This is a genomic window from Tissierellales bacterium (assembly GCA_025210965.1).
GTDB lineage: Bacteria > Bacillota > Clostridia > Tissierellales > JAOAQY01 > JAOAQY01.
On the sequence record JAOAQY010000073.1, the window covers coordinates 1 to 46754 of the forward strand.

54 protein-coding genes, 1 pseudogene and 1 other annotated feature are annotated in these 46754 nt (G+C 33.1%); of the genes and pseudogenes, 53 read left to right on the forward strand and 2 right to left on the reverse strand.

From position 1 onward, the window contains the following. The first annotated feature begins 192 nt into the window (after positions 1–192). The 38 genes and pseudogenes from N4A40_05330 (at position 193) to N4A40_05515 (ending at position 33327) form a co-directional block, all read left to right on the forward strand. Positions 193–468, forward strand: a complete 276-nt coding sequence (locus N4A40_05330; GenBank protein MCT4661266.1) for a late competence development ComFB family protein — start codon at positions 193–195, stop codon at positions 466–468. Between the two features lie 95 nt (positions 469–563). After that, complete coding sequence (gene aroQ, locus N4A40_05335; GenBank protein ID MCT4661267.1) at positions 564–965, forward strand: type II 3-dehydroquinate dehydratase; 402 nt, start codon at positions 564–566, stop codon at positions 963–965. A gap of 29 nt (positions 966–994) precedes the next feature. Then, a complete protein-coding gene (gene efp, locus N4A40_05340; protein MCT4661268.1) occupies positions 995–1552 on the forward strand; it encodes an elongation factor P in 558 nt (185 codons plus the stop codon). 28 nt (positions 1553–1580) lie between these two features. Beyond that, on the forward strand, positions 1581–1868 hold the full coding sequence (locus tag N4A40_05345) for a hypothetical protein (GenBank protein MCT4661269.1): 288 nt from the start codon (positions 1581–1583) through the stop codon (positions 1866–1868). A gap of 144 nt (positions 1869–2012) precedes the next feature. Next, positions 2013–2417, forward strand: coding sequence for an Asp23/Gls24 family envelope stress response protein (locus tag N4A40_05350; protein MCT4661270.1), 405 nt, complete (start codon positions 2013–2015; stop codon positions 2415–2417). A 12-nt stretch (positions 2418–2429) separates the two neighbouring features. Continuing rightward, on the forward strand, positions 2430–2990 hold the full coding sequence (gene amaP / locus N4A40_05355; protein MCT4661271.1) for an alkaline shock response membrane anchor protein AmaP: 561 nt from the start codon (positions 2430–2432) through the stop codon (positions 2988–2990). A 3-nt stretch (positions 2991–2993) separates the two neighbouring features. Next, positions 2994–3233 (forward strand): DUF2273 domain-containing protein, encoded by a 240-nt coding sequence (locus N4A40_05360; protein MCT4661272.1) that lies wholly within the window; start codon positions 2994–2996, stop codon positions 3231–3233. 29 nt (positions 3234–3262) lie between these two features. Next, positions 3263–3664 (forward strand): transcription antitermination factor NusB, encoded by a 402-nt coding sequence (gene nusB / locus N4A40_05365; protein ID MCT4661273.1) that lies wholly within the window; start codon positions 3263–3265, stop codon positions 3662–3664. Between the two features lies 1 nt (position 3665). Beyond that, entirely contained in the window at positions 3666–4601 is a 936-nt protein-coding gene (locus N4A40_05370) for a hypothetical protein (GenBank protein ID MCT4661274.1), read from the forward strand. A gap of 6 nt (positions 4602–4607) precedes the next feature. Beyond that, complete coding sequence (locus N4A40_05375; GenBank protein ID MCT4661275.1) at positions 4608–5456, forward strand: bifunctional 5,10-methylenetetrahydrofolate dehydrogenase/5,10-methenyltetrahydrofolate cyclohydrolase; 849 nt, start codon at positions 4608–4610, stop codon at positions 5454–5456. After that, the gene (xseA, locus tag N4A40_05380; protein MCT4661276.1) at positions 5446–6651 is read left to right on the forward strand and encodes an exodeoxyribonuclease VII large subunit; all 1206 of its coding nucleotides are present in this window, start codon (positions 5446–5448) and stop codon (positions 6649–6651) included. The genes N4A40_05375 and xseA overlap by 11 nt, the downstream gene beginning before the upstream one ends. 15 nt (positions 6652–6666) lie before the next feature. Beyond that, positions 6667–6888: an exodeoxyribonuclease VII small subunit gene (gene xseB / locus N4A40_05385; protein ID MCT4661277.1), complete on the forward strand. Its 222-nt coding sequence runs from the start codon at positions 6667–6669 to the stop codon at positions 6886–6888. Continuing rightward, positions 6889–7773, forward strand: a complete 885-nt coding sequence (locus N4A40_05390) for a polyprenyl synthetase family protein (protein ID MCT4661278.1) — start codon at positions 6889–6891, stop codon at positions 7771–7773. It begins immediately after the preceding gene. A 256-nt stretch (positions 7774–8029) separates the two neighbouring features. Then, a complete protein-coding gene (dxs, locus tag N4A40_05395; protein ID MCT4661279.1) occupies positions 8030–9874 on the forward strand; it encodes a 1-deoxy-D-xylulose-5-phosphate synthase in 1845 nt (614 codons plus the stop codon). A gap of 26 nt (positions 9875–9900) precedes the next feature. Next, entirely contained in the window at positions 9901–10698 is a 798-nt protein-coding gene (locus N4A40_05400; GenBank protein ID MCT4661280.1) for a TlyA family RNA methyltransferase, read from the forward strand. 16 nt (positions 10699–10714) lie between these two features. After that, the gene (gene argR, locus N4A40_05405; protein ID MCT4661281.1) at positions 10715–11167 is read left to right on the forward strand and encodes an arginine repressor; all 453 of its coding nucleotides are present in this window, start codon (positions 10715–10717) and stop codon (positions 11165–11167) included. 15 nt (positions 11168–11182) lie between these two features. Beyond that, on the forward strand, positions 11183–12874 hold the full coding sequence (gene recN / locus N4A40_05410) for a DNA repair protein RecN (GenBank protein ID MCT4661282.1): 1692 nt from the start codon (positions 11183–11185) through the stop codon (positions 12872–12874). 37 nt (positions 12875–12911) lie between these two features. After that, positions 12912–13493 carry a Holliday junction branch migration protein RuvA gene (gene ruvA, locus N4A40_05415; GenBank protein ID MCT4661283.1) on the forward strand — a complete coding sequence of 194 codons (582 nt, stop codon included), beginning with the start codon at positions 12912–12914 and terminating at the stop codon, positions 13491–13493. Between the two features lie 17 nt (positions 13494–13510). Continuing rightward, complete coding sequence (gene ruvB / locus N4A40_05420) at positions 13511–14524, forward strand: Holliday junction branch migration DNA helicase RuvB (GenBank protein MCT4661284.1); 1014 nt, start codon at positions 13511–13513, stop codon at positions 14522–14524. Then, positions 14521–15690, forward strand: a complete 1170-nt coding sequence (locus N4A40_05425) for a SpoIID/LytB domain-containing protein (protein ID MCT4661285.1) — start codon at positions 14521–14523, stop codon at positions 15688–15690. Before ruvB ends, N4A40_05425 begins: the two co-directional genes overlap by 4 nt. A 12-nt stretch (positions 15691–15702) precedes the next feature. Then, positions 15703–16728: a tRNA preQ1(34) S-adenosylmethionine ribosyltransferase-isomerase QueA gene (gene queA, locus N4A40_05430; GenBank protein MCT4661286.1), complete on the forward strand. Its 1026-nt coding sequence runs from the start codon at positions 15703–15705 to the stop codon at positions 16726–16728. 33 nt (positions 16729–16761) lie between these two features. Beyond that, positions 16762–17919 carry a tRNA guanosine(34) transglycosylase Tgt gene (gene tgt / locus N4A40_05435; GenBank protein MCT4661287.1) on the forward strand — a complete coding sequence of 386 codons (1158 nt, stop codon included), beginning with the start codon at positions 16762–16764 and terminating at the stop codon, positions 17917–17919. 54 nt (positions 17920–17973) lie between these two features. Further along, positions 17974–18282: a preprotein translocase subunit YajC gene (gene yajC / locus N4A40_05440; GenBank protein MCT4661288.1), complete on the forward strand. Its 309-nt coding sequence runs from the start codon at positions 17974–17976 to the stop codon at positions 18280–18282. 78 nt (positions 18283–18360) lie between these two features. Continuing rightward, positions 18361–18519 (forward strand): six-cysteine ranthipeptide SCIFF, encoded by a 159-nt coding sequence (gene scfA, locus N4A40_05445; GenBank protein MCT4661289.1) that lies wholly within the window; start codon positions 18361–18363, stop codon positions 18517–18519. 167 nt (positions 18520–18686) lie between these two features. Continuing rightward, positions 18687–20048 carry a thioether cross-link-forming SCIFF peptide maturase gene (gene scfB / locus N4A40_05450; GenBank protein ID MCT4661290.1) on the forward strand — a complete coding sequence of 454 codons (1362 nt, stop codon included), beginning with the start codon at positions 18687–18689 and terminating at the stop codon, positions 20046–20048. 4 nt (positions 20049–20052) lie between these two features. Further along, positions 20053–20568 (forward strand): gamma carbonic anhydrase family protein, encoded by a 516-nt coding sequence (locus N4A40_05455; protein ID MCT4661291.1) that lies wholly within the window; start codon positions 20053–20055, stop codon positions 20566–20568. Positions 20569–20675: 107 nt separating this feature from the next. Then, a complete protein-coding gene (gene secD, locus N4A40_05460) occupies positions 20676–22031 on the forward strand; it encodes a protein translocase subunit SecD (protein ID MCT4661292.1) in 1356 nt (451 codons plus the stop codon). Beyond that, positions 22031–22909: a protein translocase subunit SecF gene (secF, locus tag N4A40_05465; GenBank protein ID MCT4661293.1), complete on the forward strand. Its 879-nt coding sequence runs from the start codon at positions 22031–22033 to the stop codon at positions 22907–22909. The genes secD and secF overlap by 1 nt, the downstream gene beginning before the upstream one ends. Before the next feature lie 31 nt (positions 22910–22940). Further along, the gene (locus tag N4A40_05470; protein MCT4661294.1) at positions 22941–23468 is read left to right on the forward strand and encodes an adenine phosphoribosyltransferase; all 528 of its coding nucleotides are present in this window, start codon (positions 22941–22943) and stop codon (positions 23466–23468) included. Between the two features lie 152 nt (positions 23469–23620). Beyond that, complete coding sequence (locus N4A40_05475) at positions 23621–25807, forward strand: bifunctional (p)ppGpp synthetase/guanosine-3',5'-bis(diphosphate) 3'-pyrophosphohydrolase (protein ID MCT4661295.1); 2187 nt, start codon at positions 23621–23623, stop codon at positions 25805–25807. A gap of 13 nt (positions 25808–25820) precedes the next feature. Then, complete coding sequence (gene dtd / locus N4A40_05480) at positions 25821–26273, forward strand: D-aminoacyl-tRNA deacylase (GenBank protein MCT4661296.1); 453 nt, start codon at positions 25821–25823, stop codon at positions 26271–26273. A gap of 33 nt (positions 26274–26306) precedes the next feature. Continuing rightward, positions 26307–26939 (forward strand): MBL fold metallo-hydrolase, encoded by a 633-nt coding sequence (locus N4A40_05485; GenBank protein MCT4661297.1) that lies wholly within the window; start codon positions 26307–26309, stop codon positions 26937–26939. A gap of 2 nt (positions 26940–26941) precedes the next feature. Continuing rightward, positions 26942–28399, forward strand: coding sequence for a coproporphyrinogen dehydrogenase HemZ (gene hemZ, locus N4A40_05490; GenBank protein MCT4661298.1), 1458 nt, complete (start codon positions 26942–26944; stop codon positions 28397–28399). A gap of 26 nt (positions 28400–28425) precedes the next feature. Further along, positions 28426–28632, forward strand: a binding site (T-box leader). Between the two features lie 97 nt (positions 28633–28729). After that, positions 28730–29998: a histidine--tRNA ligase gene (gene hisS / locus N4A40_05495; protein ID MCT4661299.1), complete on the forward strand. Its 1269-nt coding sequence runs from the start codon at positions 28730–28732 to the stop codon at positions 29996–29998. 1 nt (position 29999) lies between these two features. After that, complete coding sequence (aspS, locus tag N4A40_05500) at positions 30000–31790, forward strand: aspartate--tRNA ligase (protein ID MCT4661300.1); 1791 nt, start codon at positions 30000–30002, stop codon at positions 31788–31790. Between the two features lie 92 nt (positions 31791–31882). Further along, positions 31883–32599, forward strand: a complete 717-nt coding sequence (locus tag N4A40_05505) for a tRNA threonylcarbamoyladenosine dehydratase (protein ID MCT4661301.1) — start codon at positions 31883–31885, stop codon at positions 32597–32599. Positions 32600–32694: 95 nt separating this feature from the next. After that, positions 32695–33030 (forward strand): annotated as a pseudogene (locus N4A40_05510) (SoxR reducing system RseC family protein). Positions 33031–33042: 12 nt separating this feature from the next. Then, a complete protein-coding gene (locus N4A40_05515; GenBank protein ID MCT4661302.1) occupies positions 33043–33327 on the forward strand; it encodes a metal-sensitive transcriptional regulator in 285 nt (94 codons plus the stop codon). A 56-nt stretch (positions 33328–33383) separates the two neighbouring features. Here N4A40_05515 and N4A40_05520 read toward each other — a convergent pair whose 3' ends face one another. Together N4A40_05520 and N4A40_05525 are read right to left on the reverse strand one after the other, a co-directional pair. Then, complete coding sequence (locus N4A40_05520; protein MCT4661303.1) at positions 33384–33806, reverse strand: threonine/serine exporter family protein; 423 nt, start codon at positions 33804–33806, stop codon at positions 33384–33386. Next, positions 33803–34582 (reverse strand): threonine/serine exporter family protein, encoded by a 780-nt coding sequence (locus N4A40_05525; GenBank protein MCT4661304.1) that lies wholly within the window; start codon positions 34580–34582, stop codon positions 33803–33805. Before N4A40_05525 ends, N4A40_05520 begins: the two co-directional genes overlap by 4 nt. 194 nt (positions 34583–34776) lie before the next feature. Here N4A40_05525 and N4A40_05530 point away from each other — a divergent pair, with 194 nt between their 5' ends. The 15 genes from N4A40_05530 (at position 34777) to pyrR (ending at position 46667) form a co-directional block, all read left to right on the forward strand. After that, positions 34777–36108: a DUF512 domain-containing protein gene (locus N4A40_05530; GenBank protein MCT4661305.1), complete on the forward strand. Its 1332-nt coding sequence runs from the start codon at positions 34777–34779 to the stop codon at positions 36106–36108. Positions 36109–36137: 29 nt separating this feature from the next. After that, entirely contained in the window at positions 36138–37454 is a 1317-nt protein-coding gene (der, locus tag N4A40_05535; protein ID MCT4661306.1) for a ribosome biogenesis GTPase Der, read from the forward strand. A gap of 2 nt (positions 37455–37456) precedes the next feature. After that, the gene (gene plsY, locus N4A40_05540; GenBank protein ID MCT4661307.1) at positions 37457–38053 is read left to right on the forward strand and encodes a glycerol-3-phosphate 1-O-acyltransferase PlsY; all 597 of its coding nucleotides are present in this window, start codon (positions 37457–37459) and stop codon (positions 38051–38053) included. 15 nt (positions 38054–38068) lie between these two features. Then, positions 38069–39097 (forward strand): NAD(P)H-dependent glycerol-3-phosphate dehydrogenase, encoded by a 1029-nt coding sequence (locus tag N4A40_05545; GenBank protein ID MCT4661308.1) that lies wholly within the window; start codon positions 38069–38071, stop codon positions 39095–39097. A gap of 129 nt (positions 39098–39226) precedes the next feature. Then, positions 39227–40315, forward strand: a complete 1089-nt coding sequence (locus tag N4A40_05550) for a hypothetical protein (protein MCT4661309.1) — start codon at positions 39227–39229, stop codon at positions 40313–40315. A 10-nt stretch (positions 40316–40325) separates the two neighbouring features. Beyond that, positions 40326–41018, forward strand: a complete 693-nt coding sequence (locus N4A40_05555) for a YggS family pyridoxal phosphate-dependent enzyme (GenBank protein ID MCT4661310.1) — start codon at positions 40326–40328, stop codon at positions 41016–41018. An 8-nt stretch (positions 41019–41026) separates the two neighbouring features. Further along, a complete protein-coding gene (locus N4A40_05560) occupies positions 41027–41467 on the forward strand; it encodes a cell division protein SepF (protein ID MCT4661311.1) in 441 nt (146 codons plus the stop codon). Positions 41468–41479: 12 nt separating this feature from the next. Next, complete coding sequence (locus tag N4A40_05565) at positions 41480–41752, forward strand: YggT family protein (GenBank protein ID MCT4661312.1); 273 nt, start codon at positions 41480–41482, stop codon at positions 41750–41752. Then, positions 41752–42546 (forward strand): YlmH/Sll1252 family protein, encoded by a 795-nt coding sequence (locus N4A40_05570; GenBank protein MCT4661313.1) that lies wholly within the window; start codon positions 41752–41754, stop codon positions 42544–42546. The genes N4A40_05565 and N4A40_05570 overlap by 1 nt, the downstream gene beginning before the upstream one ends. A 14-nt stretch (positions 42547–42560) precedes the next feature. Beyond that, the gene (locus tag N4A40_05575) at positions 42561–43043 is read left to right on the forward strand and encodes a DivIVA domain-containing protein (protein MCT4661314.1); all 483 of its coding nucleotides are present in this window, start codon (positions 42561–42563) and stop codon (positions 43041–43043) included. Then, positions 43036–43737: a 5'-methylthioadenosine/adenosylhomocysteine nucleosidase gene (locus N4A40_05580; GenBank protein MCT4661315.1), complete on the forward strand. Its 702-nt coding sequence runs from the start codon at positions 43036–43038 to the stop codon at positions 43735–43737. The genes N4A40_05575 and N4A40_05580 overlap by 8 nt, the downstream gene beginning before the upstream one ends. An 11-nt stretch (positions 43738–43748) precedes the next feature. Beyond that, positions 43749–44558 carry a 3-deoxy-7-phosphoheptulonate synthase gene (aroF, locus tag N4A40_05585; protein MCT4661316.1) on the forward strand — a complete coding sequence of 270 codons (810 nt, stop codon included), beginning with the start codon at positions 43749–43751 and terminating at the stop codon, positions 44556–44558. Further along, positions 44536–45030, forward strand: coding sequence for a signal peptidase II (lspA, locus tag N4A40_05590; protein ID MCT4661317.1), 495 nt, complete (start codon positions 44536–44538; stop codon positions 45028–45030). Before aroF ends, lspA begins: the two co-directional genes overlap by 23 nt. Next, positions 45020–45934: an RluA family pseudouridine synthase gene (locus N4A40_05595; GenBank protein ID MCT4661318.1), complete on the forward strand. Its 915-nt coding sequence runs from the start codon at positions 45020–45022 to the stop codon at positions 45932–45934. Before lspA ends, N4A40_05595 begins: the two co-directional genes overlap by 11 nt. A 196-nt stretch (positions 45935–46130) precedes the next feature. Beyond that, positions 46131–46667 (forward strand): bifunctional pyr operon transcriptional regulator/uracil phosphoribosyltransferase PyrR, encoded by a 537-nt coding sequence (pyrR, locus tag N4A40_05600; GenBank protein MCT4661319.1) that lies wholly within the window; start codon positions 46131–46133, stop codon positions 46665–46667. Positions 46668–46754: the final 87 nt, after the last annotated feature.

The following is a 46754-nucleotide window of genomic DNA, read 5'->3' on the forward strand; positions in this document are numbered from 1 at the left end:
ATTTGTTGCATAAGTATCATGCCTTATACGGGCAAAATAAGTTTTTATAGGGAAAATAGTATTGAAAAAAGTCAAATTATATATATCAAAGAAAAAATAAGTGATGATTTAAAATAAATATGATAGAATAGTGTAAATTAGGTGTATCAATATAGTGATAGTAGGCTAAATTGCATTTGAGGGAGGAATACTATGGCAGATTTAAAAGCTCACAATATGGTTGAAATTGAAGTTAGAAAAGAATTAGAAAATCAGCTAAAGAAGCGAAAGCAGATTTGTCACTGTGAACAGTGTAAAGAGGATATGGTAGCTATTGCTTTGAACAACTTAAAACCAAGGTATGTAGTTTCGTATAAAGGAGAAACGTATACTAGAATCAAGGAGTTAGAGATACAATTTATGGTTGATGTCACTAGAGAAGTGATAAAGGCCATAGAACTTGTGAATAGAGAGCCGCACCATGAGTAAAAAAGAACCTATTCAAAAGCTCAATATTGTGGTAATATATACTAGAACGGATGGCGATAGATATGAAGAAAATTTTAGTTATTAATGGACCCAACTTGAATAAATTGGGAAAGAGGGATCCTAAAATTTATGGAAAAGAGACATTAAGTGATATAGAAAGCTCAATGAAAAAACTTGGCGAAGCTAAGGGTTTTGTGTTGGACTTTTTTCAATCAAATAGCGAAGGCGATATAATTGACAAGATACACGAGTATCAGGACTACAATGGTATAATATTGAATGCAGGGGCGTATAGTCATTATAGCATAGCAATCAGAGATGCTATAGAGATTGCTACGTGTCCAGTGATTGAAGTGCACTTATCGAATATCTATAAAAGAGAGGATTTTAGAAAAACATCAGTCATATCTGAAGTCTGTTTGGGCCAGATTACTGGATTTGGTAGTTTGAGCTACATAATGGCGATTGAAGCTTTTGCTAGAATTTTTAATGAGTAAAAGTGTATTAATATTTTAGGAGGTTATTTATGATTTCAGCAGGTGATTTTAGAAAAGGAATGACGATTATTATTGATAATGATCTTTATACAATTGTAGATTTCTTACACGTAAAACCGGGTAAAGGTGCAGCTTTTGTAAGAGCTACTATCAAAAATTTGAAGACAGGATCAATCAAAGAGGATACATTTAATCCAAATGATAAGTATCCAAAAGCTCATATTGAAACAAAAATGATGCAATACTTGTACACAGATGGTGAGTTGTACCATTTTATGGACAATGAAACTTATGAGCAAATTGCTTTGAATTTTGATCAAGTTGAAGATGCTATCAAATTCTTGAAAGAAAATGATAGTGCTACTATGAAATTCCACGAAGGAAAGCCATTCCAAGTTGATGCGCCAAACTTCGTTGAGTTAGAAATTGTTGAAACAGAACCTGGCGTTAAAGGAAACACTGCAACAGGAGCAACAAAGCCAGCTAAAGTTGAAACAGGAGCAACAGTAAATGTACCGTTGTTTGTAAACCAAGGAGATGTTATCAAAATCGACACACGTACTGGAGAGTACTTGTCGAGAGCATAAGATCTTTTCAATTAAGGAGGGGACTTCCATGGATGTATATGAAAAATTAGCGTATTTAAAAGGATTAGTTGAGGGCTTGAGTATTGAGAGTGACTCTAAAGAAGCCAAAGTGGTTTCGGTAATGGTTGAAATATTGGAAGAAGTTGTTGACAATATGGAAAATATTTATGAAGAACAAGATGAACTTAATGAATATTTAGATGTAATCGATGAGGATTTGGCCATGTTAGAGGAAGACTTCTATGAAGAGTGTGACGAGTTTTATGCTGATGAAGATGAAGTCAATTCCGATGAAGAGGTATTTGAAGAAGAGTAGTAATTTTGGAAGCTGATATTTAAATATCAGCTTCATCTTTTCTAAGCACAAAAGGTTTAATTTTGATAATTAAGTTATATTTTATGTTATAATGGATATAATTAGTAATGAATGGAAGTACATAAATAATTGGAGGTGCTAGATATGGCAAATATTGTACAGGGAAATGAATTTGGTGAATTGGTAGTATCGGATGAGGTTATAGGAGTAATTGCAAATATTGCTACAAAAGATGTTGAAGGTATAGCTCAAATGAGCGGGGGATTAGGTAGCGACCTCGGAGAAATATTTGGAATGAAAAATGCTACAAAAGGAGTAAAGATTATTGTAGAAGATAATAAAGTTAAAGCAGAGCTTTATATAAGTGTTATTTTTGGATTTAAATTGCATGAAGTAGCTACTGAGGTGCAAAAAAACGTTACAGAAGCTATCGTAAATATGACTGGTTTAGATGTAGCTAGTGTGGATGTTCATGTAGAGAGCGTTAAAATGAAGGAAGAAAAAGCTACTGAGGTAGATTTAGAAAAAATTGACGACAAAGAAATTTAGGGAGGCAAGAACATGAAATTCTTTAGAGGATTTTTAATTGCTTTATATGCGCTAATTATGATGGGATTGGGCGTTGTTATTTTTGCCTATCCATTTGGAGTATTTGGTATGTCTTTGGATTCAATGGTCACTATTTATAGAATTGGAACTCAACCAGCTTTCGTTTATATGATAATAGGAGTAGTACTTGTAATTTTAAGTTTGGTAGTGTTGTTTGCAGGTGGTGGCAAATCTGAGCCCAGGATTCAATTTATTGTTAGAGAAACAGAACTTGGTGAACTTAAGATATCAGATGAGACGATAAAAGGATTGGGATTGTCAGCGCTTGAGAAGTTTTCAGAATTAAAGGATGTTTCTCTTAAAGTGAAACTAACTAAAGAGGGACAAATGGATATTGAGGTTAGAGCTAAGATAAACAATGATTCTAACATTCCTGAGATTACAGAAAATGCTCAAAAAAGTGTTAAGGATACTATAGAAAATTGTAGTGGTTTACCGGTAAAAAGTATCCAAATGGAGATTACTAGTTTGACAGGAAATTCCAATGATTTACTTGTCAAAAAAGGGGTGTAAGCTTTGAAAGAAGAGATAAAGAAACACCTAATAGAGTTATTTAGCAATCATAGATTTGCGACGTTTGGTGCTGTAGTAGGTCTTGTTTTAGCGATATTATTTATGAGCGTAGGTTTTTTTAAAACACTGTTGTTGTCAATTTTGGTAGTACTAGGTTTTTATTTAGGACATCAAATAGACAGAAATGGATATATTAATGTATCTTGGATTAATAATATAATTGCTAGAATAAAGAGATTATAAATATAAGAAGTAGGAATAGGAGAGAAAACATGAGTAGGAAATTAGCTAGAGAATCAGCGATGAAACTAGTATATCAAATGGAACTAATGGAAGATTTTTCACAAGAGGCTCTTTCGAAATATATAGATGACGCTGAATTAAAGAAAACTGAGATTGAATATGTAGAATCTATATATGATACTATGGTTGAGCATAGAGAGGATATAGATAAGCTTATAAGTGAATATGCAAAAGGTTGGAAACTTGAAAGATTGCCAAAAATAGATTTGTCAATTTTGAGAGTGGCCATTTTAGAAATATTGTATAGAGAAGATATTCCAATAGAAGTTTCTATAAACGAGGCTTTGGAAGTTAGTAAAAAATTCAGCGCTGATGATTCAAGCAAATTTATTAATGGAGTCTTGGGAAGCGTTGTTAGGGAGAAACAATAAGATGTGTAAACAGAAAGTCGTATTAGGACTAGATACTAGTGCCTATACGACTTCTTTGGCGTTAGTGGACTTAGATGGAAAAATTATTTTAAGTAAGAGAAAGATATTGGAAGTACCACTTGGAAAAAGAGGGCTAAGGCAACAAGAAGCAGTGTTTCAGCATATAAAAAATTATCCAGATTTATTTAGTTCTATAGAAATTGAAAACTATGACATAGTTGCAGTAGCGAGTACTAGTACCCCGAGAAGGGTCGAGGGGTCATATATGCCGGTATTTGAAGTGTCGAAATCTTATGGAAAAACGCTAGCGCACACTTTTAGTGTGCCTTTTTTTGAATTTTCACATCAGGAAGGACATATTGAAGCTGGTCTAGACAATGAACTTCGTGATGAGGGTACGTTTTTGTCGTATCATTTATCTGGAGGAACTAGTGAACTTCTTTTGATTACAAAGGATAGAAAAAGGTACAAGATAGAGTTAATTGGTGGAACTAAAGATATAAGTGCAGGAAAATTAGTTGATAGAATAGGAGTTGCTATGGGGCTTAGATTTCCAGCGGGAAAGGACATGGAGTCATTAGCAAATGAAGGGGAGCTAGATAATTTGAAGGGCCCGGTTTCTGTTAGCGATACATGGTTTAATCTTTCAGGAGCAGAGACATTTTTATTAAGAAAATTTGAAGATGGAACAAGTCAAAATGATATATCACGAGCAGTTTTTGATGTTGTTATAAGGACTATAGAAAAAACAGTTAATAATGCAGCTAAAAAGTATAAGATAAATAAAGTATTAATAAGTGGTGGGGTAGCTGCGAATTCAATGCTAAGAAGAAAGTTAAATGTTGCTGGTATTGAGTTTTATTTTCCACCTAAGGATTATTGCACAGATAATGCGGTTGGTATAGCCCGTTTAGGAGTTTTTGCATTGAAAGGATGATACTATATGGTAAAAATCATTGATGGAAAAGAGATTGCTAAAAAAATAAAGAATGAAATAAAAGAAAAAGTATTTATTTTAAATAGTCAGGGAAAAAGAGTACCTAAAATTGTTGTTGTAAAAGCAAATAACGATGGAGCTTCAGAGTCATATACAAAGAGTATAGTTAAGGTAGCTGGAAATTTAGGATATGAAGCGGAAAGGTTTGATTTAAGTGCGAATGCTAGTGTAACTGAAATTTTGAATTTAATATCAAAACTAAATAAAGATGATTCGATTGATGGAATAATAGTTCAAAGGCCGCTTCCTAAAAATATTATGGCATCTAAAATTAATGAATCATTGCTTCCAGAAAAGGATATAGATGGAGTACATCCTTTGAACATGGGCTATTTGATGATGAAACATAAAGGTTTAGTTCCTTCTACACCGAAGGCTGTAGACTATGTGTTTGATTATGAAAAAATTGATTTGACTGGGAAAAAAGTAGCTATAGTAGGTCGAAGTGATATAGTGGGTAAGCCAGTAGGAATGCTAATGTTAAACAGAAACGCAACTGTAATTTATTGTCATTCAAAAACTAAAGATTTGACTAGTGTACTAAAAAATGTTGATGTAGTTATTGCAGCTACTGGTGTAGCGCATTTAATAGATGGAAATATGATATCAGAGGGAAGTATAGTTATAGATGTAGGAATAAACTTTTTAAATGGAAAGATGGTTGGAGATGTAGAATTTGAATCTGCTAGTGAAGTAGCAGATAGAATTACGCCAGTGCCAGGAGGTATAGGAAGTATAACTACGGCAATGCTTATGAAAAACCTTATGGAGGCTTATGAAAATCATGAAGGTTAAACCTTTTAAAGTGACAGATGTAAATTTGTATGTTAAAAATATACTTGGTAGAGATCCTATATTATCTAATATACAGGTAGAAGGAGAGATATTTAATTTTAAATGGCATAGCTCGGGACATATTTATTTTTCGCTAAAAGATGATAAGAGCAGGATTAAAGCAGTTATGTTTAAGCAGAATACGAAAAATTTATTGATTAATTTAGAAGAAGGTATGAAAGTTGTAGTTGAGGGATACGTTTCAGTCTTTGAAAGAGATGGTAATTATCAGCTTTATGCACAAAATATATTGTTGAAGGGGCAAGGTGAGCTGTATTTAAAATATGAAGAGCTCAAAAAAAAGCTTGAATTAAAAGGTTACTTCGATGAAGAAAATAAAAAGAAGTTACCATATATGCCTCAAAAAATAGGTGTTATAACTTCAGATACTGGAGCGGCTGTGAGGGATATAATTAGTGTCATAAAGAGGCGAATGCCATTTGCAGAGATTTTATTATATCCAGCACTTGTACAAGGAATTTATGCAGCTGAGGACTTGTGCAAGGGAATAGATGAACTTGAAAAAATTGAAGATATAGATATAATTATTATCGGACGAGGTGGAGGATCTATAGAAGAATTGTGGGCATTCAATGATGAAAAATTAGCAAAAAAAATATTTGAAGCAAATAAACCTATAGTGTCAGCGGTAGGACATGAAACAGATTTTACGATTTGTGATTTTGTTTCTGATTTGAGAGTTCCTACTCCCTCGGTTGCTGGAGAAATGGTAGTGCCAGATTGTTTTATTGAAAATCAAAATATAATTAGTAATAAGAAACGATTGCTACAATCAATGAGATTTAAATTAGATAAAGAGAAAAGCATAATAAAAAAACGAGAACTAGATCAATTGGTTGAAAGATTGAAGCTGAATTTTAAATTGCAAAAAGAATCAGTAGCAAATACGAGGAAAAGAGGGATAGAGAATATAAATAAAAAGCTGAAACTAGAAAGACAAAACATAGAAAAACTTGCTAAGCTTTCAGATGCATATAGCCCTCTTCGTACGCTATCAAGAGGTTATAGTATCGTCGAAGATTCAAATGGTGAAGTTGTAAGATCTGTTGATAATTTGAAAATAGGTGATGAATTAAATATAGTATTTAATGAGGGAAGAGCTAAAACTAAAGTAATATCTATAGAAAATATTTAGAAATAGAGGTTCAATATGGAAGATATAAAATCATATGAAAAATATAAAGAGAAACTTGAAGAAAATATTTCTAAACTTGAAAGTGAAGAAATAAGTTTAGATGAAGCCCTTGATTCATTTAAAGAAAGTATAGAGCTTTATCAAAAATTAGAGAAAATATTGACTCAGGCTGAAAAAGAAGTAAAGGTTTTAGTTGACGGATTAGAAAAAACATTTGAGAAAGGTAGCGAAGAATAGATGGATTTTAAAACACGTATGGAAAAACGAGCTTTAGAAATAGAAACTTATCTTGATACTTATTTCAAAGAGGTTGAAAGTCCCAATAAAAAAGTAGTTGAAGCAATGAGATATAGCCTGCTTGCAGGTGGAAAAAGACTTAGACCTGTTTTAATGATTGAGACGTATGAAGCATTAGGTGGCAGTGAAGATATACTAGAAATGGCAATTGCATTGGAAATGATTCATACATATTCGTTAATTCATGACGATTTGCCATCGATGGATGATGATGATTATAGAAGAGGTAAGCTTACGAATCATAAAGTTTATGGTGAAGCAATGGCGCTTTTAGCAGGCGATGGACTTTTGAATTTAGCGTATGAAACCATGATTAATTGGGCATCTAAGCAATCGAATACTAAAAATTCACTAAAGGCGATGAATTATATTTCGAAAGCGGCTGGATATAATGGAATGATTGGTGGACAAGTAGTTGATGTTATTTCAGAGAACAAAAAGATTGATTTTGAAACACTTGAGTATATTCAGTTGAAAAAAACTGCAGCGCTTATAAAATCTGCAATGATGGTTCCTGCATATGCGCTTGGTGTAGATGATAATATTCTAAAAAACATTGAGTTGTATGCCGAGTCAATAGGAGTTGCATTTCAAATACGAGATGATTTATTAGATGAAATAAGTACTTTTGAAAAGTTAGGTAAAGACATTGGAAGTGATGCAAAACAGCATAAAAATACGTATTTGAGTTTTTATTCAAAAGAAGATACTAAAGATGCACTAGCTAAATTTACTAGTGATGCAATAGAATATATTGAAAGCGCATTTGAGAATTCTGAATTTTTTGTTCAAATGGCGAAATATTTAGAGATTAGAGATTGTTAGAATTTAATGAATCTAAAAGAGAACTTTTTAAGTTCTCTTTTTTTGACTTGCAATAATATGAGAATGGTGTGCATCAATTAAGATTCAATAGAGAGGTGTTATCTATTAAATTTTATAATTATGCAATATTTAATGATAAAGTATTGAATTATATTGGTGTGTGAAATATAATAAGAATAGCATCTAAAACAGAAAAAATGCTGTATTAGAGATTTGATATTGATGAGTTAAATTAAAGATAGAAAAGAGAGTTTTGATGAAATATTTAGAAAATATAAATTTAGAACAATTAAAAAAAATGAATTCAGGTGAAATGAGGATATTGGCGGAAGAATTACGTAGAGAATTAATCAATATAGTTTCTAAAACCGGTGGACATTTGGCATCAAATTTAGGAGTTGTTGAAATAACATTAGCAATACATAAAGTATTTGATAGCCCTAAGGATAAAATTATATGGGATGTTGGACATCAAAGTTACATTCACAAAATGTTGACTGGACGACTGGAAAAAATGAATACGATTAGGCAATTTGGTGGACTTAGTGGTTTCCCAAAACGTAAAGAGAGTGAGCACGATGCGTTTGAAGTAGGTCATAGTTCAACTTCAATATCTGCAGGTATTGGAATGGCACTTTCGCGAGATATACGAGGAGAAAGCCATAATGTTATTAGTGTCATTGGTGATGGGGCGATGACTGCTGGAATGGCATACGAAGCAATTAACCAGCTAGGTGCATTAAAAACTAAAATGATAATAATACTAAATGATAATGAAATGTCGATAGACAAAAATGTTGGAGGAATGGCAGCACACTTTAACAGATTGAGAACTGCTCCCCAATATAGAAAGCTTAAAACCAAGGTTAAAACTGATTTTAAATCGTTTCCGAGAATTATAAAGATACTTAAAGGTTTTAAAACGAGAGTAAAGTATTTCTTTGTTCCAGGAGTAGTTTTTGAGGAGATGGGACTGAAGTATATAGGCCCTGTTGATGGGCATAATATAGATGAGATGCTTGAGGTATTAGATAGAGCTAAAAGGTTCAATAGACCAGTTTTAATTCATGCTATTACTCAAAAGGGAAGAGGGTTTGGGCCTGCAGAAAAAGCTCCAGAAAATTTCCATGGAGTTAGTCCGTTTGATATAGAAACAGGGGAGAAGTTAAATAAAAATAAAACACTTGATTATTCAGCGGTGCTTGGAAATGAACTTGTCGATATGGCAAAAACTAATAGAAATATAGTTGCTATTACAGCGGCCATGCCTAAAGGAACTGGGTTAAATTTATTTAAAGAGACCTTTGAATCTAGATATTTTGATGTAGGCATAGCAGAACAGCATGGTGTTACATTAGCAGCTGGTATGGCAGCAACAGGCATTAAACCGTACTTTGTGGTGTATTCAAGCTTCCTTCAGAGAGGGTATGATCAAGTACTGCACGATGTCTGCATTCAAAATTTACCGGTTGTTTTCGCAATAGATCGAGGCGGTCTTGTCGGTGACGATGGAGAGACGCACCATGGTGTATTTGATTTTTCATATTTGTCACATATTCCAAATATGACTATAATGAGTCCGAAAGATTATCATGAATTTATTCGTATGATTCGTTTTACAGAGAAATTTGAAGGACCGATTGCACTTAGATATCCTAGAGGAGTTTGCGAAGTATGTGAGTCTATACCGAATAACAAAATTGTCGAATTTGGTAAGGCAGAGATACTTAAAGAAGGTTCTAAAGTCGTTATTTTAGCGATAGGTGATATGGTAAAAACTGCTTATGAGGTTGCATTAGAATTGGATTTGGCAGAGGATAGAATAGGTGTTGTGAATATGAGATTTGTAAAACCTATTGATGAAGAATTACTTGATAAATTGAAAGATGTAGATCAAATAGTTACATTAGAAAATAATGTAATTAAGGGTGGTATGGCCAGTCAAGTTAATAGCTATTTGTTGACCAAAGGATATAAAGGCAGAGTCTTAAATTTGGGCATACCGGATGAATTTATCGAACATGGAAATGTGAATTTATTGAAAAAAGTATGTGGTATAGACCATGAAAGTATAAAAGAAAAGATAAAAAAATTATTATAAGAATTAGATGGGAGAATTAAATGGCTATAAAAAAGGAAAGATTAGATGTTCATTTGACAGAACTAGGCTATTTTCAATCAAGAGAAAAGGCTAAAAGAGCTATAATGGCTGGTTTGGTTTTTGTAGATGGTGAGAGACTTGATAAGGCTGGTACTAAAATTAAGGTTGAAGCTGAAATAGAAGTAAAAGGGAAAGCGCTTAAGTATGTTGGGCGTGGAGGTTTGAAAATGGAAAAAGCTATGGAAGCTTTTGACATAGATGTTAGAGAAAAAATAGGTATGGATATAGGAGCCTCTACTGGAGGTTTTACTGATTGCATGCTTCAAAATGGAGCGACTAAAGTTTATGCAATTGATGTGGGGTATGGACAATTAGATTGGAAACTTAGAAATGATCCTAGGGTTGTGTGTATGGAAAGAACTAATGCTAGATTATTAACTTTTGATATGATTGGAGAATTAGTTGATTTTATATCAATAGATGTGTCTTTTATTTCTCTAAAATTGATACTAGGTCCAGCAATGAACCTTCTAAAGCCAGATGGGGAGATCGTTGCACTTATAAAACCTCAATTTGAAGCAGGTAGAGATAAAGTTGGTAAGAAGGGCGTAGTTAGAGATATAGAAGTGCACAGAGATGTAGTTAGAATGATTTATGATTTTTGTATAGAAAATAATCTTTATTTTAAGGATTTAGAATACTCACCAATAAAAGGTGCAGAGGGTAACATAGAATATTTGGCTCATATTACAAAGCAGCCGAGTGATGTTGATTTTGAAAAGTTATTAAATGAAATAGTAAATCAATCTCATGAAAGGTTGTAAATTCGGGGGGAATAAGATGAAAAAATATGCTAGACAGGAAAAAATATTAAAGATTATCAGAGACCATGATGTAGAAACTCAAGAAGATTTGACGAAATATCTTAGAGAATTAGGTATAGATATAACACAGGCTACAATTTCAAGGGATATTAAAGAATTAGGACTCGTTAAAGTTATGGGTAAAAATGGGAAATACAGATATGCATCATTTCAGAATGCAGGAGATGGTGCAACTGAAAGATTGATGAAGATTTTTGGAAGTTCTATAGTATCCATTACGCCCGCAGGGCACCTGCTTGTCATAAAGACAATACCAGGTGCAGCACAGGTTTCAGCATCAGCAGTAGATGCATTAGGAATAGAGGAAATAATTGGAACCATAGCAGGTGATGATACTATTTTTATAGCTATAAATGACAAAACTAGAATGAATTATATCTTGGACATATTTTACAAGCTAATAGAATAAAAGGTGGCGAATGAAATGCTTCAGGAATTGAATATAGAAAATTTTGCTATTATTGATAAAGTAAGTGTATCTTTCAATAGAGGATTTAATGTATTGACAGGTGAGACTGGTGCGGGAAAATCAATATTGATAGATGCCGTCAATGTAGTCTTAGGAGCGAAGTTTGATAAGAATTATATAAAGAAGGGCAAAGATAAGAGTGTTTTAGAAGCATTGTTTGATTTATCTTCGGAAAAATTAAGTATGGATTCTCTAAGCGAATTTGGTATAGATTGTAGCTCTCAATTGATAATTAGTAGGGAACTTTATCAAACAGGACGTTCAGTATCACGTATAAATGGTAGAATAGTTAATGTTAGCATGCTTAAACAGGTTACAAAATCATTAATTGATGTGCATGGACAGCATGAACACCAATCGTTACTTGACGAGGGTAGACATATTGAGCTTATAGATGCTGTTGGAAACGATGAATATAAAGATCTATTAGAAGATGTAAAAAATCAATACTTGTTGTTACAGAAAAAACAAAAAGAATTGGCAGTATATGATGTCGACGAGTTTGAAAAAGCTAGGAAGATTGATTTATACAAATATCAAATCGACGAAATAGACTCTGCTGAATTGAAGGCTGGCGAAGAGGAGAAATTGTCAGAAGAATATAGAAATCTATATCATTTGTCAGAGGTAAGGCAATATTATTTCAGTTCACTAGACGCACTTTCAAATAGTCAAAATGGAGCAATAGATCAAATAAATTCGGCGGCAGGAAAGATTCAAAAAGCAATAAATTATGATTCTGATGCTAAGGCATTGTACGATGGTTTACAAGATATAGTTGATCAGCTTCAAGATATTAAAGCTGATTTAAGAAATAAATCAGAGTTAATAGATGTAGATGAGAACACATTGTTAGAATTAGATCAAAGAATGTCGCTGATAAGTAAGATAAAACGAAAATACGGCTCAAGTGTAGAAGATGTTATTGAATATAGGGATAAGATTGAAAAAGATTATAGATTGTTGATAGAATCAGAAGATGAGATTGCTAGATTAGAAGCTGAAATTGAAGAATTAGAAACTGATATGAGTAGTGTATGTGGTGAATTGACAAGACGAAGAATTATTATTGCAGAAGAATTATCTTCGAAAATTACGGCTAATTTGAAAGATTTAAACATGAAAGAGGCTGAATTTAGAGTAAATATTGAACCGTTAGATAAATTTTCATCGCGTGGAGCAGATAGAATTAGGTTCGAAATAAAAACAAACGGTGGTCAGCCTTTTATGAAATTATCAAAGATTGCATCAGGAGGAGAAATGTCTCGAGTTATGCTTGCATTTAAAGCAATATTGGCAAAAGCTGATAAGATACCTACTTTGATATTTGATGAAATTGATACAGGTATAAGTGGCAGAACAGCTCAAGTTGTTGCAGAAAAGATATCGTTAATTGCTAAAAATCATCAGATTCTCAGTATAACCCATTTACCACAATTAGCAGCTATGGGAGACTACCATTATTATATATATAAGAAAAATTATAATAACTCGGTTGAAGTTAGAGTTAAAGAATTATCTGAAAATGGAAGGATTGACGAAATATCTCGCTTAATCGGAGGCGTTGATTTAACGGAAACTACTCAAAAACATGCTTTTGAGATGCTAAAAATGTCAAAAGCACTGAAGGTAAATTTAGTGGAATAGGTAAATTTGAGCCTATTCCTTTTTTAGGAGTGAAAATATGATTCGATATATAAAAGGAAGAGTGGAGTACATGAATAGCCAATTTGTTATACTTGACAATCAAGGATTGGGCTATAGAGTGTATACCTCGTCAAATACATTAGGAAAATTAAATTTGAATACAGAGACGATGTTACATACACATCAACATGTTAGAGAAGATCAACTTACATTGTTTGGATTTGAAAGTTTAGAAGAACTTGAACTTTTTGAATTGTTGATTGGCATATCTAAAATAGGTCCAAAAGTAGGTTTGTCGGTATTATCTTCGATGAGACCAAAAGAAGTTAGAGCAGCAGTATTATCTAATGACAAAAAAACATTTTCTAAAGTCCCAGGAATTGGAGCAAAGACTGCTGAGCGAATGATATTAGAACTGAAAGATAAGCTTAAGGATTTTGACTTATGGGAGTATGAAGAGGCTATAGAAATTGAGAGCGATCAAAAAATACTTAAAGAAGCAGTTGAAGCTCTAGAAGCATTAGGATATTCAAGTTTAGAAGCAGAGGGTGTATGCAAAAAAATATCAGCAGATACAGTAGAATCAATGATAAAAAAGGCGCTTAAGGAATTAATTTAAAAAGGAGTCGAAAGCTCATGCAAGAATTAGAAAAAAGAGTTGTATCGAGCCAGCTAAAAGGTGAAGATAAAGCTATAGAGTATTCGTTGAGACCTCAATATTTAAAAGAATATATTGGTCAAAAAAAGACTAAGGAAAAATTAGAGATTTTTATAGAAGCTGCCAAACAAAGAAATGAATCGCTAGACCATGTGTTATTATACGGGCCTCCTGGGCTTGGTAAAACTACATTGGCCAGTATTATTTCTAATGAAATGGAGTCCAATATAAAAATTACTTCTGGTCCTGCTATAGAAAAAGCAGGAGATTTAGCGGCTATACTTACTTCGCTTGAAGAAAATGATGTGTTGTTTATTGATGAAATACATCGATTAAATAGACATATAGAAGAAGTGTTATATCCAGCTATGGAAGATTATAAAATAGATATAGTTATAGGAAAGGGACCTAGTGCTAGATCTATAAGACTTGATTTGAATAAATTTACACTGATAGGTGCAACTACTAGGCTTGGACTTCTGACATCACCTCTTCGAGATAGATTTGGAGTTATATGTAAGTTGGATTACTATGATGTGAACGATTTAGAAAAAATAGTTGAGCGATCATGTGATATATTGGATGTTACTATAAATACAAAGGGATGCTATGAAATAGCAAGAAGATCAAGAGGAACACCTAGAATTACTAATAGGATGCTAAAAAGGGTTAGAGATTATGCTCAGGTTAGATATGAGGGGCATATCGACGATTTGGTTGCAAAAGAAGCACTCGATTTATTGGAAATAGATCCTATAGGGCTTGATCACATAGACAAAAAACTTATAAAGACTATAATTCATAAATTTGGCGGAGGACCAGTTGGACTAGATACACTTTCAGCATCTATTGGAGAAGAGAGAAATACTGTGGAAGATGTTTACGAACCTTATCTTTTACAAATAGGTTTTTTAAATAGGACACCTAGAGGACGAATGGTAACAAAAGATTGTTTGAAACATTTCGGAATGGATTTAGAGGATTTGAGATGATGAAGATTAATTTTTATAACAAAACATTAAAAATAATTTTGTATGTTAGCATTTTATTGAGTGTGTTATCAGCCCAAGCGTATGCGCAAAAAATTCGAGTTAGACTTGCGGATTTAGATGGTCAGGGCTTTGTCGATACTGCAAAGACAAGGGTAGATGATGGTACTAAATTGACAAAGGTAAAGGATAGAAGATACCGTGGGAGAATAGAAAAAATAGAAAGAAATGGTCAGATTTATTGGATAAATATTTTGGATTTAACCGATTATTTGTATGGCGTAGTGCCAGGAGAGATGCCATCTAGTTGGCCAGAAGATGCACTTAAAGCACAGGCAATTTGTGCTAGGACATTTGCTAGGAAGCAAATGTCTGAAAGAGAAGATGATTTTTATGATGTGATGGACAAAACGAGTAGTCAAATTTATCTTGGATATGATGGTGAAACTACATCTACGAAAAAAGCAGTTGACGAAACAGATAGTTTATATTTAAAATATAACGGTGACTATATAAGTGCGGTTTATCATTCGAATAGCGGAGGACATACAGCTGATAGTGAGTCTATATGGAGTTCTAAAGTTGACTACCTTCGTGGAGTTGATGATCCATATTCGCTAGATTCACCGAAGGCGAGTTGGACATTTGATATGGATAAAGATAAACTTGCAGAGATATTGGATAAAAATTTGTATGGGGTGGGACGGATCAAGAGCATAGAACCTCAAAATATATCAGATGATGGACGTGTTCAAAATCTTAGAATTGTTGGGGATGCGGGGATCCAAAATCTCAGTAAAGAGAAGATTCGTCAAGTACTAGGATACAACCAAATCAAAAGTACTTGGTATAGTGTGCATAGTGAAGAGCCAATCTATGTTTTAGATTTAAAAAAAGGAAAAACCGTTGAAGCTGATATTCAGGATATGTATAGCATAAATTCAGATGAAAAAGTAGAAAAAACTGAAGATGCAGTTTATATTTTGAGTGCAGATGAGCAGAGACGTGTAGAGTCATTAGGTGAAAACGTTACATTTAAAGGCAAAGGCTATGGACATGGTGTGGGATTGAGTCAATGGGGGGCTAAAAATATGGCCAACTTAGGATTTGATTTTGAAGAAATACTTAAGTTTTACTATTGGAATGTTGATCTAATTAGTGAAGAGTAAAGGATGGGAGTTATGAAGAAAAAAGATTTTTATTTTGATTTACCAGAGGAATTGATTGCACAAAGGCCAGAACTTGAAAGAACTGAATCAAGACTAATGGTACTTGATAAGGAAAGTGGAGAAATAGATCATAGACATTTTTACGATGTTTTGGATTATTTTGAAGAAGGGGATTGCCTAGTACTTAATAATACTAGAGTTATACCAGCAAGATTATATGGTCAGCGAAAAGCAACAGGAGGGAAGGTAGAATTTTTACTTCTTAAATGTATAGAGAAAGATCGCTGGGAGACATTGGTTAAGCCTGGTAGAAAAGCTAAAGTCGGTGAAATAATAAGCTTTGGAGATGGGATATTAGAGGCAGAGGTGCTGGAAATCGGAGATGAAGGAGCTAGAATAATAGAATTTCACTACAACGGGATATTTGAAGAGATACTTGAATCACTTGGAGAGATGCCACTACCACCTTATATTCATGAAAAATTAGAAGATGGAGAACGTTACCAAACAGTATATTCTAAAGTGAAAGGCTCAGCGGCAGCGCCAACAGCAGGACTTCACTTTACGAATGAAATACTTGAAAAACTTGAGTCGAAGGGTGTAAAGTTAGCATATGTTACACTTCATGTAGGACTTGGAACGTTTAGACCAGTTAAAGAAGATGATATACTTGATCACAAAATGCACTCGGAATACTACGAGGTTAGTGAAGAAACCGCTGAAATTATAAATGATGCGAAAAAGAACGGAAAAAAGGTTATAGCAGTAGGAACTACTAGTACTAGAACTTTGGAATCAGTTGCTGACGAGAATGGAAATATGAAAGCTCAATCAGGCTGGACGGATATATTTATCTATCCAGGTTATAGCTTTAAAGTAGTGGATAGACTTATAACAAATTTCCATTTACCAGAATCAACTCTTATAATGCTTGTAAGTGCGCTAGCAGGTCAAGATGAAGTATTAAATGCTTATAATACTGCGGTAAAAGAGAGATATCGTTTCTTTAGTTTGGGCGATGCAATGTTTATAAAATAAGGTGAGAAATTTTAGTTTAGGAGAGGATTTTAAATGGCATCAATTAGTTTTGATTTATTAAAAGAGGATAGTAGAACAAAAGCGAGACTTGGTATTTTGCATACGCCACATGGGGATGTAGAGACTCCTATATTTATGCCTGTTGGCACAAAAGCTACAGTTAAAACTATGACACCAGAGGAACTTAAAGAATTAGGGGCTCAAATAATTTTGAGCAATACCTATCATTTGTATTTAAGACCAGGTCATGACCTGATAGAAGAAGCTGGTGGACTTCATAAATTTATGAATTGGAATGGTCCTATACTTACAGATAGCGGTGGTTTTCAAGTTTTTAGTTTAGGAGACATGCGAACTATTAGTGAAGAGGGTGTAGAATTTAGATCATTCATAGATGGTTCTAAGCATTTCATTAGTCCAGAAAAATCTATAGAGATTCAAAATGCATTGGGTTCAGATATAATGATGGCCTTTGATGAGTGCCCTCCATATCCAGCAGACCATGATTATGTGAAAAAATCGTTAGAGAGAACGACTAGATGGGCTAAGCGTTCTAAGGATGCAAATAAAAATCCAGAAACGCAGTCTGTGTTTGGTATAGTTCAAGGTGGAGTTTATAGAGATTTAAGAGAACAAAGTGCAAAGGAAATTATGGAATTAGATTTTCCAGGGTATGCAGTAGGTGGGCTTAGTGTTGGAGAACCAGCTGAACTTATGTATGAGGTTTTAGATTACACAGTACCTTTGTTACCAAAAGACAAGCCTAGATATAATATGGGAGTAGGTTCACCAGATTACTTATTTGAATCTGTTATAAGAGGTATAGATATGGCCGATTGTGTTTTACCAACTCGAATTGCTAGAAATGGAACTTGCTTTACATCACAGGGAAAGCTTACTATAAAGAACGCAAAATATCAAAGAGATTTTGGACCATTAGATCCAGAATGCGATTGTTATGCGTGTAAAAATTATAGCAGAGCATATATAAGGCATTTATTTAAGGCAAATGAAATATTAGGAGCTAGACTTGCTACTATTCATAATTTACATTTCCTTATCAAATTAATGGACAATATCAGAGAAGCTATCAGAGAAGATAGATTACTTGAGTATAGAGATGAATTTTATGAAAAGTATGGATACAAAAAATCAAATCAAAATGTAGATGAGAAGACAGAAGAAAAATAATAATTGCATTTAAAAAAAATATGGTATAATGGTAGTTGGAAAGGGGGTTGTTCAATGCCTAATTTATTGACAGCTACAGCAGCAAGTCCACAATCTTTTATAGGAAGCTTGATTTTACCAGTAGTATTTCTAGTAATTTTTTACTTTATATTGATTCGTCCTCAAAAGAAAAAAGAGAAACAAGTAAAAGAGATGAGAAGTGCTCTTAAAACAGGAGACAAGGTTATCACTATTGGCGGAATCAATGGCAAAATTACTAAGATTATGGACGATAAGGTGACTTTAGAAATCGGAGATCAAGGCAGATTGGTCGTAGAAAAATGGGCTATTGGAAGTTTACAAAAAACTTCTCTTGATAAATAGAACCGTATAAAGATTTAAGCTACTTTATTTTGTTTTAGAATTATGGTATAATGGCTCTTGTCATTGAGGAGGGATAGTATGAAGCATATTAAGACATTAACTAAAAGAAATTATCAGTCTACAACAATTCACGGCGGATGCGGCGAATGTCAAACTTCTTGTCAATCAGCTTGTAAAACATCGTGTACAGTAGGCAATCAGTTGTGCGAAAACGCTCAACAAAAAGCAGAAAAGTAAACAAATAGGTTTTTAGCTGAAAGGTTACAAATTTAAGAGTTTAATTTGAAATGGCAGGTGAAAGCCTGCCTTATTTTATGCCTTTTGATAGATTTTAGGAATCTATTAGAAATATGAAAGAGGTACATAAATATAAACACATAGTAGAAGAAGTAGGAGGATACAAAATGGCACTACACTTGTATGAAATGAATGGCAAAAAAATGGCATTAGATATAAATAGTGGTTCGGTACATGTGGTTGATGATTTGACGTATGAAGCATTGTCTTTAAGCGAAAAATTACCTCATGATGAGGCAATCAAAACTTTGAGCGAAAAATATCCAAATGAAAAAGAATCTATCAAGGAAATATTTGGTGAACTTAAAGAGTTAGAAGAACAAGGAATGTTAAACGCTGATGATATTTATGGAAAATATGCGAATCAAACTATGAATCAAACAGTAAAGGCGCTTTGCCTTCATGTAGCACATGATTGTAATTTAAGATGTAATTATTGCTTTGCATCACAAGGGGACTATAAGGGTTGTTCAGAGCTTATGCCTCTTGAAGTAGGTAAAAAAGCTTTAGATTTTATAGTTAGAGCATCTAAGGGAAGAAGAAATCTAGATGTCGATTTCTTTGGCGGAGAACCACTTATGAACTGGGATGTTGTAAAGAAATTAGTTGCATATGGTAGAGAATTAGAAAAAGAACACAATAAGAATTTTAGATTTACTATAACTACAAATGGTGTACTTCTTGATGAAGAAAAAATTGATTTTATAAACGAGAATATGCACAATGTGGTACTATCATTAGATGGTAGAAAAGAAGTAAATGATAAGATGAGACCTACTCCAAATGGAAAAGGTAGCTATGACACTATAGTTCCTAAATTCCAAAGATTAATAGAGAAACGTGGTCAAAGAGAGTACTTTATTCGTGGAACATTTACTAGATATAATTTAGATTTCGCTGAAGATGTTAAACATTACAAAGATTTAGGTTTTGATATTACATCATTAGAACCAGTTGTTACTGATCCTAAGATGGATTATGCTATTCGTGAAGAAGATTTGGATACAGTATTGAATGAATACGAAAAATTATCTGCTATGTATATTGATATGAAAAAAGAAAATCCTAATTTTACATTTTATCATTTCGTAGCCGATTTAAATCAAGGGCCTTGTGTTATAAGAAAAATAACAGGATGTGGAGCTGGTTCGAGTTATTTAGCAGTTACTCCTAAAGGAGATCTTTATCCATGTCATCAATTTGTAGATAATCCAGATTTCAAGCTTGGAGATGTTGAAACAGGAGTCGTAAAAACAGAGCTAGTAGAAGATTTTAGCAAGGTAAATGTTTATTCAAAACCAGAGTGTTCTGATTGCTGGGCTAAATTTTACTGTAGTGGTGGATGTATGGCAAATGCGTTCCATGCGAATGGAGATGTTACGAAGCCTTATAAAGTAGGATGTGAAATGGAGAAAAAGCGTATAGAGTGTGCACTTTCTGTAGCAGCTAATTTAGAAGGAGATGAATAATAAGATGATTAAATCTTACGAAGGATATAATCCAGAAGTAGATGAAGATGCTTATATTTCAGAATCAGCAGATGTTATTGGAAAAGTAGTACTGAAGTCAAAGAGTTCTATTTGGTATCATACGGTTTTAAGAGGAGATTTGGAGCCAATTTATGTTGGAGAGAGAAGCAATGTACAGGATAACTCAACACTTCATACTTCAGCAGGTAATCCAGTTAAGATTGGAAATGGAGTTACTATAGGTCATAATGTTATTTTACATGGGTGTGAGATTAAGGATAATTCACTCATTGGTATGGGAGCTATAGTTCTCGATGGAGCTATAATCGAAAGCGATGTGTTACTTGGTGCAGGAAGTTTAGTTCCACCTGGAAAAGTAATTCCAAGTGGCTCACTAGCACTGGGATCTCCAGCAAAAGTAATTAGAGAGTTAACAGAAGAAGAAAAAAAGCATATAAGAGAAAATGCAAAAGAGTATGTTGATTTTTCAGAAAAGCACGCTGGAAAAAGCGTCAAATAATAAAAAATATGACATTTAGGAAATAATACCATTTATTATATTTTAATATTTATAAAAATTTGGTATAATACTAGTTATGTGATGAATAAAACGAGGGGGAAACAAAGATGAGCAAGAAAAATCTTATGGTATTTGTCATCATTTTAGCGTTAGTTTGCTCTGCAGCATTTGTAGCAGTTAATGGTGCTAAAATTGGCGAATACACAATTTCACCACTTAGAGATCAGGTGAAACTTGGACTTGACTTAGAAGGTGGAGTTTTCGTAGTACTAGAGGCAAAAACAGATTTAACAGGAACGGAATTAGCAGAAAAAATGGCTGACGCAAAATCTATAATAGATCAGCGTATCAATGGTATGGGTGTTGGAGAGACAAACACTACTATTGAGGGAGATAAGCGAATTCGTGTTGAACTTCCAGGTGTAGATGATGTCAATAAAGCGATTGATATCATTGGTAAAACTGCTGAACTACAATTTATTAGTTTGAAAGAAGGATTCCCAGAAGATACGAAACCTGAAGATACTACAAAGTATTTACTAGAAAATGGTAAAGTTATAGTTACAGGTGCAAATGTTAAGGATTCAAAACCACAAAAGCAAGAGGATAAGGTTACAGGAGCTCGTGAAGATGTTGTTGCACTTTCTTTTGATGAAGAAGGAGCAAAGCGTTTTGAAGATGCAACTGTTGAGTTGTCAAAACTACCAAGTCGTCAAGCAAGAACGATATATATTGTACTAGATGGTGAAATAATAAGTGCACCAGCATTGACTCCAGGACTTATAATAACTGATGGTCAATCTGTTATTCAAGGAAGTTTCACATATGAGAGTGCAACTGAACTTGCTATGCTTATTCGTGGTGGAGCACTTCCAGTTGAACTTGAAGAAGTACAATCTTCTGTAATTGGACCAACACTTGGTTTAGAATCATTAGATAAGAGTATTTTTGCAGCTATGATAGGACTTGCTATTGTATTTGCATTTATGATTGTGTTCTATAGATTACCAGGATTTGTTGCCGATATTAGTTTGGTTATATACATTTTATTATTGTTCGGAACTATGAACTTAATTGGTGCAACACTTACACTTCCAGGTATTGCAGGTATAATTCTTTCTATAGGTATGGCCGTTGACGCCAATGTAGTAATATTTGAGAGAATTAAAGAAGAAATCAGATTAGGTAAATCGGTTAGAAGTTCGGTTGAATCAGGATTTAAACGAGCACTTACTACAGTAATGGATGCTAATATTACAACTCTTATTGCAGGTATTGTATTGTATGCATTTGGTACAGGTCCAATAAAAGGTTTTGCTGTTACACTTATAATTGGTTTGATAGCATCACTTATTACAGCTGTATTTATTACTAGATACTTACTTAAATTACTAGTAGGATCAAGTAAAGCTATAGCAAAAAACAAATCACTATTTGGTGTTAAGGTTAAGGAGGTAGCGTAATGAATATTATTAAAAGTAGAAAAATATTTTTTGCAATATCATTAGCGATCATCCTCATAGGCCTTGTTACTATGGGAGTTAAAGGGTTGAATCAAGGTATAGACTTTACGGGTGGTACATTGGTTCAAATTGACTTTGGTAAAGAGGTTCCAGTTAATGAATTGAGAATGATTACAGATGAATTAGATGCTAAGACAGACATTATTCATGCTGGTGATGGAAACCATGAAGTAATAATAAAAACTACAAAAGACTTAGACAATAAAGAGCGTTTAGCTTTTTTTGAAAAGTTTGCTGCTAAGTACGACTTAAATGAAGCTGATAATTTGATTCAGTCTCAAAAATTCAAGCCAAGTATTGGTGATGAAATTAGACAATCAGCTTATATTTCTATATTCATAGCAACACTTTGCATGTTATTGTATATAACTGTTAGATTTGAGTTTAAATTTGGTGTAGCTGCGGTTGTAGCACTAGTACATGACGTTTTAGTTGCACTTGCAGTTTATGCAGTACTTCAAATTCCAATTACAAGCTCATTTGTTGCAGCGATACTTACAATAGTTGGTTATTCTATAAATGATACTATTGTTGTATTTGATAGAATTAGAGAGAACAGAAAATACTTTAAAAGAAATGCTCAGGAAGAATTAGTTAATAAGAGTATAGCTCAGACTATAGTTCGTTCTATTAATACATCGGCAACTACTCTTATTACTATATTATGTTTATATATCTTTGGTGTTGAGGCTATTCAAGATTTCGCATTGCCACTTATTGTAGGGGTTGCAGTTGGAACATATTCTTCAATATTTATAGCAAGTCCAGTATGGTATATGCTTACAAAGAAATTTAAATCTAAATCGGCAAGAGCTTAAAACTTGGGTAGTTTAGGTCAGGGGGAAAAAAATGGATTTACGATCGAAAATTAGAAATGTACAAGATTTTCCGAAAGAGGGTATTGGTTTTAAAGATATCACTACGGTTTTAAAAGATGGACAAGCGTGGAAATTTTGTATAGATGATATCAAGAATAATCTTGAAAAAGACAATATCGAGTTTGATCTAGTTGTTGGACCAGAAGCGAGAGGTTTTTTAGTAGGAGCACCTTTAGCTTATGCAACTGAAACTGGATTTATTCCAGTTAGAAAACCTGGTAAATTACCGGCAGAGACGGTTAAATTTGAATATGATTTAGAATATGGAACAGATGTGCTTGAGATGCACAAAGACGCGATTTACGAGGGTGCTAGAGTAGTTATAGCAGATGACTTGCTTGCGACAGGAGGAACTGTTGAAGCCGTTGTAAATATGATTGAATCTTTGGGTGGAGAAGTTGTTGCACTTTGTTTCATGATAGAACTTGATTTTCTTAAGGCAAGAGAAAAGTTCGCTAAATATCCAATTTATTCTTTAGTTCATTATGATGGAGAGTAAAAAATTATTAATTGGATTTACTAAGACAAAGATAAAATGCACTTTTTAGTGCATTTTTTTTTGAAAACTGTTATACTCGTATATATAGAATTTATAGATAATTACAAAAACGCGGCAATTATAATATGTCTTAAATACAAGTGGGTGAAAATATGGCAAGCGAATATCTATCAGTAGATTATTTGATTGAAAAAATAGAAGAATATAATCCAGAAGGTGATTTTGAAATCATAGTAAGAGCTTATGATCTTGCGAAAAAATCACATGATGGTCAACTTAGAAATTCTGGTGAAGAATTTTTTATGCATCCCTATAATGTGGCACTAATATTAGCTGAATTAAAAATGGACATAGCTACTATAGCAAGTGCATTGTTACACGATGTTGTAGAGGATACCGAAATAACAAAAGAAGATATAGCAGATGAATTTGGTGAAGAAATAGCATATTTAGTTGAGGGTGTTACCAAATTAACAAAAATGACGTATCATTCTAAAGAAGAAAGACTAGCTGAGAATATGCGTAAAATGGTAATAGCTATGTCTAAAGATATCAGAGTAATAATTATTAAATTGGCAGACCGGGTTCACAACATGAGAACGCTAGAGTATATGTCAGAAGCTAAAAAAAGAGAAAAAGCATTAGAGGTAGTAGAAATATATGCTCCCATTGCTAATAGATTAGGTATTTTTAAGATAAAGTGGGAATTAGAGGATCTTTCGCTTAGATTTTTAGATCCAGATGGATATTATAATTTAGTAGAGAAAGTTTCAATGAAGAGGCAAGAACGTGAGAAATACATTAATGAAGTTAGTGAGGCTCTTAAAGAAAAATTAGATCAAATGGGAATAGAAAATGAAATTTATGGACGACCAAAACATTTCTATAGTATATATAAGAAAATGGTGTACAAAAATAAAGACTTTGATCAGATTTTTGATTTAATAGCGATACGTGTTATTGTAGATTCTGTTAAAGATTGTTATGGAGTTCTAGGTATTGTTCATACGCTTTGGAAACCTCTTCCTAGGAGATTTAAAGATTATATAGCTACACCAAAGGCTAATATGTACCAATCACTTCATACTACTGTTATAGGTCCAAATGGCGGCACATTTGAAATTCAAATTCGTACAAAAGATATGCATAGAACTGCAGAATATGGTATAGCGGCACATTGGATGTATAAAGAAGGTGTTCAAGAACCTGAAAAGATGGACCAAAAGCTTAATTGGATTATGCAAATGTTAGAATGGCAAAAAGAGACAAAAGATCCTAAAGAGTTTATGGAATCATTGAAGATAGATTTGTATCAAGATGAGGTTTTTGTATTTACGCCTAAAGGAGATGTTATTAATTTGCCACAAGGTTCTACTCCATTGGATTTTGCATATAGAGTGCATACTGCTGTTGGGAATGCTTGTGTAGGTGCAAAGGTTGATGGGAAAATAGTTCCAATTGAATACAAACTCAAAAATGGAAATATTATAGAGGTGCTCACTTCACCTAAATCACATGGGCCAAGTCGTGACTGGCTTAAAATAGTTAAGAGTAATCAAGCTAAAAATAAAATTAATCAATTTTTCAAGAGAGCGGATAGAGATCAAAATATCATAAAGGGCAAAAGTATGATAGAAAAAGAGATTAAGAGGCTTGAATATAAAATTCCAGAAGCAGTGAAAGAAGATTGGCTTGAAAAAATTGTTGAGAAGAATAAAATGCCGGATGTAGAAGCGTTGTACAATTCACTAGGTTATGGTAGTATGACACTTAACCAAGTTATGGCAAAGATTAAAGATTTTTATGAAGAAAAATATGGACAAAAAGAAGCAGAAGCAACACTTTTAGAGAAACTAGAAAAAGGACCAACAAAGCCTGATGAAAGAAGGAAGAATGATCAGGGAATACTGGTAAGAGGTGTCGACAATATAAAGGTTAAGTTTGCGAAATGTTGCAACCCAGTTCCAGGCGATGAGATTGTAGGATATATTACTAAAGGTAGAGGAGTTTCTGTTCATAGGAAAGATTGTCCTAATATAAAGCATGTTTCAGAACAAGGTCGTTTCATAGAAGTAGAGTGGGATCAAGTTGAAGAGATTTCTTTCGGTGCGGAGATTCAAATAAAAGCACTTGATGAAAGAGGTTTACTATATGAAGTTACAAAAATGATTTCAGAGGCTAATTTATATGTGTCATCTTTAAATGCACGTACAAATAAGGACAAGACTACGTTCATAAATATAACTATAGAAATAAAGGGCATAGATCAATTAAATACTTTAATGAAGAAAATAAAGGCATTAAAAGAAGTAATAGATGTATATAGAGTCATATCATAAAGAGGTGAGTAGTATGAGAAGTGTGGTTCAGAGAGCAAAGGAAGCTAAAGTTTACGTTGAAGGTGAAATTGTTGGAGCTATAGATCATGGTTTGATGGTTTTAGTAGGAGTAGAGCCGGATGATGAGCAGGTTGATTTGGAATTTATGGCAGATAAAATCGCTAATTTGAGGATTTTTGAAGATGAAAATGATAAGATGAATTTATCTGTTAAAGATGTTGGTGGTAAAATACTTTTAGTTTCACAATTTACATTGATGGGTGATTGTAGAAAGGGTAGACGACCAAATTTTATGGGTGCAGCTAGACCAGAAAAGGCAAATCCTACATTTGAGGCACTTAAAACTAAGTTAGAAACGCAATATGATTTAGAGGTTGAAACAGGTAAGTTTGGTGCACATATGAAGGTAGATTTTGTAAATGATGGTCCAGTTACATTGCTTTTAGATAGTAAAAAAATATTTTAGATAAAATTAGTAGAAAAGACAAGGGTGGGAAATATGATACAGATACAAGCATTAAAAGTAGGACTTATGATGGCAAATTGCTATATAATTTATGATGATGAGACGTTAGAATCATTAGTTGTGGATCCAGGTGGTAATCCTGAGACGATTGAAGAATTTGTAAATAACAGAAATCTAAAAGTTCAAAAAATATTGTTGACACACGGGCATGGTGATCATATTGGTGGAGTTAAAGGATTAGCAGAAGCGTTAGATGTACCTGTTTGGGTTCATGAAGATGATAGGGAATTAATGGAAAGTGCAGAGAAAAACCTCTCTATAATGCTTCATTTGGGTGAAATAACTTATGATGCAAATGTTTACTTTAATGAAAAAACAAATCTTGAATTTGCAGGTCGAAGAGTTAAGATAATTCATACTCCAGGACATACTGAGGGAAGTAGTTCATTTTTAATAGAAAAGGACTTATTTGTTGGCGATACTTTATTTTTTAGATCTGTTGGAAGAACTGATCTTTATGCTGGAAATTTAGAAAAACTTGAAAATTCAATAAAAAATAAAATTTACAGTTTAGAAGAGGATGTAGTGATTTATCCTGGACATGGTCCGAAAACTAATGTTAAAGATGAGAAAGAACAAAATAGATATGTTAAATTTGAGGGATAACTATGAAACTAGGTGTATTTATTCAAAAAATTTATAAAGATTCTTTATCAGAGCTCATTAGAGCTCTTTTTACTGATGATGAGTATGTATTGGTCGAAGATTTAAAGGAAATGGAAAAATTTAATGAGCGTTTGGATATCGATATAGACAATAAAAATATAAGTGTTACGCTAACTATTGGAGAACAAAAATATATCAAAACATTGAATATTAGCAAACAATTTTCTGAAATAATTTTGAAAGAAAGAAGCAGTATTAATTTTTATGTAAAGAAATTATGCTATGAGCATATAACAAAATACTATGGCAGAATATCACCTTGGGGAATATTGACTGGAGTTAGACCAGTAAAATTAGTTCACAAAATGAAACGCGAAAACTGGGCAGATGATCGTGTAATAGATGAACTTTGTCAAAAATTTTTAGTGTCTATAGAAAATGCGGAACTCATATCAGATATAGCTAATAGAGAATTAAAGATTATAAATGATTCTAAAGGGAAGGCGAGTTTGTATATTAGTATACCATTTTGTCCTAGCAAATGTGTTTATTGCTCTTTTCCGACTCATGTATATAGTAAATGGAAACATCTGGAGAACGAATATATAGATGCATTGTGCGATGAAATTGAAAGATTTTCAAAGTATATAAAAGAACCTATTCATACAGTTTATATAGGCGGAGGCACCCCCTCTTCTATAACTAGAAAATCAATTAAGCAAATGCTAGAGGCTATAGAGAATAATGTGAATTTGTCAAATGTGATAGAGTTTACATATGAAGCTGGAAGACCGGATACTATAGATGAAGAATTGTTAATGATGCTAAAAAAATATGGAGTAACTAGGTTGAGTATAAATCCTCAGACTTTTAATGACGAAATTCTAAAGAAAATGGGACGCACTCATTCTGCGAAGTCTATAGTGTATGCTTATAATTTAGCTAGAAAATATGATTTTGATATAAATATGGATTTGATATTAGGATTGCCAGATGAGGATGCAGAGAGTTATAGAATTACTTTAGAAAAGATTATAGAGCTCTCGCCAGAAAATGTTACGATACATTCGTTAGCTATAAAAAGAGCTGCGGAGCTGAAACATTTTATAAGTAAATATAGTTTTATGGAGTCTAAAACGATAGAGAAGCTCGTAGAAGAAAGTTTAGACTTGCTGAGTAGAGAAGGGTATAGCTCGTATTATCTTTATAGACAGCAACATATCAGTGGAAATTTAGCGAATATTGGCTATGCTAAGGAGCACAAAATGGGAATTTATAATATATTGATGATGGAAGAGGTTCATCCGATATATTCTTTTGGAGTTGGAGGAGTTTCTAAGATATTTGAAAGTGAAAAAAACAAATTCAAATCTGTTCCAAATTTTCGAGATATAGTGCCTTATTTGGAGCGATTTGAGGAGATGTTAGAGAAGAAAATAGAAATCTTGACAAATAATTAAAACTGATTTATAATACAATTTATATATGAAATGCAGAGAATAAGAATAGTAGTCTTGAAGTTTGTGTACAGCGATTTGACGTCGGTGAAAGGTCAAAGGCAACTTGAGATGAAGGACACTTAGGAGCAGGTGATAGAATAAATATATCACACGTAAATCCGCGTTAAGGAGCGAATGAGTAGGATCTTTGATCTAAAAAGGGTGGTACCACGGGAGAAACTCTCGTCCCTGCAATTAAATTATTTAATTGTAGAGACGAGGTTTTTTTTGTTACCACAGAGTTTTGGATTCTAGATCAAAAAATTTTTAGAAAGAAGGAGGCGGCTATTTATGAAATTAATCGCGCCAAAAGGAACACAAGATGTTTTGCCTAATGATGCGTATAAGTGGCATTATTTAGAAGAGCTTATCAGAGAAGTTTGTAGAGAGTTTGGTTATAAAGAGCTTAGAACACCTACATTTGAACATACAGAACTTTTTAAAAGAGGAGTAGGAGAGACTACGGATGTTGTTCAAAAAGAAATGTATACTTTTGAGGATAAAAAAGGAAGAAGTATAACACTTAAGCCAGAAGGAACTGCACCAGTTGTTAGAGCTTATGTAGAGAGAAAATTAAGTGCAGGCCCACAACCAACTAAAGTTTATTATCTTACACCTTGCTTTAGATATGAAAGACCACAGGCGGGTAGAATGAGAGAATTTCATCAATTTGGAGTAGAGGCATTTGGAGCACAAGATCCAACGATAGATGCTGAGGTTATATCTATTGCTCATAGATTGTTTGAAAAGTTAGGACTTGAAAATATAGAATTAAATATAAATAGTATAGGATGTCCTAAGTGTAGGGCTATATATCACGAGAAATTAAAAGAATTTTTGAAATCAAAATTAGAAAACCTTTGTGGAACATGTAAAGAAAGATTTGAAACAAATCCTATGAGAATCATAGATTGTAAAGTAGAATCTTGCCAAGCTGAATTGACAGATGTACCACTTATGCTTGACTATTTGTGTGAAGATTGTGAGGAACATTTTGGACAGGTAAAAATGTACCTAGAAAGTATTGGAATACCATTTGTAGTGAATCCTAAAATTGTTAGAGGTCTTGATTACTACACTAAAACGGCATTCGAATTTATAAGTAAAGATATTGGATCACAAGGAACTGTTTGTGGCGGTGGTCGATATGATAAATTAGTTAAAGAAATTGGTGGTCCTGAAGTTCCGGGAATTGGTTTTGGAATGGGAATGGAGAGACTACTTCTAACATTGGATAATTTAGATATTGAGATTCCAAATGAAGAAACTGTTGATGTATTTGTTGTAACACTTGGTGAAAATGCAAGAAAAAAAGGTTTTGAAATAGTTTATAAGCTTAGAAAAATGGGATATGCAGCAGAACTTGATCATTTGGCAAGAAGTGCCAAAGCTCAATTTAAATATTCAAATAAAATGGGTAGCAAGGTGAATTTGACACTTGGAGACCAGGAACTTGAGAGCGGTGTTGTAATGCTTAAAGATATGCAAAAAAGTGAGCAAAGTGAAGTTGAAATAAATAATATTTATGAAGCTGTTGAAGCAATATTAGGAGGAAAGTAAAATGACAGAGAAAATGGGAAACTGGAGAAGAACTCACAAATGTGGTCTTCTTAGAGAAGAAAATATAAGTGAAGAAGTCATCCTTATGGGATGGGTTCAAAAAAGAAGAACATTAGGTGGCTTGATATTCGTAGATCTTAGAGATACAACTGGTATTTCACAGATTGTATTCGATACGGATATATCTAAAGAGGCTTTTGATAAAGCAGAGGGCTTAAGAGGCGAATTTGTTATAGCTGTTAGGGGTACTGTAAAAGCTAGACAATCTGTTAATCTTGAAATGCCAACTGGTAAAATTGAAATATATGCGAGTGAGCTTAGAGTTTTAGATACAGCACAAACTCCTCCAATTTACATTAAAAACAATGATGAAGTATCTGAACAAAAGAGATTAGAGTATAGATATTTAGATCTTAGAAAATCAGAGATGCAAGATAAGCTTAAGATGAGACATAGAGCGTCAAACCTTATTAGAAACTATTTGGATGAAAACTGCTTTATCGAAGTAGAAACACCAATGCTTAATAAACCAACACCAGAGGGTGCACGTGACTATTTAGTTCCAAGTCGTGTGAATCCTGGTAAATTCTACGCTTTACCTCAATCACCACAGCTTATGAAGCAATTGCTTATGGTATCTGGAATGGATAGATATTTCCAAATAGTAAAATGCTTTAGAGATGAAGACCTTAGAGCTAATAGACAACCTGAATTTACGCAAGTCGACATGGAACTTTCGTTTGTAGACATTGATGATGTAATAAATGTAAATGAAGGTCTATTGTACAGAGTGTTTAAGGAACTTAAGGGTGTTGAAATTGAGCTTCCAATAAAGCGTATGCCTTATAAAGAAGCGATGGAAAGATTTGGTTCAGATAAACCAGATTTGAGATTTGGATATGAACTTAGGAATTTATCAGAAAACCTTAAAGAATCTGGATTTGGTGTATTCAAAAATACTATAGCAGAAGGCGGAAGTGTTAGAGCTATAAAAATAGATGATGGAGCGGATGCTTTTAGTAAAAAACAAATCTCTAAATTAGAGAAATTTGTAAAAACGTACGGAGCAAAAGGACTAGCTTGGATAAAAGTTACAGAAGAGGGAATAGATTCTCCAATTGCTAAATTTCTTGGCGAAGAAGAAGTGAAATCAGTATTAGAATCAATGGAAGCTAAAGCTGGAGATATGATATTCATCGTTGCAGATAAAGATAGTGTTACATTTGATTCTTTAGGACATTTAAGACAGGAAATAGCTAAAAAGATGAATGTTATTGATCCAAATGCTTTTGAATTCTTGTGGATAACAGAGTTCCCATTATTTGAATATGATGAAGAAGAAGATAGATATGTAGCTAAGCATCATCCATTTACTCACCCAATGGATGAGGATATTGATCTTTTAGAAACCGAGCCAGAGAAAGTTAGAGCTAAGGCTTATGATATCGTAATAAATGGAGATGAAATTGGTGGAGGAAGTATCCGTATAAACAACTCAGAATTACAAGAGAGAATGTTTACTGCTTTAGGATTTACTAAAGAAGAGGCGTGGGCTAAATTTGGTTTCTTGATGGAGGCGTTTAAATATGGAGTACCACCACATGGTGGTTTAGCATATGGATTTGATAGATTGGTTATGCTTCTTACAGATAGTGATAATATAAGAGACGTTGTTGCATTTCCAAAGACTCAAGCTGCTACTAGCTTACTTACAGAGGCTCCAACAGGGGTTACTGAAGCGCAGCTCAAAGAATTGAGTATAAAATTGGATTTAGAAAAAGAAGAGAAGTAGTATTTGATTTGAGCAAGGGCTTGTCCCTTGCTTTTTATTATGATATGATTGATAGAGAAAACATACCCACGTGGGGTAATGGAGGATGATTTATGAAGCAAAGGTTTACTAGAACAGAGATGTTAGTTGGGAAAAAAGGTATCGAAAGGCTTAATGGTGCTAAGATAATAGTATTTGGAGTAGGTGGAGTAGGTGGATATGTGGTAGAAGCTCTTTCGAGAGCTGGGATAGGCGAATTGCATCTAGTAGATTACGATATTGTAGATGTTACAAATATAAACAGACAAATAATAGCTAATGATCAAACCATAGGGAAAAGTAAGGTAGATTTATTTAAAGAGAGAATAAAATATATAAATCCAGATTGTAAAGTAGTTGTTTATAATGAAAAAATCGAAGCACAAAATTGGAAACATTTTTTTGAATTTGATTGGGACTACGTGGTAGATGCTATAGATATGATTTCATCAAAGATTCTTTTGGCAGAAGTTTGTGAGAAAAGAAAGATACCAATTATATCGAGTATGGGTACTGCAAATAAGTTTAATCCGTTAGATTTAAAAGTGGCGGATATAAAAAAAACAAAAATGTGCCCTTTGGCAAAAGTTATGAGAAGAGAATTAAAAAATAGAGGAATCAAGAAATTGAAAGTTGTTTATTCTGAAGAGCAGCCAATAAAACCAGAGCAACTAGAAAAAAATGAATCTCCATTTAAGCAGATTAATGGGACGATGTCATTTGTGCCAGGGGCAGCAGGACTTGTAATAGCATCAGAAGTTGTAAAAGGAATTTTAGAGAGTGAGGGATAAAGATGGAAGAGAGAGCTTTAGTTACAAATGTAGATGGTGGAAATATGAAAGTACACATCATACGAATGACACAATGAGGTGAAAGTTGTGCAGACTGCAGTGGCAGTTGCAAATCTAATAGTTTAGAAATAGACCTAGCTAATAACATTGGTGCTAAAGTTGGAGATATAGTATTGCTTGAAACAGAGACAAAAAAATTTATGAGACAAGCATATATGGTATATGGTATACCTCTAGTAGCTCTTATTGTAGGAATAGTGCTTGGAATTAATGGTATAGTGTCAATAGTAAAAGATTATGAGACAAATGCTATGGTAATTGGTTTTATAATGATGTTTTTATCAGGCGGGGTTTTGAAAATATTAGATAATAGGTTTAAAATAGAGGACCAAATGAGAGTTAAACGCTTGATAGAAAAAGAAAATAAGTAAGGGAGATTGATTATGGAGAATATAGAAAAATGCAAAAAAGATGAGGCTATAATTAAGAGACTTAGAAAAATTGAAGGTCAAGTAAAAGGAATACAGCGAATGGTTGATGAAGGGAAGTATTGCGGAGATATACTTATACAAGTAGCTGCTGTAAAATCTGCGATAAACAAAGTCGGAGGAATAATACTAGAATCTCATATGAAGGATTGTCTTCACAAAAAATTTGATAATATAGATGAAAATCTGGATGGAGAATTAGAAAAGTTAGTTGATATTATGATTAAATATACTAAATAAAAGCGTCTATATAGACGCTTTTATTTAGTATATTTATAGATAGTATTCTAAAAGCACTACCTGCGAGGAAATGCTTTGCTAACAGATGTTGCTAGGATTATTCCGATGGCTATTGATAGTGCAATCATTAGAGTTTCTATACCAAATTGTGCAGATTTTGAGAGGTCATTTTGTACTAAATGATACATAGTGTAGTACATGCCAGCACCTGGAACTAAAGGAATTATTCCAGGTATTATAAAAAGCGTTGCTGGTTGTTTTCTTATTCTAGCAAAAACTTCTCCAATGAAACCGACTATTAATGCGCCCCAAAAAGCAGCTATTATAGGCGAAGAGGATAATTTATAAAAATAATATACGCACCAGCCTATTGAACCTAAGAGGCTTGCAGCGACCATTTGCTTTCGTGGAATATTAAATATGATTGTAAAGCCAAGCGTAGATATGAATGCAAATGAAAACTGATTTATAAATGTCATTGTATTAGCCCTCCTATAAATTGAGATAAATTAAGAATGATACCTACACCAAAGGCTATTCCAATTGCAATTATTATAGCTTCGATGGCTCTAGAAACTCCAGCTAAATAATCTCCATATATAAAATCTCTTATAGCATTTGTTATTGCGACTCCTGGAGCTAAAGGCATTATTGATCCACTTATTATTGCTGCTATGTTGAAATCAGAATAAAAAAAGTGGAAAATAAGAGTTATTATTGTAACTACCATTCCGCCGAGAATATTGTTTACTAATATAGATATATTATTTTTTTGAGTAAGGTGGCTAAATGTAAGCAGTATAAAGCCAGCGCAAAATGCTGGGAAAAAGTCAATATAATTTCCACCAAATAGTATTGCAAAACCAGCACTTCCAAGTCCACCTCCAATTCTTTGAAGATATTTAGGATAGTACAGTCCAGTTTCAATTTTTTTAATAGTTTTAAACCCATCTTTAATGCTCATATTTGAGGATACAAAAAGTCTTGAAAATTCATTTATTTCAGAAACTTTTTGAAGATCTATTGATAACTTTTTTATTCTACGAATGTAAGAAAAAGAATCATTTTTATAAGATGCAGATATAAAGAGGCCTGTGGGAGTGACAAAAGAATCAAATTGTTCAATGTTGCGACTCATTGCCATTCTTTTCATGGTGTCTTCGACTCTGTATGTTTCAGCACCAGATTTTAGCATGAGGCGACCAGTGTATATTAATAGTAACATTAATGATTTAATTTTTTCTTCTGATTTCATGAAATCACATCCTTTTAGTAGAATATTTACTTTCCCTATTATACAGCTAAAAGAAGTTTTTACAAGTCTTTTTTACGAATTATGAGTTATGTAGTTGCAATTACAGCAAATTTATATTAAAATAATGAGGTTTGAATGTGGTATAATAGAAGCGGACAGTTTTTAGGAATACCTAAAATTAGAAAGGTGTAAAAATGGAATTAAATTCGTATTGTAAAAGTAGAAATTTTATTAGTGAAGTAGAAACAGATAGTATAGCAGAAGAATTAGGAATTGAAATAGGTGATGTGCTTGTATCTATTAATGGTCAGCCAGTAGCAGATATAATTGAGTATAAGTACTTGATTACAGATGAGTATATTGAAATGGTTATTGAAAAACCTAATGGAGAGATTTGGGAATTGGAGATAGAGAAAGAATATGATGAGAGAATAGGTATGTTCTTTACAAATCCACTTATAGATAAAGCTAAAAGCTGTCGGAATAAGTGCATGTTCTGTTTTATTGATCAATTGCCAAAGGGAATGAGAGAAACATTGTATTTTAAAGATGATGATTCAAGGCTTTCATTTCTACAGGGTAATTTCATAACATTGACTAATATGAGCGATGAAGATTTAGATAGAATTGTTAGATACAGAATTAGCCCAATAAATGTTTCAGTACATGCTACAGAACCAGATTTAAGGGTGAAAATGCTTACTAACCCTAATGCAGCATTATTGTATGAGCGTATGAAAAAATTACATGAAGCTAGAATAGAAATGAAATGTCAAATAGTGTTGATTCCTGGAGTAAATGATGGTGAACATTTAGAGAGGACACTTGACGATTTGGCAAAGTTCCATCCTTGGGTTGTTAGTGTAGCTATAGTTCCAGTGGGAATAACTAAACATAGAGAACATCTACCTAAATTAGAGATCTTTGATAAGGAAAAGACTTTGGAAGTTTTTGAGTTGATGGATAAAAAACAAGAAGAGTTTTTAGAAAAGCTTGGAACTAAATTTGCGTTTCTTTCTGACGAATTTTATGTGGTTGGTGAACGTGAGATTTTACCAGAAGAAGATTATGAAGGTTTTCCACAAATTGAAAATGGAGTTGGAATGCTTAGAAATTTTATAACAACACTTGATGAAGGTCTGAATAATGTAGAGCATGGTTTGAACATTTCGAAGAGTTTTTATATGGTTACAGGTACATTAGCCAAGGGATTTATAAAGGATATGATTAATCGTATAAAAGACAAGATAAAAGTTGAACTTGATGTAATCTCAGTCAAAAATAAATTTTTTGGCGAAACGATTACTGTTGCAGGGCTTTTAACTGGGGGAGATATTATAGAAGAGGTTTTAAAGTGGCCCAAAAGAGATGCTATAATAATTCCTAGAGCAATGCTAAAAGCAAATGATACGGTATTTTTAGATGATTTGGATCTCAGCGATTTAGAAGAAAGACTTAGTATGAAAGTAATTGTTGCAGAAAATGATGCAGAAAATTTGGTAGACATTATAGTTGAAGAGTTTTAGAAAGAGCTTAGAAGAAAGGTGTGATTAATTTGGCAAGACCCGTTGTTGCGGTTGTTGGACGACCGAATGTTGGTAAATCAACATTATTTAATAGATTAGCAGGAAAGAGAATAGCTATAGTAGAGGATAAACCAGGAGTTACCAGAGATAGAATTTATGCAGAGGCAGAATGGTTAAGTAAATATTTTACTTTAATCGATACAGGAGGTATAGAGCCTAATACAGCAGATGTAATTCTTTCTCAAATGAGAATGCAAGCTGAAATGGCAATCGATACAGCAGATGTAATTCTTTTTATGGTTGATGGTTCAGCAGGACTGACTTCAACAGATAGAGAAGTTGCAGAAATGCTTTATAAATCAGGCAAGCAAGTACTATTAGTTTGTAATAAGGTAGATACACACGAAACACCAGATTCTATTTATGACTTTTATGAATTAGGGTTAGGCGAACCGTTGATTATTTCAGCTGGTAGAGGGTATGGTATTGGTGACATGCTTGATGAAGTTATTAAATATTTTCCTGAAGATAAAGATACAGATTATGATGATTCTGTAATTAAAGTTGCAGTTGTTGGACAGCCTAATGCTGGTAAATCATCACTTATAAATAAAATGTTAGGAGAGAATCGTGTTATAGTTAGTGATATTCCGGGAACGACAAGAGATGCGATAGATACTCCATTTACTTATGAAGATCAGAACTATGTCCTAATTGATACAGCTGGTCTTAGAAAAAGAAAAAAAATCAATGAAAATGTTGAGAAATATAGCGCAATTCGTTCTCTTACGGCAATAGAAAGAGCTGATGTTTGCTTGATTGTCATTGATGCAGAAAAAGGACCTACAGAGCAGGATACTAAAATAGCAGGTTATGCTCATGACAATGGTAAAGCTGCAATATTTTTAGTAAATAAGTGGGATATAATAGAAAAAGATCATAAGACATATAAAGAGTATGAAGAAATGGTTAGAAATAAATTCCCATTTATGCAGTATGCACCTATAGTTTTAATTTCGGCTATGACAGGACAAAGAGTTCAGAAAGTTATAGAACTTATGAAATTAGTTCATGGCAATTATTCGAATAGAGTAGCTACTGGAGTACTCAATGATGTTATTGGTGATGCTATATTGATGAATCAACCACCATCAGATAAAGGTAAGAGATTAAAGATTTTCTATGCTACACAAGCAACAGCAAAACCACCGAAGTTTGTCATTTTTGTTAATGATAAGGAACTTATGCATTTTTCTTATTTAAGATATTTAGAGAACCAAATTAGAAAAACATTTGTATTTGAAGGAACACCTATAACTTTTGAAATTAGAGAAAAGAGGGGATAATAGTGACGAAAATTCTAATGGTTGTTATTGCGGCGTATTTTTTAGGTAATTTTTCTCCATCGTATCTTTTAGGTAAGATATTTAAGGGAGAGGATATTAGAGAAAAGGGTAGCAAAAATGCGGGTTCTACTAATGCACTTCGTGTATTTGGCAAGAAAATAGCGATTGTAACATTTATATTAGATATAGTCAAGGGTGTTTTAGCGGTTTGGATAGGCAAAAGGTTATTTGGAATGGATGGAGCTTATTTAGCGGGTTTGTTTGTAGTGATTGGTCATAATTGGCCTATATTACTCGGTTTTAGAGGTGGAAAGGGAATAGCAACGACAATAGGAGTTATGATTGCGATTCAGCCACTTTATTTTCTGATTTCATGTCTAGCTGGTGTAGCTGTAATCTATATTACTAGATATGTATCATTGGGATCGATTACTATAGTTACGTTATTACCAATATGTGCGCTTATATTTAATAGACCATTTGACGGAGATTTGTTTTCTCTATGTGCGATGCTGGCTATAATGGGTATATACCAACATAGAAAGAATATAGAGAGACTTAGAAATGGAAATGAAAACAAGCTTAAATCTAAAAAATAACTGGAGGCATTTGACATGAATAATAAGATTGGAATTCTTGGTGGCGGAAGCTGGGGAACTGCATTAGCTATATTGCTAGCGAAAAAAGGCATAGAAGTCAATCTTTGGGTTAGAAATAAAGATAAAGCAGATTTAATGAAAACAGCTAGAGAAAATGTTGATTATCTTGCTGGAGTTATAATTCCGGAGGATGTGAATATAACAGAGAATCTAGAGAAGGCTGTTGAAGGTTCAGAAATACTTGTGCTAGCGGTTCCAACGCATGCAGTTAGAAATTTATGTACAGAATTAAATGGCAAAATTGTCAGCAATCAAATTTTTGTAAATGTTGCAAAAGGGATTGAGATAAGCAGTTTAAAGCGAATATCAGAGATTGTGGAAGAATATTTTCCAGAAAATGAGTTTGTTGCACTTTCAGGGCCGACACATGCAGAAGAAGTTTCAAAAGATATGCCGACAACTATAGTAGCGGCTTGTGAGAATGAAAGTATTGCTGAGAAGATACAAGATATATTTATGACTCCAAAATTTAGAGTTTATACTAATACTGATTTAATGGGAGTTGAACTTGGAGGAGCTCTTAAAAATGTTATTGCCTTAGGGGCAGGGATAGCTGATGGACTTGGATATGGTGACAATTCACTGGCGGCACTTATGAACAGAGGTATAACAGAAATTGCACGCTTAGGCGAAAAAATGGGAGCAAATAGAATGACATTTACTGGTTTATCAGGCATAGGAGATTTAATAGTTACTTGTACGAGTAAACACAGTAGAAACCGAAGCGCTGGTGTGAAAATTGGCAAGGGAATGAATTTAGAAGAAGCTGTTGAATCTATTGGTATGGTAGTTGAAGGTGTAAAGACTGCCAAATCTGTGCATGAACTTATGAAAAAATATGAAGTTGAAATGCCTATATGTGAGAACATTTACGAAGTATTATATGAGAATTTAGATCCTAAGCATGCAGTTATCAGGTTGATGATGCGTGACAAAAAAGATGAATTGGAACACATGAAGGAATCAGAGAGTTTTGGCTGGTAACGAAGGGGGCAATGCCTCCTTTGTTTTTTCATATTTAGAATTGTTATAAAATATTAAAAGTAGAGTAGGCGTTTTTGCTCTAATATGATAAAATTGTACGTAGATATTGGAATTAAAGAGGGATGGTGTATGAAAAAAAAATTAAAAATATCATTGCTTTTAATTATAGGAATTATTATATTGGGATTGAAAACGTATAATTTGTTTAATCGTTATGATGTGACTAGAACTATTCGCTATGGGATATTGGAAGATACCTTGGATTATGAAGGGGCACTGATTTTTAATGAGAATGTATTAAAAAGCAGTGGGTTAGGTGCTGCGAATTATCATTATAAAACAGGTGATAGAGTCAGAAAAGGGAAAAAAGTTTTAGATATTGGTGTAAGTAATGTGTCAGGTAATCAAGAGAAGTCTGCACAATATGATGTAGAAGCACTTTCAATAGCTCAAATGATAAGAAATTCAGAAGAAATTGATACTCAGAAGATAAAAACAATGAAGAATGCAATAATAAGTTCACGCTATGACGATAGAAAAAAATCCAATGAAATGAGTAGAGTTAACGTAAAAGCTTCATCAAATTATGCAATGCAAGCGGGAATGTTTACTAGTTTTACAGATCAGATGGAAGGCTATTATACATTGGAAAATTTTCAAACTATGAAACTAATACCTATAAGTGAGATGATAGATCGAAGTGAATCTCCAATTGTTCAAAGTGGTGATGTTGTAGGTCGAATTGTAGATAATTATGTTTACTATATTGTGTTCGATATAAAGAAAGAAGATGAAAAATATTTTGAGTTAAAAACAAAGCGTGAGTTGATACTTGATGAAGGTATGATTATAAAGGGTATTGTAGCTAATAAAAGTGAATTTGATGATAAAGTTCGAATTCTAATGAGTTTTAAAGAAAATGCAGAATATTTTTTGAGTCGGAGATGGGTAGATTTCAAAGTAATTATAGATCATGAGCAGGGATTGTTGATTCCTAAAACAGCTCTTTCAACTCATGAGGAGAAAATAGGTGTATATGTTGAAAATATTGATCAAACTTACACGTTCAAACCAATAAGTATAATAAAAGAGAATGAAGTAAATGTGGTTGTAAAAGAAAACTATTTCAAAAAAGATGACAAAACGTTTAAGACTGTAAAACTATACGATGATGTTTTAATTGATTCAGAAAATATATCTCATTATAAGGTAAGGTAGGTGTCCGGAAATGACAATTGAGGAAAGACTAAGAGCAGTATATGATAAAATAGAATGTGCAACAGAAAGAGCTGGAAGGGAAAAAGGTTCTGTAGATTTGGTTTGTGTAACCAAAACGGTTCCATTTGAAAGAATGAAACCAGCATTAGATGTTGGAGTAAAAATTATTGGAGAGAGTAAAACTACTGAGTTGATAGAGAAAAGTGGATTAGTAGCTCCATATGGTGTTGAAAAGCATTTTATTGGTCATTTGCAGTCTAATAAGGCAAAACAGATAATAAATGAAGTTGATTTATTACATTCGCTAGATAGATGGTCATTAGCAGAAGCTTTGCAGAAAAAATTAGAAAATGGAGATTCTACACTTGATGTATTAATTCAGGTAAATGTTTCTAAAGAAAAATCAAAAGGTGGAGTATTTGTTGAGGAAATTCACGATTTTGTTGAAGAAATGAGAAACCTTAAATTGTTGAAAATTAAAGGTTTAATGACTATGGCTCCTTATGCTGATAATCCAGAAAATGTTAGATATGTATTTAGGGAATTAAAAGAGCTTTCGGAAAAATTAAAACTTAAAAATTATGAATGGGCGGAGTTTGAACAATTATCTATGGGTATGAGTAATGATTATGAAATTGCTATAGAGGAAGGTGCTACTTTAGTTAGAGTTGGCTCAGCTATATTTGGGAAACGTAATTATTAGGAGGCATTATGAAAAAAATTAAAACATTTATGAAAAAGGCGAAATATGTCATTGGATTAAATGATGATTATGAGCAAGATTATACAAAAAATGATTCAAATGTAACTTATGTAGATAGATTTGAAAAAAGAGAAGAAGATTATTTTGAGGAAGAAGCTACAACTGAAGTTGAACTTAAGGTATTGAAAACGCCCAAAATGGTAATAAAGAAGCCCTTGGACTTTTCAGATGCGGAATTTATAGTAGATGCTTTCAAAAAAGGAGACCGAGTTGTTTTAGATTATACTGATTTAAAAGGGAATGATAGAAGACAAGTATTTGATTTCTTAAATGGAGCAATATTTGCATTAGATGGCTCAATAGAAAAAATGAGTAAAGATAGGTATATATATTTGCCAAAAGGCGATTTTTATAGCGAAGAGATTGAGAAAAAATTTAGCATAAAATAGGAGGCTGGTTATATGTATGGGATAATAATAAGCGGGATAATGTTATTTTTTAGAGCTATTGAAATATTGGTATTAGTTAGATGTGTTCTTTCATTTATAGCTCAAGGACAAAGAGGAAATGTACTTATAGATGTAGTATATCAGATGACAGATCCTTTACTGACACCTATAAGAGAAGGCATGTATAAGCTGAATATAAATACTGGAATGATTGATTTTTCACCTATAATTTTGTTCTTCTTACTTAGAATAGCTAGATCAATAATACTTGGAGTATTGCTATAATGAGTAGTATAGATGGCAGTTTTTATACAAAGCATTTGAATAGAGAAGATGAAATTGTTTTGGGTCGGCGAATAGTTGATATATGTAACAGAGCAATGCGCAGTTATGAAATTCAAGAAACTGATTTCTTAGATCCTAGAGGTGTAGAGGTTGCTATATCTATAATAAATAGATTTGATGAAGTTTCATATTCTATTCAAGGAATATTTGATAATGCAGAGCGAGCGATTATAACGATATATCCTTCGTATATGTGTGAAGATGATATTGATTCAAGAATAGTTCTGATTTCAGCAATTGGAAATTTTAAATTTTTTAGAGCTTCGCATAGAGATGTGCTGGGAAGCTTATTAAATTTAGGAATTGAAAGAGATAAAATTGGCGATATAATAGTGAGTCCAGAAGAAATACAATTTGCGGTGAAGAAAGAATTAGAACATTTTCTATTGAATAGTTTCAATAGAATTGGAAAGCTGAGTATCAAATGTAATGAAAAAAACTTTGATGAAAAGCTAGATAAAATTATAAAAACAGAGACTTTAAATCTAAATATAAGTGCGCTTAGACTAGATAGTTTGATTGCAGCTATAGCAAATATCAATAGAAAAAAAGCGTGCGATTTAATTTCAGCAGAAAAAGTAAAATTGAACTGGAGAATAGCTACAAAAAATTCTGCGGATATAAAAGAAAATGATCAAATTTCTATTAGAGGCTTTGGAAGATTTAAACTTTCGAGTGTCAATGGACAAACTAAAAAAGATCGATTTCGAATCACAGTTTTAAAATATGTGTAAGTAGGAGGGGTATTGTGATTACACCGTTGGATATTCAAAACAAAGAATTTTCAAAAGGTTTTAATGGATACAAAGTTGATGAGGTACAATCTTTTTTAAGAGAGTTGATGCGTGATTACGAAAGATGTTATAAGGAAAATATTGAAATAAAAGAGCGCATGGATATGCTTAAATCAAAACTGAAACATTACGATACACTAGAAACTACATTGCAAAATACGTTAGTAGTAGCCCAGAAGTCAGCTGAAGATTTGAGTATAAATGCGAGAGAAAAAGCAGAAAATATTGTAAAAGATGCAGAGAATGAAGCAAATAGAATTATTGAACAAGCACAAAAACGAGCAGAGGATAAGAAGAGAGAACTTGAAAAATTACAAGAAGAGGTTCTAGTTTTTAAACTTAGATTTAAGACTCTTTTAAATTCAGAGTTAGAGGCTCTAGATAATTTTTATGCGGAATCAAAACTTGAAAATAATGGAGGAGAATTGAATGAATAAGATTGGTATAATAGGAGCTATGCAAGAGGAAGTAGATATTTTGCAAGCTGAAATGAATATATCGAAAAAAGAAGTACTAGCAGGTATGACTTTTTTCTCAGGTGAGTTACGAAATAAAGAGGTTGTTGTTGTAATGTCAGGCATAGGAAAAGTTAATGCTGCTGCATGTGCACAAATATTGTCAACACATTATGATGTCGATTTGATGGTAAATACTGGAGTAGCTGGAGCTATTCATCCTGAGTTAGAACCAGGAGATTTAGTTATTTCAAAAGATTTAGCCCAACATGATATGGATGTTACAGGTGCAGGTTGTCCTTTGGGAGAAATACCAAGACTTGGAAAAACTTATTTTGAAGCAGATACTAGACTTATTGGTGTGTTTGAAGAGGCGGCAAAACTCAAAGCTAAAGAGTCTAAAATTATGATAGGAAGAATTGTATCAGGAGACTTATTTGTTTCAGCTCAAGATACAAAGGATTTCCTTTGGGAACATTTTGGAGCATATTGTGCTGAGATGGAAGGTGCAGCTATTGCTCAGATTGCATATTTGAATCAAGTTCCATTTGTTGTTGTTAGAGCTATTTCTGATAAAGCTGATGGGTCTGCTGAAGTAACTTATGAGGAATTTGTTAAGGATGCAGCAAAGATGTCTGCGTCGATTGTAGATGAGGTGCTTAATCGATTAGCATAGTGGAGGAAGATATGGAGTTAAGATATGTAGGGAGTGAAAAGCCCAATATAGTGGTAGATATGGGTGATGATGTAAGATTTGGTGATGGGAATTTTACTGTAATTGCAGGACCGTGTTCTATAGAAAATAGAGAGCAAATGGAAATTATTGCAAAAAGCTTGCAACAAAATGGGGTAAAGGTACTTCGTGGAGGGGCATTCAAACCGCGCACATCACCATATAGTTTTCAAGGCTTGGGAAAAGCTGGTGTAGAAATAATGGCAGAAGTGGCCAAAAAGTATAATTTGAAAACAGTTACTGAAGTTATGGATCCTCGAGATGTTGCTTGGTTGAGCCAAAGGGTGGATATGCTTCAAATTGGATCAAGAAATATGCAAAATTTTGCTTTATTGACTGAAGTGGGTAAGGCGAAGAAGCCGGTTATGTTAAAACGTGGAATGACATCAACTATAGAAGAGTGGTTGTTTGCAGCAGAATATATAGCTAAAGAAGGAAATTTAGATATAATCTTGTGTGAAAGAGGAATTAGAACATTTGAAAATCATACAAGAAATACATTGGACTTGACTATAGTACCTATAATAAAAAAATTGTCAAATTTACCTATAATAGTTGATCCAAGTCATGGAACTGGAAAACGCGATTTAGTTATACCTATGACTAAAGCCGCCCATATAATAGGAGCTGATGGAGTTATGGTAGAGATGCATCCCAAACCAGAAATAGCACTTTCTGATGGAGAGCAATCGTTAAAATTAGAGGATATGGATGAGCTTGTAAGAGTAGTAAAGTATTTAGATGAAATATTTAGAGGGAGATAAGATGAGCTGGTTATTTATTATTATTATAGTTTTATTGGATCAAGCGACTAAATTAATGACGGTAGCATGTTTGGATATTGGAGAAAAAATAGTATTAATTGATTCTTATCTTCAAATAAATCATGTTAGAAATTACGGAGCGGCGTGGTCTATATTAGAAAATAAGCAAGTATTTTTGATTGGAATTACTGGATTGATAATTATTGCTCTAGTTTATTATAAAAAAACAGAATCATTTACAAGAGCTATGCATTTTGCAACTGATTTAATAGTTGCTGGTGCTGTTGGAAATTTAATCGACCGAATAAGGTTAGGCAATGTAATTGACATGATAGATGTAAAGTTTGGTAATTTATATGATTACCCAGTATTCAATGTTGCAGATATAGCGGTTGTTTTAGGAACTTTATTGATGGCGTATTTGGTACTAAAAAATAAGGCCATAGAAGAGGATGTAAAGAATGATGCTTAAGTATGAATTATGTGTAGAAGAAGAGGATCTTAGATTAGATAAGTATTTATCGGAAGAACTTGAGGAGTACTCAAGATCATATGTTAATAAACTTATAAAGGAAGGGTTCATAAAAGTTAACGGAAGGATAGTTAAGCCCAAATATCTTGTAAAAAGTGATGATAAGATAGAGGTGGAAATTCCGGAACCTGTAGAGCTTAAGATAGAAGCAGAAAATCTGCCAATAGAAATAGTTTATGAAGATGAAGAATTAGCAGTGGTAAATAAGCCTAAAAATATGGTTGTGCATCCTGCGCCAGGCCATTATTCAAAGACTTTAGTAAATGGTTTGCTTTATCATTTAGATCATTTGTCAAATATTAATGGAGTAAAAAGACCTGGAATAGTTCATCGAATAGATAAAAATACTACGGGATTGCTTATGATAGCTAAAACAAATCGTGCACATCAAAGTCTGACAGAGCAGCTTAAAGAGCATAGTACGCATAGAGTTTATCATTGTATTGTTCACGGAAATATAAAAGAAGATGAGGGTACGATTGATTTACCAATTGGAAGGCATCCGAAGGATAGAAAAAAAATGGCTGTAACAGCTCAAAATTCTAAAAGAGCAGTTACACATTTTAAAGTTATTGAGAGATTTGGCGATTATACTTATGTAGAGAATAAATTAGAGACAGGCAGAACGCATCAGATTAGAGTTCATATGGCTCATACGGGACATCCGTTATTAGGTGATGATATTTATGGTCCTAAAAAAACCAAATTTAACTTGGAGGGGCAAACGCTTCATGCTAAAGAAATAGGTTTTATTCATCCAACATTAGAGAAGCAGATGGTTTTTAATTCGGAGCTGCCAGAGTATTTTCAAAAATTGCTTAGATATTTTCGAGATAGAAAATAACTATAGACAAAATATTGATAGTATGATATAGTATGTAAAGAAGTGAATAGAAGTCCTTTAAGTCAGCACGAGAGGTTGACAAGGTCAGTGTGAAATTATCTTAGCGTATGCTAGGACTAGTTGTGTAATTATACCTTGTTGACAGTGTCGGCAAGGTTTTTTGTTATTATGCAAAGGATTTTTAGGAGGGGATTAAATGCAAGTAAAAGCTGAGCTTATGGATAATAAAGCGATTCAGCGATCAGTTACTAGAATTGCTCATGAAATCATAGAAAAAAATAAGGGTGTAGATGATGTCGTTTTAGTTGGTATAAAAACACGAGGTGTTCCGTTTGCAAAAAAAATAGCGGAGAAGATAAAAGAAATAGAGGGAAAAATTGTAGAGGTATTGACTCTAGACATAACCATGTATAGGGATGATTTGAGTGAAATAGATAAAGGTCCTATTGTTGGAAATAAAAAATTGGAGATAGATATATCAAATAAAATAATAGTATTAGTGGACGATGTTCTATTTACTGGAAGAACAGTAAGGGCGGCATTAGATGCAATAACAGATAATGGAAGACCTATGAAAGTTCAATTGGCAGTACTAATAGATAGAGGTCATCGAGAATTTCCTATAAGACCAGATTTTGTTGGCAAAAATGTTCCAACATCAAAGCATGAGGTTGTAGGGGTTAAATTTGAAGAGACAGATGAGCAGGAAACTGTTGTAATATATGAAAAATAAAGTTTGAAAGCATTTTGCTTTATATACAATTGAAGAAGAAACCTTTTAAAGAGTTCAGAGAGGCTCAAAAGGGAAGGTTTCTCCTAG

What these genes read in the sequence shown, in the direction of transcription:
- N4A40_05530 (MCT4661305.1), top strand. Translation starts at nt 34,777, where the DNA reads ATGGAATTAAATTCGTATTGTAAAAGTAGAAATTTTATTAGTGAAGTA.
- lspA (MCT4661317.1), top strand. Translation starts at nt 44,536, where the DNA reads ATGAAATATTTAGAGGGAGATAAGATGAGCTGGTTATTTATTATTATT.
- recN (MCT4661282.1), top strand. Translation starts at nt 11,183, where the DNA reads ATGCTTCAGGAATTGAATATAGAAAATTTTGCTATTATTGATAAAGTA.
- secF (MCT4661293.1), top strand. Translation starts at nt 22,031, where the DNA reads ATGAATATTATTAAAAGTAGAAAAATATTTTTTGCAATATCATTAGCG.
- queA (MCT4661286.1), top strand. Translation starts at nt 15,703, where the DNA reads ATGAAGAAAAAAGATTTTTATTTTGATTTACCAGAGGAATTGATTGCA.
- N4A40_05550 (MCT4661309.1), top strand. Translation starts at nt 39,227, where the DNA reads ATGAAAAAAAAATTAAAAATATCATTGCTTTTAATTATAGGAATTATT.
- hisS (MCT4661299.1), top strand. Translation starts at nt 28,730, where the DNA reads ATGAAATTAATCGCGCCAAAAGGAACACAAGATGTTTTGCCTAATGAT.
- N4A40_05370 (MCT4661274.1), top strand. Translation starts at nt 3,666, where the DNA reads ATGTGTAAACAGAAAGTCGTATTAGGACTAGATACTAGTGCCTATACG.
- pyrR (MCT4661319.1), top strand. Translation starts at nt 46,131, where the DNA reads ATGCAAGTAAAAGCTGAGCTTATGGATAATAAAGCGATTCAGCGATCA.
- aspS (MCT4661300.1), top strand. Translation starts at nt 30,000, where the DNA reads ATGACAGAGAAAATGGGAAACTGGAGAAGAACTCACAAATGTGGTCTT.
- nusB (MCT4661273.1), top strand. Translation starts at nt 3,263, where the DNA reads ATGAGTAGGAAATTAGCTAGAGAATCAGCGATGAAACTAGTATATCAA.
- yajC (MCT4661288.1), top strand. Translation starts at nt 17,974, where the DNA reads ATGCCTAATTTATTGACAGCTACAGCAGCAAGTCCACAATCTTTTATA.
- dxs (MCT4661279.1), top strand. Translation starts at nt 8,030, where the DNA reads ATGAAATATTTAGAAAATATAAATTTAGAACAATTAAAAAAAATGAAT.
- N4A40_05350 (MCT4661270.1), top strand. Translation starts at nt 2,013, where the DNA reads ATGGCAAATATTGTACAGGGAAATGAATTTGGTGAATTGGTAGTATCG.
- N4A40_05580 (MCT4661315.1), top strand. Translation starts at nt 43,036, where the DNA reads ATGAATAAGATTGGTATAATAGGAGCTATGCAAGAGGAAGTAGATATT.
- N4A40_05595 (MCT4661318.1), top strand. Translation starts at nt 45,020, where the DNA reads ATGATGCTTAAGTATGAATTATGTGTAGAAGAAGAGGATCTTAGATTA.
- scfB (MCT4661290.1), top strand. Translation starts at nt 18,687, where the DNA reads ATGGCACTACACTTGTATGAAATGAATGGCAAAAAAATGGCATTAGAT.
- N4A40_05570 (MCT4661313.1), top strand. Translation starts at nt 41,752, where the DNA reads ATGAGTAGTATAGATGGCAGTTTTTATACAAAGCATTTGAATAGAGAA.
- amaP (MCT4661271.1), top strand. Translation starts at nt 2,430, where the DNA reads ATGAAATTCTTTAGAGGATTTTTAATTGCTTTATATGCGCTAATTATG.
- N4A40_05475 (MCT4661295.1), top strand. Translation starts at nt 23,621, where the DNA reads ATGGCAAGCGAATATCTATCAGTAGATTATTTGATTGAAAAAATAGAA.
- xseB (MCT4661277.1), top strand. Translation starts at nt 6,667, where the DNA reads ATGGAAGATATAAAATCATATGAAAAATATAAAGAGAAACTTGAAGAA.
- N4A40_05345 (MCT4661269.1), top strand. Translation starts at nt 1,581, where the DNA reads ATGGATGTATATGAAAAATTAGCGTATTTAAAAGGATTAGTTGAGGGC.
- N4A40_05390 (MCT4661278.1), top strand. Translation starts at nt 6,889, where the DNA reads ATGGATTTTAAAACACGTATGGAAAAACGAGCTTTAGAAATAGAAACT.
- dtd (MCT4661296.1), top strand. Translation starts at nt 25,821, where the DNA reads ATGAGAAGTGTGGTTCAGAGAGCAAAGGAAGCTAAAGTTTACGTTGAA.
- N4A40_05545 (MCT4661308.1), top strand. Translation starts at nt 38,069, where the DNA reads ATGAATAATAAGATTGGAATTCTTGGTGGCGGAAGCTGGGGAACTGCA.
- argR (MCT4661281.1), top strand. Translation starts at nt 10,715, where the DNA reads ATGAAAAAATATGCTAGACAGGAAAAAATATTAAAGATTATCAGAGAC.
- N4A40_05515 (MCT4661302.1), top strand. Translation starts at nt 33,043, where the DNA reads ATGGAGAATATAGAAAAATGCAAAAAAGATGAGGCTATAATTAAGAGA.
- efp (MCT4661268.1), top strand. Translation starts at nt 995, where the DNA reads ATGATTTCAGCAGGTGATTTTAGAAAAGGAATGACGATTATTATTGAT.
- aroF (MCT4661316.1), top strand. Translation starts at nt 43,749, where the DNA reads ATGGAGTTAAGATATGTAGGGAGTGAAAAGCCCAATATAGTGGTAGAT.
- N4A40_05565 (MCT4661312.1), top strand. Translation starts at nt 41,480, where the DNA reads ATGTATGGGATAATAATAAGCGGGATAATGTTATTTTTTAGAGCTATT.
- N4A40_05425 (MCT4661285.1), top strand. Translation starts at nt 14,521, where the DNA reads ATGATGAAGATTAATTTTTATAACAAAACATTAAAAATAATTTTGTAT.
- ruvB (MCT4661284.1), top strand. Translation starts at nt 13,511, where the DNA reads ATGCAAGAATTAGAAAAAAGAGTTGTATCGAGCCAGCTAAAAGGTGAA.
- N4A40_05505 (MCT4661301.1), top strand. Translation starts at nt 31,883, where the DNA reads ATGAAGCAAAGGTTTACTAGAACAGAGATGTTAGTTGGGAAAAAAGGT.
- N4A40_05375 (MCT4661275.1), top strand. Translation starts at nt 4,608, where the DNA reads ATGGTAAAAATCATTGATGGAAAAGAGATTGCTAAAAAAATAAAGAAT.
- N4A40_05520 (MCT4661303.1), bottom strand. Translation starts at nt 33,806, where the DNA reads ATGACATTTATAAATCAGTTTTCATTTGCATTCATATCTACGCTTGGC.
- N4A40_05330 (MCT4661266.1), top strand. Translation starts at nt 193, where the DNA reads ATGGCAGATTTAAAAGCTCACAATATGGTTGAAATTGAAGTTAGAAAA.
- secD (MCT4661292.1), top strand. Translation starts at nt 20,676, where the DNA reads ATGAGCAAGAAAAATCTTATGGTATTTGTCATCATTTTAGCGTTAGTT.
- tgt (MCT4661287.1), top strand. Translation starts at nt 16,762, where the DNA reads ATGGCATCAATTAGTTTTGATTTATTAAAAGAGGATAGTAGAACAAAA.
- N4A40_05560 (MCT4661311.1), top strand. Translation starts at nt 41,027, where the DNA reads ATGAAAAAAATTAAAACATTTATGAAAAAGGCGAAATATGTCATTGGA.
- ruvA (MCT4661283.1), top strand. Translation starts at nt 12,912, where the DNA reads ATGATTCGATATATAAAAGGAAGAGTGGAGTACATGAATAGCCAATTT.
- N4A40_05485 (MCT4661297.1), top strand. Translation starts at nt 26,307, where the DNA reads ATGATACAGATACAAGCATTAAAAGTAGGACTTATGATGGCAAATTGC.
- N4A40_05470 (MCT4661294.1), top strand. Translation starts at nt 22,941, where the DNA reads ATGGATTTACGATCGAAAATTAGAAATGTACAAGATTTTCCGAAAGAG.
- hemZ (MCT4661298.1), top strand. Translation starts at nt 26,942, where the DNA reads ATGAAACTAGGTGTATTTATTCAAAAAATTTATAAAGATTCTTTATCA.
- N4A40_05555 (MCT4661310.1), top strand. Translation starts at nt 40,326, where the DNA reads ATGACAATTGAGGAAAGACTAAGAGCAGTATATGATAAAATAGAATGT.
- xseA (MCT4661276.1), top strand. Translation starts at nt 5,446, where the DNA reads ATGAAGGTTAAACCTTTTAAAGTGACAGATGTAAATTTGTATGTTAAA.
- N4A40_05525 (MCT4661304.1), bottom strand. Translation starts at nt 34,582, where the DNA reads ATGAAATCAGAAGAAAAAATTAAATCATTAATGTTACTATTAATATAC.
- N4A40_05455 (MCT4661291.1), top strand. Translation starts at nt 20,053, where the DNA reads ATGATTAAATCTTACGAAGGATATAATCCAGAAGTAGATGAAGATGCT.
- scfA (MCT4661289.1), top strand. Translation starts at nt 18,361, where the DNA reads ATGAAGCATATTAAGACATTAACTAAAAGAAATTATCAGTCTACAACA.